Source organism: Pedobacter sp. GW456-11-11-14-TSB4 (assembly GCF_059424425.1).
Genome location: NZ_JBWKZK010000002.1, coordinates 781012 through 838682, shown reverse-complemented (window position 1 = coordinate 838682; position 57671 = coordinate 781012). Strand labels below are relative to the sequence as shown.

General features: G+C 35.0%; 38 protein-coding genes (1 of these 38 running past the window's edge). 10 read left to right on the top strand and 28 right to left on the bottom strand.

Going from position 1 to position 57671, the window contains the following annotated elements; translation table 11 throughout:
• From AC07XU_RS10965 to AC07XU_RS10900, 14 genes are all read right to left on the bottom strand, one after another.
• Positions 1-520 carry the 5' portion of a DUF3826 domain-containing protein gene (locus AC07XU_RS10965; protein ID WP_494943692.1) on the bottom strand. The gene continues 134 nt to the left of window position 1, outside the view, so only the first 520 of its 654 coding nucleotides appear in the window; the start codon lies at positions 518-520; its stop codon lies beyond the left edge, outside the window.
• Between the two features lie 107 nt (positions 521-627).
• A complete protein-coding gene (locus AC07XU_RS10960; protein ID WP_494943691.1) occupies positions 628-3372 on the bottom strand; it encodes an alpha-L-rhamnosidase in 2745 nt (914 codons plus the stop codon).
• A 69-nt stretch (positions 3373-3441) separates the two neighbouring features.
• Positions 3442-6201, bottom strand: a complete 2760-nt coding sequence (locus AC07XU_RS10955) for a glycoside hydrolase family 2 protein (RefSeq protein ID WP_494943690.1) — start codon at positions 6199-6201, stop codon at positions 3442-3444.
• Positions 6201-7736, bottom strand: coding sequence for a sialate O-acetylesterase (locus AC07XU_RS10950; RefSeq protein WP_494943689.1), 1536 nt, complete (start codon positions 7734-7736; stop codon positions 6201-6203). The genes AC07XU_RS10955 and AC07XU_RS10950 overlap by 1 nt, the downstream gene beginning before the upstream one ends.
• Positions 7730-9559, bottom strand: coding sequence for a six-hairpin glycosidase (locus tag AC07XU_RS10945; protein WP_494943688.1), 1830 nt, complete (start codon positions 9557-9559; stop codon positions 7730-7732). Before AC07XU_RS10945 ends, AC07XU_RS10950 begins: the two co-directional genes overlap by 7 nt.
• A gap of 35 nt (positions 9560-9594) precedes the next feature.
• Positions 9595-10521 (bottom strand): glycoside hydrolase family 43 protein, encoded by a 927-nt coding sequence (locus AC07XU_RS10940; protein ID WP_494943687.1) that lies wholly within the window; start codon positions 10519-10521, stop codon positions 9595-9597.
• A 113-nt stretch (positions 10522-10634) separates the two neighbouring features.
• Positions 10635-12053: a glycoside hydrolase family 140 protein gene (locus AC07XU_RS10935; RefSeq protein ID WP_494943686.1), complete on the bottom strand. Its 1419-nt coding sequence runs from the start codon at positions 12051-12053 to the stop codon at positions 10635-10637.
• A gap of 1 nt (position 12054) precedes the next feature.
• Entirely contained in the window at positions 12055-15204 is a 3150-nt protein-coding gene (locus tag AC07XU_RS10930; protein WP_494943685.1) for a DUF6298 domain-containing protein, read from the bottom strand.
• A gap of 201 nt (positions 15205-15405) precedes the next feature.
• Complete coding sequence (locus tag AC07XU_RS10925) at positions 15406-17058, bottom strand: polysaccharide lyase (RefSeq protein WP_494943684.1); 1653 nt, start codon at positions 17056-17058, stop codon at positions 15406-15408.
• Positions 17059-17403: 345 nt separating this feature from the next.
• Positions 17404-18366, bottom strand: coding sequence for a hypothetical protein (locus tag AC07XU_RS10920; protein WP_494943683.1), 963 nt, complete (start codon positions 18364-18366; stop codon positions 17404-17406).
• Between the two features lie 47 nt (positions 18367-18413).
• Complete coding sequence (locus AC07XU_RS10915) at positions 18414-20270, bottom strand: RagB/SusD family nutrient uptake outer membrane protein (protein WP_494943682.1); 1857 nt, start codon at positions 20268-20270, stop codon at positions 18414-18416.
• 10 nt (positions 20271-20280) lie between these two features.
• Positions 20281-23442 (bottom strand): SusC/RagA family TonB-linked outer membrane protein, encoded by a 3162-nt coding sequence (locus AC07XU_RS10910; RefSeq protein ID WP_494943681.1) that lies wholly within the window; start codon positions 23440-23442, stop codon positions 20281-20283.
• A 45-nt stretch (positions 23443-23487) separates the two neighbouring features.
• Positions 23488-24171 carry a DUF3826 domain-containing protein gene (locus tag AC07XU_RS10905; RefSeq protein ID WP_494943680.1) on the bottom strand — a complete coding sequence of 228 codons (684 nt, stop codon included), beginning with the start codon at positions 24169-24171 and terminating at the stop codon, positions 23488-23490.
• A gap of 17 nt (positions 24172-24188) precedes the next feature.
• Positions 24189-25820, bottom strand: a complete 1632-nt coding sequence (locus AC07XU_RS10900) for a fucose isomerase (protein ID WP_494943679.1) — start codon at positions 25818-25820, stop codon at positions 24189-24191.
• 228 nt (positions 25821-26048) lie between these two features.
• Between AC07XU_RS10900 and AC07XU_RS10895 the strand changes: the two genes are divergently transcribed.
• Entirely contained in the window at positions 26049-26918 is an 870-nt protein-coding gene (locus AC07XU_RS10895) for an AraC family transcriptional regulator (protein WP_494943678.1), read from the top strand.
• Between the two features lie 121 nt (positions 26919-27039).
• On the opposite strand, the gene AC07XU_RS10890 is transcribed toward AC07XU_RS10895, so the two are convergent.
• The 7 genes from AC07XU_RS10890 to AC07XU_RS10860 form a co-directional block, all read right to left on the bottom strand.
• Positions 27040-27972: a dihydrodipicolinate synthase family protein gene (locus AC07XU_RS10890; RefSeq protein ID WP_494943677.1), complete on the bottom strand. Its 933-nt coding sequence runs from the start codon at positions 27970-27972 to the stop codon at positions 27040-27042.
• Positions 27973-28013: 41 nt separating this feature from the next.
• A complete protein-coding gene (locus AC07XU_RS10885; protein WP_494943676.1) occupies positions 28014-29579 on the bottom strand; it encodes a sodium:solute symporter family protein in 1566 nt (521 codons plus the stop codon).
• Between the two features lie 217 nt (positions 29580-29796).
• Complete coding sequence (locus AC07XU_RS10880; RefSeq protein WP_494943675.1) at positions 29797-33318, bottom strand: malectin domain-containing carbohydrate-binding protein; 3522 nt, start codon at positions 33316-33318, stop codon at positions 29797-29799.
• Between the two features lie 59 nt (positions 33319-33377).
• Complete coding sequence (locus AC07XU_RS10875; protein ID WP_494943674.1) at positions 33378-36200, bottom strand: glycoside hydrolase family 95 protein; 2823 nt, start codon at positions 36198-36200, stop codon at positions 33378-33380.
• Between the two features lie 121 nt (positions 36201-36321).
• The gene (locus AC07XU_RS10870; protein WP_494943673.1) at positions 36322-37899 is read right to left on the bottom strand and encodes a glycoside hydrolase family 28 protein; all 1578 of its coding nucleotides are present in this window, start codon (positions 37897-37899) and stop codon (positions 36322-36324) included.
• Between the two features lie 275 nt (positions 37900-38174).
• Positions 38175-39731: an MGH1-like glycoside hydrolase domain-containing protein gene (locus tag AC07XU_RS10865; protein ID WP_494943672.1), complete on the bottom strand. Its 1557-nt coding sequence runs from the start codon at positions 39729-39731 to the stop codon at positions 38175-38177.
• Positions 39731-42484 (bottom strand): alpha-d-galacturonidase, encoded by a 2754-nt coding sequence (locus tag AC07XU_RS10860; protein WP_494943671.1) that lies wholly within the window; start codon positions 42482-42484, stop codon positions 39731-39733. The genes AC07XU_RS10865 and AC07XU_RS10860 overlap by 1 nt, the downstream gene beginning before the upstream one ends.
• 334 nt (positions 42485-42818) lie before the next feature.
• On the opposite strand from AC07XU_RS10860, the gene AC07XU_RS10855 reads away from it, so the two are divergent.
• The 5 genes from AC07XU_RS10855 to AC07XU_RS10835 all read left to right on the top strand — a co-directional run bounded on the left by AC07XU_RS10855 (position 42819) and on the right by AC07XU_RS10835 (position 47072).
• Positions 42819-43583, top strand: a complete 765-nt coding sequence (locus AC07XU_RS10855; RefSeq protein WP_494943670.1) for an SDR family NAD(P)-dependent oxidoreductase — start codon at positions 42819-42821, stop codon at positions 43581-43583.
• Positions 43584-43603: 20 nt separating this feature from the next.
• Positions 43604-44452 (top strand): fumarylacetoacetate hydrolase family protein, encoded by an 849-nt coding sequence (locus AC07XU_RS10850; RefSeq protein ID WP_494943669.1) that lies wholly within the window; start codon positions 43604-43606, stop codon positions 44450-44452.
• Positions 44453-44584: 132 nt separating this feature from the next.
• Complete coding sequence (locus AC07XU_RS10845) at positions 44585-44914, top strand: L-rhamnose mutarotase (RefSeq protein WP_494943668.1); 330 nt, start codon at positions 44585-44587, stop codon at positions 44912-44914.
• Between the two features lies 1 nt (position 44915).
• On the top strand, positions 44916-45761 hold the full coding sequence (locus AC07XU_RS10840; RefSeq protein ID WP_494943667.1) for an amidohydrolase family protein: 846 nt from the start codon (positions 44916-44918) through the stop codon (positions 45759-45761).
• Positions 45762-45902: 141 nt separating this feature from the next.
• Positions 45903-47072 carry an alpha-hydroxy acid oxidase gene (locus tag AC07XU_RS10835; RefSeq protein ID WP_494943666.1) on the top strand — a complete coding sequence of 390 codons (1170 nt, stop codon included), beginning with the start codon at positions 45903-45905 and terminating at the stop codon, positions 47070-47072.
• 638 nt (positions 47073-47710) lie between these two features.
• Here the strand turns inward: AC07XU_RS10835 and AC07XU_RS10830 are convergent.
• Positions 47711-48853, bottom strand: a complete 1143-nt coding sequence (locus AC07XU_RS10830; protein WP_494943808.1) for an aldose epimerase family protein — start codon at positions 48851-48853, stop codon at positions 47711-47713.
• A 146-nt stretch (positions 48854-48999) separates the two neighbouring features.
• On the opposite strand from AC07XU_RS10830, the gene AC07XU_RS10825 reads away from it, so the two are divergent.
• Positions 49000-49695: an NUDIX hydrolase gene (locus AC07XU_RS10825; RefSeq protein WP_494943665.1), complete on the top strand. Its 696-nt coding sequence runs from the start codon at positions 49000-49002 to the stop codon at positions 49693-49695.
• A 39-nt stretch (positions 49696-49734) separates the two neighbouring features.
• Here AC07XU_RS10825 and AC07XU_RS10820 read toward each other — a convergent pair whose 3' ends face one another.
• From AC07XU_RS10820 to AC07XU_RS10805, 4 genes are all read right to left on the bottom strand, one after another.
• Positions 49735-50604 carry an OmpA/MotB family protein gene (locus AC07XU_RS10820; protein WP_494943664.1) on the bottom strand — a complete coding sequence of 290 codons (870 nt, stop codon included), beginning with the start codon at positions 50602-50604 and terminating at the stop codon, positions 49735-49737.
• A gap of 79 nt (positions 50605-50683) precedes the next feature.
• Entirely contained in the window at positions 50684-50992 is a 309-nt protein-coding gene (locus AC07XU_RS10815; RefSeq protein ID WP_494943663.1) for a hypothetical protein, read from the bottom strand.
• A gap of 111 nt (positions 50993-51103) precedes the next feature.
• Positions 51104-51283, bottom strand: a complete 180-nt coding sequence (locus tag AC07XU_RS10810; protein WP_494943662.1) for a BF3379 family histone-like protein — start codon at positions 51281-51283, stop codon at positions 51104-51106.
• 180 nt (positions 51284-51463) lie between these two features.
• A complete protein-coding gene (locus AC07XU_RS10805; protein WP_494943661.1) occupies positions 51464-51859 on the bottom strand; it encodes a cupin domain-containing protein in 396 nt (131 codons plus the stop codon).
• A gap of 108 nt (positions 51860-51967) precedes the next feature.
• On the opposite strand from AC07XU_RS10805, the gene AC07XU_RS10800 reads away from it, so the two are divergent.
• Both AC07XU_RS10800 and AC07XU_RS10795 read left to right on the top strand, forming a co-directional pair.
• On the top strand, positions 51968-52735 hold the full coding sequence (locus AC07XU_RS10800) for an MBL fold metallo-hydrolase (protein ID WP_494943660.1): 768 nt from the start codon (positions 51968-51970) through the stop codon (positions 52733-52735).
• A gap of 136 nt (positions 52736-52871) precedes the next feature.
• Positions 52872-53168: a GxxExxY protein gene (locus AC07XU_RS10795; protein ID WP_494943807.1), complete on the top strand. Its 297-nt coding sequence runs from the start codon at positions 52872-52874 to the stop codon at positions 53166-53168.
• Between the two features lie 117 nt (positions 53169-53285).
• On the opposite strand, the gene AC07XU_RS10790 is transcribed toward AC07XU_RS10795, so the two are convergent.
• Complete coding sequence (locus AC07XU_RS10790; protein WP_494943659.1) at positions 53286-54311, bottom strand: S66 peptidase family protein; 1026 nt, start codon at positions 54309-54311, stop codon at positions 53286-53288.
• 205 nt (positions 54312-54516) lie between these two features.
• On the opposite strand from AC07XU_RS10790, the gene AC07XU_RS10785 reads away from it, so the two are divergent.
• Complete coding sequence (locus tag AC07XU_RS10785) at positions 54517-54768, top strand: hypothetical protein (protein WP_494943658.1); 252 nt, start codon at positions 54517-54519, stop codon at positions 54766-54768.
• Here the strand turns inward: AC07XU_RS10785 and topB are convergent.
• Positions 54765-56606 (bottom strand): DNA topoisomerase III, encoded by a 1842-nt coding sequence (gene topB / locus AC07XU_RS10780; protein ID WP_494943657.1) that lies wholly within the window; start codon positions 56604-56606, stop codon positions 54765-54767. The two genes, AC07XU_RS10785 and topB, sit on opposite strands and share 4 nt — an antisense overlap.
• Between the last annotated feature and the right edge of the window lie 1065 nt (positions 56607-57671).

Below are 57671 nucleotides of genomic sequence, written 5' to 3'. Positions count from 1 at the left end.
CAGAAATCTGTTTCATGTTTTTATAGTCAACTGCCTGCTCACGTGCCTGTTTCATAAAACCTAAAATTGTTGCTTCTTCTTTTTCTGTTAAATCTGGCACAATTGATTTATAGCCATTCATGGTGAATTGAACTTTGCCAATAGTGTACTTATCTAAAATAATTTCTACTTGCTCTGGGGTTAAATCCTTTTTTAAACCATCCATTAAAGCAGTATGAACCGTAGTAGGCATAGCACTGTCTGCAATTATTTCTCTGTCTAAGTCGCTTAACTTATTTCCTGTAACTGGATTTATCCCGGCAGGAACTGTAGCAGCTGGATGTGCATTATGCCAATCTCTAACTGCAGTTAAATGCTGAGCAATAACGGTTTTTAATCTACTCTCTTTTGCTGCATCAGCTAGGTTTAGTGATGTTACCCACTCACCTGCTTTTTGCAAATTTTGCTCATCCGCGGTAGTTTGTGCTTTCGCAAATGATATTGCCAGAGCTAAAATTGTTAATAGTAATATCTTTTTCATAATTGGTTTTTATTAATTGTTGCTATTGCAAGGTTTGATTTTCATCAACCTAAGCAATCTTTCTACTCAAGACAGATTGCCACGTCGTTCCTCCTCGCAATGACGGTTTATTTAAGATTCTTCTTCACTACAAACGAATAATAACCTGAGCCAACCTCATAAATCGCTCTGCCATCTTCATTTTTTATAAATTTTAAATCTCTTATATTTTTTATTTCTTCTGTTATTTCATCGCCTTTGGCAAACGGTAAATAAACCATTGCAGTTGTATTTGCAGGCACACTTATTTTCCAAATGAATTGATTTGCGGTGTTGCTGTAATTGCTTTCTATCAATCCGTAAACAGAATTGTAACTTGCATTAACAGCGTTCAAACCATTAATGATTTCAGGTTTCATGGTTATTTTTTTAAATGCAGCATCGGCTGATTTTATTCCTGCTAAGTTTTCGTAATACCAAATCAATAAATCGCCCAACATCATTACATGGTTTTGCGAATTCATTTTCGGATCAGCAGTATTACCATTCCATAGCTCCCAAATCGTTGTCGCACCATTATCTACCATATATCCCCAAGATGGGTATGTTTTTTTGGTTGCAACTGTGTAAGCTAAATCTGGTCTGCCATAATCGTTTAAACAGCGCATAAGCCATTGTATTCCAACCAAACCATTGCTTAAATGACCATTATTAGTTACCTCAACAGTATAAGTAATATTTTTAAAAACCTTTTCTACATTATTTTTTGGCACCATGCCGAAATAAAGTGGAATAACATTATCAGTTAGCAAATTTGTGGCGTAGTAACCTTTTTCATTGTAATATTTTTGGTTGAAGGCGTTTTTAATATTGTTGCCAAGTGTCTCGTACATTCTAATATCTGCATCGTTACCACTTGCTTTGGCAAACTGGATCATTAATTGTGTAAAATGATAATAATATGCAGTTGATAACAACTCTGAAGGATACTTTTTATCTGCGCTTTTGCCTCTTCCAAATTCGATGGTAACCGGCGGCATGCACCAATCTCCGTAACTATCTTTAGTAAGGATGTAATCTTTCATGTAACGATCTTGCATGTAAGCCAACCACTTTTTCATAGCTGGATAGTTATCTTTTATGGCGTTAACATCGCCAGTTTGTTTATAGAGCATTTCAGCAACTAAAAGCATCGCCCCTGGCCAAGTCATGTTATCGCTGTAATAACGCCAAAAAGCTGGAGCAACATCAGGTATGGCACCGTCTTCCTTTTGCGAATTTCTAATATCTTGCAACCATTTGGCGTAAAATTTGCCATTGTCAAACACAAAGCTCTCTCCGTAAGCAACTGCACCTCTATCGCCTAACCAAGGTTGGCGCTCGTTTCTTTGCGGACAATCGATCGGAATACCTTTATAATTACCTGCAATTCCCCACCAAGCATTTTTAAAAATTTGGTTAGTTAAAGCGTCAGAAGTTTCAAATGTGCCCACCGTTTTAATATTATCGTAAACTATTTTACCTACAAAATCATCAATTTTTGGCTGATAGCTATAACCAGAAAGTTCTACATATCTAAAACCTCGGTAGACAAAAGTTGGCTCCCAAGTTTCTAATCCATTTCCTTTGAGCGTGTATAAATCGGTACATTTCGCATTGCGTAGATTAGCTGTAAACAATTCGCCATTATCTTCTAATGATTCTGCAAAGCGAAGTTTAACCTGTTTACCTTTTAAGCCTTTCACTCTAATTTGCAACCAACCCACCATGTTTTGACCCATATCTAAAATGTATCTTCCTCCACTTAATTTTTTGATAGAGACAGGTTTAAGCGTATTCATAACCCGCATATTTTCATTCATTTGCGCTTCGATAACTCCAGAAGGCTCTTGCACAAATTCAGCTTTTAGCCATTTGGCGTCATCAAAACCAACATTATTCCATCCTACAAATTCTTTAGTAGCATTATATTCTTCTCCATCGTATTCATTATTGGCACGAATTGGGCCGTCAGCAGTTCCTTTCCAAGTATCGTCTGTATCAATGTTGGCCGTGGTACCATCTGTATAAACAATGTGCAGGTTCATCAGCATTTTTGGGAAACCAAATGTTTTAATTTTATAAGGTTTTTCATTTTGGCGCATGGCGAAGAAACGACCGTTCCCTAAAATAGTACCTATGGCATTTTTGCCATTTTTTATATGTTCGGTAACATCGTAAGTGTTGTACTTTACGTTTTTGGTGTAATCAGTAGCTGTTGGTGCTAAAACATCATTACCCATTTTTTTTCCGTTGATGAATAACTCGTATAAACCTAAACCTATAATTGAAGCGGTAGCATGTTTAATCTGTTTGGTGCTATTAAATTCTTTTCTGTAATATCTTGCAGATAACCGTGAATCGGTTTTAATGTTATCCCAAGCAAAAGCACGATCAAAGCCAATCCATCCCTTTGGCCAATCTTTGTAATAGAGTAAACCCATAGAAAATGTATTTACAGCCGACCACTCACTTTCGCCAACGGTTGTCCATGTTTTTACTTTCCAATAAGCTCTAATGCGACTTTGCAATGCTTTTCCACCATATTTAACATGGATTGAAGTTTCTTCACTCACCTTTCCACTATCCCATAAATCGCCCTCGTTGGCATTTAGTTTTTCTGCTGATGAGGCAACCAAAATTTGATAACCAGTTTGCATTACATTTCGCTCTGCGGAGATGATATGCCAAGCAAACCTGGGTTTTAACACATCGATACCCATCGGATTAACCAACATTTCGCAAGTGGTATTTTGTAAACTCACCACTGGTGCCATTTTTTGAAATGGAAGCAGCAGTATGCCAAATAAGATGATATATATTTTTAGGTTCATTTTTTTAGCTTCGTGGTGACTATACCGATTAAATTTTCTTTGCGTTCTTTGTGTATTTGCGGTTAAATTTTACTTCCCACTAAAATCAAAATACAAGCTCATAGTTAACGCTCTTGCTGGTTCTTTCTCAAAATCATAAAATACATGTTTCATTCCCATTGGCCCTGTGGTTTCTGGTTTTTGGGTTTTGGTACCAATTGCCGATATGCCATTCATAAATGAAATATCTCCATCAGGAAAAGTTGGGCTCATGTTATCCCATGTTGTGTCTTTTGATTTTTTCGGTGTAAACAAGCGCAAAAAAACATCTTCTTGATCTGTATATACTTTAAAGTTATTGTTTTTACCGATAAACTCACACCAATACAGGTTTGAATAATAACCTTTAAATTCTGGGTAAATGTAGGGCGCTTCGCCAGTTGCTGTACTGTTAAAATCTTTTTGCCAAACGCCATATTGGTTGCCTTTCATCCTGTTTTTCCAAACTCTGTTTGGTCCTTTTCCCCTATACTCAATGCCTTTTATTTCAGCCTCAGGGTAAGAGAAATTCATTCCCACAAAAGTGGTAAAATAAGCCGCTGGAAAATAATTAACCTGCATTTTAACTATCCCAGAGGGATAAACTTTCCATTGTAAAGTATTGTAATTTTCTTTACGGTCGAAAGTTGAAGAAATGACTAAAGTATCTCCATCCATTTTGTGGGTGAAATTTTTGAAGTTGTTTACACCTTCTTGCAAAATCGGTCCGTTTGTAAAAGGAATTTCACCTTTGGGATTTTTTACTTTTAGTAGTAAACCTGTAGTTTTATCAATCACAACCTCAACTCCGTTTGCTGAAACTGTATAATTTGATGAGTTATTGGTAAAATCTATTTTCGATTTTAAACTCTTATTAATCTCTAATTCAACAACTTCATTAGGTTTTTTTATAGGAAAACTCCATGTGTAAATAGTTTCTCCATTGGGCGATTTAGCTGTGATTTTCAGCACATCAAAGAATTTTAAATTTTTAGGCAATTGCATTTTTAAAATTCCTTTTTCAAAAGGTTTAATATCTGGTGCAGTTATTTTACCAGATGTCTCAATGATATCACCAGAACTCAAAGTGCCTAATGTCCAGGTAAATGTACATTGGTTAATATTTGTAAAAGCGTATCTGTTTTCTATGTTAAACGAACCATCAAAACCCAATGCAATTTCTCTATGCTCAAAAAATATTGGGCTCCAAACCTCTTTTATCGTATAAAAACTACCTTCTTTTTCGTGGTACGGACCAACTATTCCGTCTGGCGCAAGGTTACCTTGGGTATCAATAATCCCATTTTTATCTGTCCTTACTACACCTTGATCAGCAAAATCCCATAAAAATCCGCCAGCAGATAATGGATTGCTCCACATGGCTTTCCAATAATCTTCCAATCCGGCACCATGACCACCATCCCACATGCCATGCAAAAATTCTGTCGGCATTAAAATATTGTGCCCATGATCGTAATTACCAATTCCATAATTGTAATCGCGATAATGGGTAGTTTCAAATCCGCCAAAAACCTCCCAAGGATGAATTAGGGGGCGTTTTTGAATATCTTGCTCTGCAAATAAATGATCTAATTCACGGTTGTGTCCACCTTCATTTCCATTTGCCCAAAATATGATCGAAGGATGATTTTCATCATTTTCCATCATTTCTGCCAATAATTTTGTTCCGGTTTTGGTGTCGTAATTGCCATGCCAACCCGCTAATTCATCCATCACAAATAAGCCCAATGAATCACAAACGTCTAAGAAGTGTCCATCTGGTGGATAATGAGCCATTCGAACAGCATTCATGTTCATTTCTTTCATCAATTTAACATCAGCAATACTGATAGCCTTACTTGTTGTACGACCAGATTTAGGGTAAAATGAGTGGCGATTTACTCCTTTAAACTTCATTTTTACGCCGTTAATGTAAACACCATCTCGTTCTTTAACTTCAATAGTTCTAAAACCTACTTTTTTAGAAATTTCGTGTAAAGCTTGTTCGCCTTTGTATAAAATAAATTTTGCAGTGTAAAGGTTCGGAAATTCAGTTGACCATAATTTTGGATTAACAAATTCTCTTTGTAGCCTAATTTGTTTACTAATTGCAGTTTCAATTCTCTCTCCAAAAGCATTTCCCTCATTATCATACAATTGAATAGCAACCTTGTCTGCGCCATTTGTAGCCAACACATTCACTTCAAAAAGCCCATCTGCTTGTGCGTTAATTTGCACCCGTTCTATATGCGCTTTTGGTAAAGCTTCTAAATAAACAGGTCTATAAATTCCACCGAAAATCCAATAATCTGCTTTGCGTTCTGCTTCATTAACCGATTGATTTGCAGAATGTTTAGCAACTTTTACTTCAAGTAAATTTTCGCCAACTTTTAATAGCTTAGAAATATCATATTTAAACAAATAAAATGAACCTCTATGAATTTCACCAGCTAATTTTCCGTTAATCTTAACTTCGGTATCTGTCATCGAACCCTCAAAAACGATATTGATTTTTTTGTTTTTCCAATTAGCAGGAATAGTGAATTTGTGTTTGTATAAACCAATTTCCTTGCCTCTCAAGCTATCTTTATCGAAGCCATAATTGTATTTACCAAAACCCTGCAATTCCCAATTTGATGGAACTGGGATAGTAGACCATTTATTGGCATTCATTCCTCCAGTTACAAAAAAGTCCCATTTAACGGTATCATCATTACCCTTACCCGAAAGATATTTCTTTTCTGTTTGTTGTGCATATGAGATGCAAAACAGCGATATAAAACATAAAATCAGGATAAATCTAAGTCTCATTAGTTGGTATTAAATTGTTTTGTTAGTGGATTATTTGTTCTAAACGGCAAAGCAGGTAAACCATTTTGGTAAAAATTTCCTGTCGGATTTTCTGTCCAATTGTATCTTGCGGCAGTAGGCTTTTTTACATCAGCAGATTTTACAAAAACCATATTACCTACAATTTTTGCAGTTGCAGGCTTAAATTCACCATTTTCTGCTGCAACTTCGAAACCATTTAATAGCTCAGTTGATTTTTTGAGTTTCTTTAAATTATCAAATTTCAAAACTATAAGGCTATCTATAAAAGTAGCGCTGCTATTTATTGGCCCTTTATCATTAACTTTCTTTTTGTAATCTTTTGCCAAAGCCAATAGCGATAATCGTCTACCAATCTCCCATTTATAAGTCGGGTGCAAATCCTCCTGATTATCGTTCAAATCCGTAGTTACCACCATTGCCGTGTTTGGTAAACGTAACAATTGAGCTTGTGCTTCCCAAAATTCGGGTTCTGTGTTTGCCGTCATCACAACTTTGCCGGTAGTTTTTGAATAATTGTATGGCGCAATCTGAACATAATAAAATGGCATTTTTTCATCGTTCCAAGCTTTTCTCCAACTGTTAATCAAAGCTTTCATTTTATAAGCATAGCTGATGGTTTCACCCAAAAAACAATTTGTTTCACCTTGATACCATAATATTCCTCTAATTGGAAGCTTGATCAGCGGCTCAACCATTGGCGTGTAAAACTTACCAGGATCATTGCCTACTTTTTGGTTAGCGAAATAAGGTTCAGCAGCAAAAGCTTCATTGCTAATCCAAGGTTCTATAGCGCTACCAGGCACAGCCGATGAAATTATACCAATAGGAATGCCTAGTTTTTCTTGCAACTCTTTAGCAAAAAAATAACCAACAGCAGAGAAATTTCGCAAAGCAGAATCTTGTGCTACAGACCAACTTGTATGAATAGAATCTGGTTTAATTAATGTTTTTCTATTAACTAAAAATATCCTGATCTGTGTATTTTTAGCATTAGCAACTGCATCTTTCGGAAAACCCAAAGCCTCATTTTTAGGCGTTGGTATTTTTACCAATTTACGCATGGCATATTCCATGTTAGATTGACCTGAGCAAAACCACACTTCACCTACTAAAATATTTTTCAAAATGATTTGGTTGCTACCTGTTATTGTCATTTGTTGTGGCACAGCCGAGGTTTTTAATGGATTTAAAGTTACCATCCAATTTCCTTTAGCATCTGCTGTTGTAGATTTAGTTTGTTTGGCGAAGGTTATTGTAACGTTTTCTCCAGCTGACGCAAAGCCCCAGATGTTTATGGGCTTTTCGCGTTGCAAAACCATATCATTACCCAAAATTTGTGGTAGTAATATTTTCGCATTTGCGGATAAAGAACTGCAAAAAAGAACTAAAACGAGGATAGAAAATTGAAAGCTCGAAAAGATGATATCTCTTACGGATTTCTCCCAAAAGGTCGAAATGACGTTAGTTTTAAAAACTGAAAACCGAAAACTGAAAACTGCCAACTGCTTTACCATTTACTTGTTTTTAAATATTTAATAGCATAAAGAGCCTCTTTTTTTTCACTTTCACCTGCGTTTGGTAAATCATATGTTTGATCTGCAGGTGTATCAACATTAGGAAAACGACGAACTTCGCCAGTGCGAAAAACGATACGAGAAACTTCTGCAACAGGTTGAAACGATAAACTTGTGAGCACATCCTTTCCATTAACAGTTACAGTATAAAACCTCGTAAAAGCATCAAGTTTGATTTTAATAACGTATTGCTCACCAGCTTTATATTTCATGAAATTTTTATAACGTGCGCCAGCTTTTGCACTTAATGTTCCTGTAGAATCAAAGGTTAAACGTACTGTTGCCATTCCTCGGGCATCTTGTAATTCAATCTCCATTAAACCGAAATTATCTTGTTTTGGTGTAATTGAAAACTCAGTAATTACTTTACTGGATGCTGGAAAAACCCTTTCCGCCTTTGCGTAATCAAAAAGATCTTTATCTTTTAAAACTAAAGTTTGGTTTGCTATTGCTACAGGCGCCCAAAGCGGACTATAAATATTCCATTTGTTTAACTCTTTTACAGAATTTACAGCAGAAAAATTATCATTAGCCTGTTCCGTAACTGTTTCTGCTACTGGAAGTTTCATAGAAGACACCCAAATATCTTCTTTATTCATGCTATAAGTTACCCATAGCTTGCCATCTTTTGGCTTTCCATTGCCTTCAATTATGCCTCTTACATATTGTGGCCCATAAGATTTGTAATTGCCACCATAACGCATTGGAGTTATATCACCATGCACCAAAAGTAAATTGGTATAATCTAATCCATTGTTACTGGTAGATATCGCTAATGGCCAACGATATTCTGACGGATTATAAACGGTAGCAAAATTTCCATCGGCAGTTTTTTGACCCCAAAATTTAGCATTACTATTTACAAAACCAGGTGCTCTTGCTGCATTTTCAGGCCAAGTTTTACCTTCATCAGTACTAATTGCAGTTAAAGCATTTTTCCACATTCCCACTACTCTACCATCATTTAAATGATAGTAATTAAACGCTTTATATTGTTTTTGTAAGGTAATTAAAGGATCTTTTCTATCTGCTTCTTCATTCCATTGTTGTGTCATTAACTTATTAGCCAGCAACTCTTTACATGCCTCAACAAAAGCTTTGTTTTTACTCCGTGTATAATGTGGATATAAGGTGTTTTTTTCAGACCATTTGGGGTTATAGTGGATAAAATATATTTGTCCGTACTTGCCATCAGGTTGAATTTCTCTCACCACTCTTCCAATTCCATTTCCATCATTCGGATCATCCTTAGCATCAAAACTTATCGCATAAAATCCCAAAACTAAAAACACGTTCTTTTTAGATACATAAAAACCCATTCTTTGGTGCATTACTGCATCTAAACCTTTTGCTACATCAGTTCTGCCTTCTTTTGTAGTGCCATCTGCAATTCTATATACCGGAAAAATCACATCTGGCTTTGTCCAAGTATAACCATCAGGGCTACTCTGTAAAAATGTTTGTCCTGGCGGGATGCTTTCTCCCAGTTGATCACTTAAATATTCTACATAAAATTTATCGTTCCAATAGGCAAGCATTGGGGCGTGGTTATAGGTCCAACCAAAATTTTCGGCCAATGCCGGATATGCTCTATTTGCCCTAAAAGTTTGGATATTATGAACACCGACTACAGGAGTTAATTGTCCGTGATGATAATCTGCATTAACTAAAGTTTTACCAGTGTAACGGATGGTATCTTGAGCTTGCAGCGTTTGAATTGCAAATACTAAGGTTAGGATGATATATAGTTTGTTCAATTTCATTTTTTCTTTTCTGTTGATGGTAGATTAACTGTTAACTATTTTTTCAAACCTTCAACAATTTTCTTTTTTACTTTAATCACTGTACCATGCTTATGACCTTCAGGGATAGTTGTGGATGAACTTACATCTTCAAAATTTTTAAAATCAGCTGTGCTTAAGGTTGTATATTTTTTATCTCCGTAAGCATCGTAGTAAATCAAATATTTATCATCTTTTTTAATTACAGTTGGTCCTTCGGTTAATTTGGGACTAAAAGTCTCCGATATATCGGTGTACGGGCCGAGTACGCTATTGCTATAAGCCACTTTTAAATTCCGATTCGGTCTGGTATTGTCTTTTAGAACTAATACATAATCTTTGGTTGCTCTTTTAACAATAACTGCATCAATTACGCTAAAACCTGGTTCTAAAAATAGTTTTGGCTCAGAAAATGATACGAAGTCTTTTGTTGTTATAGCATACATTCTGTGGTTATTGTCTTCATCTTCAATCCCTTTTGCAAAACGAAACGGAATGGTTGAGGCCCAAATGATGATGAATTGTTTTTCCTCATCATCGTAAAAAATTTCTGGTGCCCAAACATTTACTGTGGTGGGTTCTTTTTGCATTACAGGAATAAACTTTTGCTCACTCCAATTTTTTAAATCTTTAGAATTGGCATAGCCGAAGCCATTATCACCTTTCCAACTGCAAGTCCAAACTAAATGAAATGTACCATCTGGACCTTGAACTATCGATGGATCTCGCATTATTTTTTGTGAACCAACACTTGGTTGCAAAAATATTTTATTTAGGTCTGTCCAATGTTTGGCATCGTATGAATACAAAAGTCGTAAACCTTCATTGGCAGGCTCACGAAACGAAGTAAAAATATAAGCGTTTTTTGAGCAGGAGTTCATTGCACAAAGTATTAAGCCAATAATGGCTAAACGAATTGATGATATGAACTTTGTTTTTAGCACGCTATATATTTAATTTAGTGTTTTTCTGTTTGTCATCCAGAACGCAGTGAAGGATCTCTAAAAAAGATTCCTCGTTCCTCGGAATGACAAAAATTTAATTTTGTATTTACCTTCTACTTCTCCAATATCAACACCCAATCATTACCATTTTTTGGCTCTCCTGGCGGATTAAACTTTTGCACTCCTTTATTTATAATTTTTCCTAATATCGTTTCCTTTCCAGTTCTTGGATCAAACCATGAAGCTTTAACTTTATCACCCTCAATTTTACCCATGCTTATGCTAAAATCTCTTCCTGTATAAGTGTAAGCCATGATATAATTTTCGCCTCTGGTGGCCATTACTCTTTCATATTTAACACCATTTTTACCAGCAATTAAACTTTGATCAGGTACGCGATCAAAAAATGAACGAGAGAGCATTAAGTTTTTGAGGTATTTCATTTGCTGCGCCCCGAGTGAATTCATTGCATCTTGCCAAACAATGTTAACACCATAATTTGCTCCAGGATCTCCAGTTTCAAAAAATTGCATGATCGAACTATGTCCATAAGTGTAACCAAATGCGCCAGCAAAAACAGACCAATAGCCATATCTTCTTACATCATAATCTGCCCAACGTATTTCTTTTGGATCATGCAAACCTTGCGGAATATGCTCATATGAAGGTTCTCCATCAATAGTCGGTTTAAAAGGTTTCATCGCATAATCGGCTTCTATAAACTTCCAATTATCTTCGCCGTAATGTTTCTGTTCGTTTTTAGAAGTATCCTGATCGTATCTTCTATGTCCAGATTGTACCATGTTAAAATCCATCCATGGCTCGTTCTGAAACCAATCTGAAGAAGCCGTTCTGCCTCTTGGGTGAAAAGTGATCAAATGATTTGGATCGTTTTTTCTTAAAATATCACCCATCGTTTTCCAAACCTCCATCTGCTCACTTCCTTTAATATCACCACCGTTAAGCCAAATGATATTCCAATTGTTTTTATATCGATCGACTAAAAATTTTGCATACGGAGCAGCCTGTTCAAGCGTTACCAATTTTTGTTTAACATTTGTGCCCCAAACTGGTACTAAGGCCATATAGATATCTCTTTTTGCAGCTTCGTTGATGATAAAATCTACATGATCCCAATAATCGTATTGAGTAGCGTCTTTAAAATCATTTCCTTTAGTTACGGCAGGGGTAGCTACATTTTTGTTCAATACAGATGAATCGCCATAAACATTAACTGATGGCACTTCATGCAACACCATTACTTGTATTACATTAAATCCTTTTTCTTTTCTATCATCTAAATATTTTACAGCTTCTTCTCTATCTAATTTACCGAACAATAACCAACCAGTATCGCCAAGCCAAAAAAATGGCTTTTCATCAGCAGTCATCAAGTATCTGCTATTTGCCGAAACTTTTAAGCCCTTAACATTATTATCCTGCTTATTGTCTTTCTTTTTTTCTTGGGCACAGCCGATGAAGGTTGCAATAACAATTAGGATTAGTAGAAAATTCTTAATATTAAAACTCATTTTATAACTTTTTAAGGATAATCACTTCATCACCATTGCCAACTTTATCGATTTTTAATACCGAACCAGCAATAATTTTCATTTCTTTTATTAGCGAATTGCTTTTTGGATCTAAAATTTTGACTGTGAAAGATCCTTTATATTCTGATAAATCTAAATTGAAGACATCCGCCGATGCGTTATAAAGAAGATATGCTTTGCCTACATTTTGCAAACCAAATTGCATTTTATTCGAATTTGGCACAAACGGTTGCATTGCAGCTGCTTCATCAAAAATATGATTGTTTAAAACGTTACTAAGTGAGCCACCTGCCATTACAATTGCCCAGCCGTAGCTTGGGTAATTATCTGCCGAATAGATTACTGCTTTGTTTGGAAATTTAGTTTTATATTCTGCAACAGCACGATAAACTTGTTCGAAAGATGTTTTTGTAGGTTTCAATAATCTAGCATGTTGTCTAGGTGCTAAACTTTGTCCGCCATTTGGTGCATAAGCTTTTCCATCTGCTTGGTAATGCCAATATCTGATATCAATTAAATCAACTATTTCTGCCCTATTCGGATCTGATAAAATTGCATCTTGCACATCTTTTGTAACACTTAAACCGATAATAGGATGTTTACCTGTTTCTTTTTCCCACTCTTTAATCGTGTCTATCCAAAATTGTACAAAGCTTAGCGGACCAGTATATTCTGCACTAATGAGCTGAATTACGCTATTGTTATCGTTAAAATTCTCTAAGCATTTGTAGATATAGGCTTTGTGCAATCTTCTTCTAACAGGATCATTGATATCGTAAAACTGCTCGGCCATAAAAATTCTTTTATCACCAGCATAAGGAACAGGCTCAGGGAAACCTGTGCTGTTTATGTTATTTGCAGTACGCCATGGAAAATCTGCATAATGCGCTCCAGCCTCAATAATATTATGCTGAAAATAATTTTGATGAATTAAAACCAAACCTTTTTGATCTGCTAAATCAGCAAATTGTTTCAATCTATCCCAATACCACAAATTGTATTTGGTTAAATCATACTTACTTAAACCGTCCCAAGCTAAATCTTTTCCGCTACGGGCAAAAGGCAATTCGTAAAAAGGCGCCCAAACATCACCATCCATACGGCGAATACGTTCATGATCATCTCTTCTTCTATCATACCAAAGGCCATAATTATGTTCTAACACTTTGGTTGAGCCGTTTTTCATGAGATCTGTATTTGCTTCCAAATCATCTGTTAATCCTTTGCCAGCTCTATTAGGTACAAAACGAGTAATGTGTTCTTTGCTGTTTTTTATGCCATATGGTCTTGCACTTCCATTCCACCATTGTACATCTTGGCGGTTACCAAAAACAAGTGCATTACCACGAACCAGCCAACCATTTTTGATGGTCATTGCATCAGCTATCTGAGGTTTTTCAACTTTATCTAAACCAATAGCATCAATGGTTTTCGCATTATTTTTGTCGGTAGAAATTATTGTTCTTTCAGGGGCTTTGTCAATAAACTCAAATAAAGTTAATGCCGGCTGATATGCTAATTTTGTTAATTTTTTGGCAACATCAACCGGCGGACTACTGGAAGCTTCAGTTTCAACAGGTAGAATTATGTTTCTTGTAATTGCTTCATCACCAATTCTATCTTTTAACTGAGCATAGTATAAACTGCGAGGTTGAATTTGCTCGTTAGACATATCCCAATATCCATTGCCAGCAAATTGTGCCCATGTGCCGAAAGCCCAATTTTGTGCAGTTAGTGGCTGATAATTATCTACTCTTGCTGCTGTACTTTGCCAAAAAACGCTGTTTGCGGCTGCCCAACCAGCACCTTGTCCATCTTGTCCGCGGTTCATGAAACTTAAGGCATTACCATCAACATTTACAATATCAAATAATGTACCGCTAGACCAACTGTCTATTGCGCCGCTAAAACTGTAAGGTAATTTTGATTCGCATTGCACAAAAGCATTCGGACCTGCTGCACAAAAACCTACAGCAAAATCATGAAAGCCATATTCTGCGTAAATTCTTTGAAAAAGCGTTTGTTGGCCAACGGTGTAAAATGTATTTCTGCGTTCACCACCAATTTCTGAGATTGGAGCCAAAGATTTACAATCTTCAACAGTAATTCTTTTACCGCTTTCGGCAATAAAAACAGCAGAACCAGCAAAATGCTCAAATACAATTTGACGAGCCCAAGCATCTTGCACATTTTCAAAAGAAATGGCATTCCAACGGTGATATTCGTCTTTTAAATTTTCTTTGTTGTAATCAGATTGCAGTTTCAAATTTTCGACACCAGATTGGCTAATTCTTCCATCCCACTGGTATTTTGTCACAACTGCAGCTCCATATTTTTGGTCTAAAGCGGTTGATATTGGCGCATCAATAGTGATTGTATTTCCAGCAATGCTGATAATTTTTCTATCCCAAGAAATGTCTCTTGTTCCAGGTTTCCAACCTAATGCACTTTCTCCGCCACCAAACTCAGCTGTTTTAAGTGTTTCAATCCATTCTTTAGTAGATGGCCGGTTTATAGTTATGTAATCTCCAGTTTTTAATGTTGATGCATTGGCAACAGTAAACTCCATTGCGTTTACAGCAACATATTTATCGGTAATTTGAATTGGAGCTTGTTCAATTTTATCGGCTTTGCCGGAAATTCTAATTACACCGATACGATCTAAACCTGATGCTAAAATTGTTGTTCCATTAGTGCCAAATCCCATTCCCCTAATCACTATGCCCGATTGTTGAATTCTTAAAATTCCTGAAACCTGATGTACACCTTTTTCTAACAGAATTGCACCACGCAAACCATCTTTCCCGATAGGTAATTTTGAAACATAATTGATGGCAGATTGAATTCTTAAGGTAGCATCACCATCTTTTACAGGAACAATCACCTTTACAGGTGCCGTAGGAATGGCTTTGTGGCCAGCCATGTAGCCACTGTATGAAAAATCTAAAATTCGATTGCCTAAACTATCTGGTGTATAAGCTAATTTACCATCACTACCTTTGAAAATAGGTTTAGGTTGAATAATTTTTTTGTTTTGTGCGGAGGAAAAATTTGCTGTACACAAAATAATAATTAAAGCAAATACAGGCTTTAAGGTAATATATTTTAATGTGGTTACTTTGTTTAACATTCAAATTTCTGGTTTTATCAAATATAGTTTGTCATTCTGAGGAACGAGGAATCTCAAAGATTAATTTCTTGATAGAAATCCTGATCCATCGTGGCGGATCAGGATGACAATTGGGCTAAATTTAATTTCATTGATAATGATTTGTTAAAATAAATTACTCTTAAGTAAAACAAAAATTTCTTGTCTCGCATTACGAAAAAACTATGGCTTTACAGATGCAACAGGAACAACACTATTTAAATATACCTCAATATTTGCATAACCACTTTTAGAAATTTTAGCAGCATCGGCAGGATCTTTTGGGTTTAGACCATTTTTTGTCTCATAAGCATCAGGCATTCCATCATTATCGGTATCTACATAAGGAGTTCCTTTATATTCTGGGTAACCACCAACTTGACTAATATCTGTAATAATGCCTTGTTTATATGAATCCTTGGCCAAGCGGCGATGTTCGAAATCTTTTTCTGGTAATTTAACTCCTTCGATATAATCTATTTTACCCGTTTGTACTTGTTTAATTACTCTGGTATCAACAGGATCTCTTTTTGGTAAATTTGCGCCAACATTTTTAAGTACGTAATCTTTAGCTTGTAATGTTGGCATTATCGTAATTTTTGCCATCGGAAAAGGTTTTGTAGCACGCATTGCTGCAAAATATGGTTGAGACTGTTCGAAAGTCATTAATTCACCTTTTTTATTTTCTACTTGCACACCACCATTCCAATTGTCTTTGGTTACCTTATCATTACCTTCTATAATATTTCCGTTTACATAAGCTCTACCAAAAACAACATATGGCAATTTACTTCTTCCAGATTCTGGTTTTAAAATGCGGTAACTAATTGGGTCTTTTAGTTCGGTAACTGGTCCTGGTTTGTAATAATTGTTAATGATATTGTACAATGCAGTATAATCACCACCATCTGTAGATCTATTGTTCCAATTAAAAATTACATTGTTAGCAAAATTAAATACACCATTCCATCCTATTGAAGGATTTCTGGCGCCATTATCTGCCCAAAGGTTACGCATAAACGTACAATTTTCTCCACCTAATGTGCTACCAAAAGCATGGTTCCAAGTATCTAAAGCTTCAGAAAAAATAGAATTTTGTATAGTGATGTTAACAGTTGCCAATTTATCTTCTATTTTACCTGTACTATCGTTGTACATGTGGCGATACATTGACATGTTTTCATCTAGGCCCCAACTTGCTGATACGTGATCTATCATGATGTTACCTACCGGATTACCTCCAATTGCATCATCTCTTCTGCCTACATAAGTTTCGCCTCTTCTAAAACGCATAAAACGAACAACAACGTCATGTGTGTTAATCCAAACCGATTCGCCTGCAACACAAACCCCATCGCCAGGTGCAGTTTGCCCAGCAATTGTAATGTAAGGTGCACGAATAACTAAAGGAGTTTTAATACGAATTATACCAGAAACATTAAATACTACAATTCTAGCTCCACCTTGTTCGCAAGCCTCACGTAATGAACCCGGACCACTATCATTTAAGTTTTTTACAACAATAACTTTACCACCTCTACCGCCGAAACTATAAGCACCACCACCTTCAGCACCAGGAAAAGCCAATAAATCTGATTGTGGTAAATCTGTTGGTCGGCCAGCCCATGGAACATATGGTTTGCCTTGCTTGGCTTCTTCTGCAATAATTACTTTAGCTTTCTCCCAAGCAACATCAGATAATTTTCTGGCTTCAGCCATCATGTCATCAGATGCTTTTTGAACATCGACTGGAATTTTTGGGTATTGAGCGTGAGCAAAATTTGTAGTTAGGGTTGCTACTGCTAACGTTAATAGACTTAGAAATTTAATTTTCATATTTATCTGTTCATTGATTATCCCAAAAAAATTCATCCAAACAATTAAGTTTAATGTTGATTTTGTATAACCGAGTAATTTATATTGGTTAGAATGTGTATTTATATCAAAAATAAAGGCTGTCGTTCACTTATTAATCTATCATATTCTCAAAAGATTATAAGATATTGCCATCAGTATTATTTTAGCGTAACAATATTACCTCATTGCAAATGCAAGATAACAATTAAAGCTTAAATTATTTATATATAAATGTAACATTTCCAAATAAAAAAGGGATGCTTTCGCATCCCTTTAACAAATATACTAAAACTTAAAAATTTGTTAGCAAATGATTACTTGATATTAGCGTTGCATTTTTACATTCACTAAAATATAAGGATTGCCATTTACATCTGCAGTTACCTTTGTAACCAAGAGCATACCATATTTACCTTCGGGAGTAAGAAAAAATACAGCGCTATTAACATTTAAACCTGCTGCAACTGTTGTTGCGGTAGTTGCATCTAAATTAATTGTTCTTGCTCTTGCCAATGTTTCAATCGTTGAACCAGATATTGCACTAGTTAAAAATATCGTACCCTGACCAGATACTGGAGCACTAAATTTTGTTAATCTTTTAGTCCAAGTGCTTACATCATAAACTGGGAATGTATTAGCTGGTTTGTTGGTATTGTAAAGGTTGATGGCATATAAAGTATTGTTTTGTGCATCTTTATAAAGTGTTCTATAAATACCAAAATCTATTTTAGCAGCATTTGCAGCACCGTTATTGTAGCTATAACTACTAGCATCACTTAAAGAGAAAAATGATGGTCTATTTTTAGCAACTGTATCAGGTAAGAAAATTTCTCTACCAGTAAAAATGGTGTAACTAGGATTAACCTCTACAGTTACTTTTTTATAGCCATCGCCAATATAAATACCTTTTTGATTTAACGCATAAACACGGTAAGATGATTTACCATCACGATTCATTGTCATTTTAATGATATTGGAAAAACTTCTGCGTTTAGTAGCATCTGTAATTGGAACAGTAATTCGAGTTGGTTGCTGCGTTCCGGCAGAGGTTTCTACTACATATGAAAACATGTCTTCATTTGCAGAATTAATGGTGAAGTCTATCCATACTTCGTCTTTATCGTTTACCAATTTGTAATCTGTTACACAACGAGGATCGCTGTTGTTATAAGTAACTGTTACATCATCAAACATGGTAAATATATTTTCAGCTTCCTTTTTGCAAGATGCGAATATGAATACGCTTAATGCTAGAAGGAATAACTTTTGAATATTTTTTGTTTTCATTTTTATATTTTTTGAGTCAGACAATCTGAGTTTATTATTTCAAAATATTAATCTAGTGGATCAAACGTACCACCTGGCCATCCTACAGTTGTAAGAATATTAGCACCAAAATTTACAAAATCATTATGGAAGGTATAGAAATAATGAAATTCTGGTATTGTGTAAGGACCGTAATTTGGAGTTGTTGTGATATTTCTAAAATACGTTTGGTAAGTTGCTTTGTTATTTACATTTAAAGTCTCCCTAAACATAACACCATTTGTTGATGCTTCTAAAATGGCTTTTTGACCTGATGAAACCAATGCAATTTCTAATTTAGACATGTTGCCATTTAATAAGTGCATGTTACGTGTTCTTCTCAAATCAGCATTACGTTTGTTTTCGAAAGCAAATTCTACCTGGCGCTCGTTTAAGATTAAGCTACGCATAGTTGGGATACCACCAGCTAATCCTAAGCCATAATCAGAGTCACCTGCAACAATGCCTGCTCTCATTCTTATTAATCTAACCATGTTTTTAGCCTCTGCAAGATTTCCGGTCTCATTTAAACAATCAGCATAATTTAACATTACTTCAGCCAATCTTAAATCTATCCAGTCCATACCACTTCCGCCACCCGTTCCGTTGCTATATACTACTGCACCCGCTGCTATTGCTGGAGTTGTGAAACGTTTTACATAAACCGCATTACCGTTAGATTCATTAATACTAGTGTTGTATGTCCATTGTTTTCTGGTTGTGTTACCACTTAAAGGGTAAACACTACCATTGGTAGCAAATGTTGCTTCAAATCTTGGGTCTCTATTTTGCCAAAACATAACTGCATCATAAGGAAAAGCTGTTGAAGCTCCTAATGGTTTACCATCTCTCATTGGATAGGCATCTAACATTTTGGTAGTTGGTGTCCAATATTGGTTGTAACTACCACCTTCAGAGGTTGGTCTGTTACGTTGCTCGCCTTGGTGACCTCTATTTGGGATTGTATTTGAATAAGTTCTTACTAAAATAGCTTCAGTATTTGCTGTTCCCTCAGTTCTGAAAATATCTAAATAATTTGGCATTAATCTTTTACCAGCTGCCACACATAAATCATAAGCTTCCTTGTTGGCAGTCAATGCTTCTGTCCATCTTGATGCTTGGTAAGGATGTTTAGGATCGTTTGTTGGATTAAATTGCGGACTAGCCCAATACAATAAAACTTTTGCTTTGATACATGCAGCAATTAACTTTGTAATTTTGCCTCTACCATCTCCATCACCAGGATTAAATCCCTCTAACATCGTCATAGCCGTATTTAAATCTTTTACAATTGCCTCAAAACATTCTTTTGCACTTTTTCTTCCATCAACATATACACTATTGGCTAATTGTTGTTCTAAAATTAGAGGCACACCACCATACACTTTAACCAATTCAAAATAGGTCATTGCTCTTAAAGTATAATACTGACCCAACAGTATGCGTTGTTTATCAGCAGCCATTGTACCTTTTGGGATATTGGTAATTGCATCATTACATCTGGCAATGTCCCAATATTTGTTGTCTCCAGGGTTTCCACGATACTGATTTCCTACAAACCTAACATCATTTACACCTAAAACACCCTCCATACCCAAGGCAACTCTAGCATTAGCATCTCCATTTGGATGAAAATTTTCATCACTAGCAATATGTACACCATATCTATCTGGAATAACCTGTAAAGGAAAGGCAGGAATTACCACATCATAAACTCTATTTAAGTGTAATTGTACTGAACCTTCATTGTCCCAAATTGCCTGATCTATACCTTCAGTATCAGGTAATAAGAAAAATTCGTCTTTGTTTACGCAAGCTGGTAAACAAGCCGCTAATGTTAAAATAACAGCAGCCCTTTTTATATTATTTTTAATTTGCTTAATCATTGCTCAAAAATTATAAGTTAACACTTAAACCCAAAGAAATTGTTCTCAAAATCGGATAGTCGTAAGCACTCGAAGTATAAGGATCTTTGTATGGAAGTGGATTAACAATAGTCCATAAATTGTTACCAGTTAACAGCAATCTTGCACCACCTAAACCTAATCTATTTGCAAAAGCTGTTGGTGCTTTATAACTTAAAGTCATGGTGTTGATACGGATCATGGTACCATCTACTGCCCAAAAATCAGAATTTCTAGTCAAAGCAGGATCATCAAAACGTGGGTATCTACCTTCGGTTGGATTTTCTGGTGTCCAGCGGTCTTGCCAAATATTTAAGATATTTCTTGAAGCTGAAGGAGCAATTCTAGATCTACTATCATAAAATGCTTTTCCACCAAAACGAGCATTAATGTTGGTATTTAATGACCAATTTTTGTAGGCCAAATTTAAGGTAATACCTGTTGCTAAGAATGCATTGGTATTATCAAAAAGTGGTTGCATGTCGCTATCAGAAATTACACCATCACCGTTGGTATCCTCAAAATATAACCATCCTGCTTGTGGCACTTGATCATATAATCTGTAATTTGGATATTTAGCCATCCAAGCATCTACTTCACCTTGCGTTCTGAACATTCCAAGGTTTTTTAAGCCAATGTTACTTGAATTATAAACGCGAGGATCTGTACCGAAGCCAATTAACCAATCGTTAGGTACATTGTTGAATAGGTTGCCTTGAGCATAAAGTGTTTGGGTTACAATAGAATTTCCGAAACCAAAGTTCATGTTAGCATTTAACCTTAAGTCTGATGTAAGATTAGCTTTATAACCTATGCTAAACTCAGAACCCCAATTATAAGTTTCTCTGTAATTGATAATTGGTGCTGCAGTACCAAAATACAATGGGAAGCTGTTGTTACCACCCAAATCAAACTGGTTGTAACTTCTATTTTGGAAAACCTCAACTGAAAAGTCCAATTTATTATCAAACATTGAAGTTTCTAAACCAATATTAATTGTTCTTTTCTTTTCCCAAGTGATATCAGGATTAGCCAATCGAGAGCGATTTAAACTATTTTGAGTTGAGTTTCCATATAAATAACCATTAGTTACATCTATCAAAAATCTATCCTGCCATAAACGCGAATCTACCCTATCATCACCTGTTAAACCCACATTAGCTTTCAATTTAAAGAAATTAATAAAGCTTAATGCTTTGGTATCTTTAAAAAACTTCTCCTGACTTACAATCCATCCTAAGCCAATTGTTGGCGATACGCCCCAACGGTTTCCTGTTGCAAATTGAGATGATGCATCAATACGAGCGATACCTTCTAGCAAATATTTTTTATCGAAATCATAACTGAAACGGGCAAAGCCAGAACGTTTTGAAACTTGAGATCTAGAAAAATCCTGACGAGCAAGCGTAGAAGCATCAAATGCCCAATATTGATCTATTCCTGGAATTAATTGATTAACGTAGCGTACAGAGGAATTTTGCGAATTACCTTCGCTTTGCTCACCACCTACCAATAAATTTGCTGTGTGTTTACCAAATGTTCTTGCATAATTTAAAGTTAAAAATCCTTGATAACTATTATTATCAGACAAACCAGGCGTAATATTAGCAGAAGTTGCACTAGTTGGCTCTACAAAAAATGAGGTTGGTGATGTATTTACTAACTGATCAGTGTATAATTGATTGTTGTTACCAAATCTTGCATAATTAAACAATCTATATGGAGGAGTATACTGAGTATTTTTACCAGATCCACTTGATTGAGAAATTTGTAGCCTAGCAGTAAATCCTTTTAAAAATGTAGGCTCATAACTAAAACTTGTATTAATCCTGTAAGATTTATTGCTACCCTTATTGTAATAGCCAGATTCTGCAACAGCTTTTGGATTTATAGCCGAACCACTAGTTACTGTGTTAACATAATTACCATTAATACTTATTGGAACCCATCTTGGTATAGAAATAATTCGCTCAAAAAATGTATTGTCTTGGTCGTTAGCACTGTGATATAATTCCTTGGTTCCATAATCAACATTAAAGTTTACATCAGCCTTTAACCCTTTTGCTAATGTTGCTACTAAACCACTTCTAAAACTATATTTATCGAATTTCATACCTGCATAGTTACCATTTTCACTTTGGTAACTTCCGCCAGCAAAAAATGTAATTTTTTCACTACCACCAGATAGACTGATGTTATGTCTTTGCGTAGTTGCAGGTTGCCACACTTCATCGTACCAACTTTTATAATTTAAACCTCTAATATACTCTAAATCGCTTGGCGAGAAAAAATCTGATTGATTGGCACCTTGTATACGATAAGTATCATTTAATAATTTTGCGTGGTCATAACCAGACAACATTTCAGGCGTACTTGCTGCATCAGAAATACCTAAATATCCATTATAAGATAAACTAGGTTTACCAATTTTACCACGTTTTGTAGTTACTAATACCACACCTTTAGCACCCGATGCACCATAAATTGCAGCAGAAGCATCCTTCAAAAATGTGTAGTTATCAACCATCGATGCATCTAAATTATCAAAAGCTTCCTTTGTAACTGTAATTCCATCAATAACATACAAAGGTTCGCTCGTAGCTCCATTAGCTGCTGCTTGATCAGAAACAGTCGAATTTCTGATGTTTAAAGTAATTGGAGAACCAGGGCGACCAGATGATTGACTTACGCCAATACCTGCAATTCTATTACGCAAAGCACCTGCAATATTTGGTGAAGGAATATCCATTAATTCTTCGCCAGTAATTACTGCAGTAGAACCTAATGATTCTGATTTCTTTTTGGTACCATAACCAACATTAACAATTTCAACAGCATCTAAGAGTTGGCTGTCAGCAGTCATTGTAACATCTATTTTGGTTTTTGTGCCTACCGGGATTTGTTGTCTAACATAACCCACATAAGAAAACACCAACACATCGGCATCAGAATTAATCTGGATGGTGTAAACCCCTTGTGCATTTGTACTTACGTTGCTTGGCATTCCTCGCAGCGCAACATTTACACCCGGTATTGGTCCTGATGCATCAGATACTGTTCCCGTTATCCTTCGCACCTGCGCAAACAAAACTGTGCTTGTGCTTAGCATTAACAGCAAGAACAATGAAATTTTTTGTAAAATTTTTGAGTTCATAATTTATTAATTTGGTTAGTGAGTATTCGTAATTTATTTATGGTTTTATGTTCTTGGAGCATTCGCTTTTTCATCAGCTGCTGCTTTTATTCTCTTTTGCCATTCAATTCCTTCTTTTTTTAAATCGTAACCTTGTGCAGATAGGTAATTGTTAATTCGGCCTTTATACTTGCCAAACATAGCATGTTTTTTATCTGATGATTCTGCATCCATCGCTTTTTCTCTAGCTTCTGTTAACCAAATCAAAATCTGACTTTTTTGTGCAGCGTTTAAGTTTAACAATTGCTCTTGATAAGCCCTGTAAGTTAAAGGAAGCACACCATAAGTCATCCCATCTTTAACTTTTTCTATTTGCGTTGTACTTAATTGAGTAGCTAAATTTTTAAGATATTTATGATGAAGTTTTGTTATTGCACTTTCTACTGCTCTTTGCTCTTGCGCAATAAGTGTATCTTGTAATGCTTTATTCTCTTTATTGGCTTCTTTAATTGTTTTGTATTTAGCATCACGAGCGGCATAAATATCATTTAAGTTGCTATACTGATCTCTAATAATTTCAGTAGTTTTTGCTGATTTTTTAGCATCATTTATATTTAAAGTAGCAGTAATTTTGGCGGCTCTTTCAGTAATAACTTTAACGTAAGTTTCTCTTTCGCTGGGAGATTGTTTTTGAGCAAACGTATTTGTAACGTTTATTAGAATAAATAGAAGTATAGCGGGAATTCTCATTTTTCGTTAAAGTTAAATTAATTTTTCTTTTTGATCAGATTTACATCTCCACAAAAATGTACGATAATACCTAACTCATCTAAAGCAGCCGCTTTAATTCTGCAAGCTTCGTGTGCACTTGCTTCGTAATTGGCATAAACTACTTGGATATGGTTGGCTTTGTGCCTAGCCATCATTTGATCACGACTAATACCTTTTAAAACGGCATGCATAATTGGCCATTCTGGTGTGGTTTCGTTCCACCGTCTTTGTGTTTCGGCGTTTGGTAAAGCAACCACCTCACCTACACCTAAATCGCAGTGTAATTTTCCTTCACAAACATATACCCTACTCCAAACAATAAAACCCGGTTTGCTAATACCTTTTAAAGAGCCACCTCCCAATCTAAAATACATGGCTGGTTGTCTTTCGCTAGTTGCACCTGCATAACCATCAATAAAATGTGCTGGTGGTGCAGCGCCCGATATTAAAAACACCCAAACAAATTCATTTACATGATCATCTTTATAATTTTCTCCCCAACGAATATCATGGAGTGTATTTTCTCCAGACATACCTAATTCATTCCAAAGTTTGTAGGTAACCAAAGCATCTAATCCTGCACATTCATCAACTTCGTTAAAATGAGGTAATGCTTTTTTAGCAAATAGCTCTCTTCCTTCTTTTGAATAAACTGGCGGTCTATCTTGATTATTTAATAAACCCTCTACTAAATCGCTCGCTACGGTTAAATCTTTTAAACCTTGTTGATATTGAATACCAATTGTATCGCAGCTAAATTCATCCGCTATGCGAACCGCTGCGATATACATTTTGCATTGTGCTAACGTTTGCGTTCTAGTTAACTCGGTTTCTTCATTGGTTCCCCAATTAAATTGCATACCCTGTTTTAGTAACCATTGCAAAACATCTTCTGCTTCTTGATCGTTAACTTGCAAGATTGCGGCATATAAGCCCGATTGACTTAAGCGCTCTTTAAAAAATCCGGTTTGGTGTAAAAGTTCGTCAGGAATAATGGCATTATACATACCCATACAACCTTCATCAAACACACCCATTATTACTTTACGCTCCTTCAAACTACGAGCAAAGCTTCTCCCTTTTTTATCATCAGCTAATGGAATTTTACTTAAAGCAAAACTTTTAACATGACTTTGGTCGTAGCTTATTTTTCCGGTAGTAAGCCACTCTTGTAAGCCATCAATAAAGAAATCATCGTCGAAGTTTTCGCTCCATAAGGTGCTGTAAGCAACTTGAGCTTTTGTTAAACATCCATTCAAATTTAACATCCCAACTAGGCCTGGCCATTGACCACTCCAATTTGCAACCGTTAAAATTGGGCCTTTATGCGTTAATAAACCAGCTAAAACATGATGTGAATATTGCCAAACACTTTCGGCAACTATAATTGGTTGGTTGGGGTCGATATTACGAAACACATCCATACCCATTCTTTGCGAGTCAATAAAGCCGTGTTTTTTTGTTGAATTGTAAGGATGGGCACGCTTAACAGTCTTGCCCAATTTCTCAATTGCAACTGTTAAATTTTGCTCCATTTGAGCTTGTGCCTCCCAGCAATTTTGATTAGCCGAAAGCCTTAAATCTCCGCTAGAAACTAATAGAATTTGTCCTTGTACACCCGGTTTCATAATTCATTACTGAACAAACAATTTATATAAAAAGAGTTTGTAAGTTTAATATTTGGTTATTGCCTATTGGGCTATATACAAAACTCAACAAACAAAAACGCAATTTAATATAAATTTTTATCAAGTTAATATAGGATATTATCATAAATTAACCTATCTTTAGGCATCGCCTGATAAAAGATTAGCAAAATAATAGAACCTAAATTTTTACCAAATTTTTATTTTTAGATGAAACCTCATTTTCATAAAGTTCCAATTACGTTGCAAAGTTCATTTAGTATTAGGCATGATATTAAACCAGATTTTGGAAATATATGGCACTATCATCCGGAGTTAGAATTGCATTACAACATTAAGGGTGAAGGGGTAAGATTTATTGGGGATAATATTAGCAATTTTGCTGCAGATGAAATGGTTTTATTAGGAGAAAATTTACCTCATACTTGGCGATGCAAAGAAGAGTATTTTCAGAATAATCCAGATTTGAATGTTGAAGCAATGGTGATCCATTTTTTACCTGATTGTTTGGGTAAACATTTGCTCAGTTTACCTGAGGCTTATTTAATTCCGAAGCTATTCGAAAAGGCTAAAAGTGGAATGATTATCTACGGCAAAGCCAAAGTAGAATTAGCAGTGCTGATGGAAAAAGCTGTGCATGCTACTAACCTAGAACGCATCATCATTTTATTAACCATTCTAAAAACTTTGGCAGAAACTGATGAATTTGAGCTAATTACAACAAAAAACACTTTTTATCAATCTAACGAATCAGAAACTTTAAGGATCAATAAAATTTGCACCTACACCCTAACCAACTACAAAAACGACATTACTTTAGAAGAAGTTGCTTCATTAAGTAATTTAAGCATCACTTCTTTTTGCAGGTATTTTAAGCTGATGACTAAAAAAACCTATTACGATTTTTTAATTGAAATTCGTGTTAGTCATGCTTGTAGGTTTTTAATTGAAAATAAGTTGCCGACCGAAATGATTTGCTTTAATTGTGGTTTTAACAATGTTTCTAACTTTTACAGACACTTTAAAAAAGTTACTGGCTTAACTCCTTTAGATTATAAAAGGAAGTATTTGAATGAGTAAAACCTTCTACCATCATTTCGAACGAGATTTTTCATTGAGGTGAAATCTATCTAAATTTGACTAAAAGACATCTCCTCGCTGCATTGCGTTCGATATGACGAAGTGATTCATCTCTACTCTTCTAAATAATCACCTTGATGTTAAAATCATTCAACAACGTAGTATAATCTGTGTACAAACTCTCTATTTCTTTAACTATTTGAGGTGTAAAACTACCAACATCTCTACGTGTAAAAGTCGAAATTTTTAAACCTCTTTTTTGCAGAAAATATTTAGAAACGATTGGATAAACATTGTGCATTACATCCATATTGGATATAATAAATTGTTGCACCACTTCAACTTCTGCAGCTAAATTCTCGTTGTTGTAATGATCACACAACCAAACAATTAATTCTGGAAAGTAGTTGCCTTGTATACACGATAGTCCGGCAGAACCTGCTTTTAATGATTCTACTGCATGAGCCATGTAAGCATCGTATAAACCAAATTTATGACCCTGAGTTAATGCTAGCTTTTCTTTAATCTGATTGAGATCTAAACTGGTATCTTTATGGTAAATGATGCGGTTTGTAGCTACAAATTGTTGCAATTGCTTGGGCTTAATCACCCTTTTGTATGGCACCGGACATTCATAAAAACCTAGTGGAATTTGAGCTGTGTGTGCTAATAAGTTGAAAACATTTTCATCAAAAATCTCATCGCTATCGTCTTCATTCGCCAATAAACTGGTAATTGCAATTACAGCCTCAACATTACAGTCGTAAACTTTTTTCACAAAATCTGCCTGCTTGGTAATTTCGCCACCAAATGTGCCCGTTGCAATAACAGGTACTTCTCCATCTACCACGTTTATCACATGTTTAATTGCCTGAATTCGTTCTGTATCAGTTAATTCAAACATTTCGCTCGACAAACAATTGGCAAACAAACCGGCAGCCCCAGCTTGCAAATATACTTCGGTTAATTGAGTTAAAGCAGCGTAATCTATACTTCCATTGCTCGAAAAAGGCGTGAGCATTACCGGGATGAACCCTTTAGTTGAGTTTTCCATTTCTATTTATGATTTAAGATGATTTGTGATTAATATACTAGCTATCGATTAGTTGATCGCCGTGATTTAAGTTTAGTTAAAAATAATCCTGTTAAGAAAATAGTTAAAGTACCTACTACAATGATCATATTTTTGTGTAGCGGGTTACGGAAATTCTCATATTCTGGTGGCAACAAATGAGAAAATGTTAGCCACATAATTATAACTATTCCAATAATAGTGGCCAATTTAGCCTCATGGTTTTTGGTTTGCTTACTTATAATTCCCAATAAAAACAAGCCTAACATTCCTGCAGCAAAAATACCTGAAAGCTCCCACCAAACATCTAAGATACTTTTTACACCAATCATGGCGATGCCTGCTACCATTCCCATTAATCCAAAAACAATGGTTGCAATATGTAAAACAGATAAATTTTGCTTTTCAGTAATGTCTTTTTTAAAATATCTTCGATAAATATCTACTGTAAAAACTGTTGCTGATGAATTCATTCCAGAACTAATGGTACTCATAGCGGCAGATAAAATTGCTGAAACAATTAAGCCTACTAAGCCAATTGGTATTTTTGTAACCATAAAATGAGGCATAATTTTATCGCCATAATCTGCTGGCTGCAAATTGTTTTGAACAGATAAAATCTCTGCAGCCGTTGCTGATATTGGTAATCTTTCTACTGCAACCTGATGTTTGATACTTTCAATTAACTCTGGATGAACCTGATAGTAAGCATACAGCGCAGAACCTATAACGAAAAAAAGTAATGATGCAGGAATGTATAACCAAACACAAAGCCAAATAGATTTTGATGCAGCCTTGCTTGATGATGCGGTATGGTAGCGCTGCACATAATTTTGATCCATCCCAAAATTGTTTAGGTTGATGAAAAAGCCATACAATAACACCACCCAAAATGAAGAATTTATAAAATCTGGAGAAAAACTACCCAAGCTAAACTTATGATCTGCTTTGCCAATAGCTATCACCTTTTCTACACCACCAGGCATATTGGTAATGATAAGATATAAGATTAACAATGCGCCAAAAGTTTTAACTACGGCTTGTACAACTTCCGTCCATATTACGGCTTCTATGCCTCCTAAAACTGTATAAATGATGATACAAACCCCCATCACAATCATGATAATTTGCATAGAATAACCCGTTAAAGCCTGCAGACTTAAAGCGATACCGAAAAATATTGAACCCATCCGAGCCAATTGCGTTAACAAAAAGCAAACTACAGCATAGGCTCTAGCCCAAGGCCCAAACCTATTCTCAAGGTGTGTATATGCAGAAATTTCTCCAGTAGACCTGTAAAATGGAACAAAATATTTGGCGGCGATCCATGCAGCTAAAGGCATTGAGATGCTGAAAACAAATGCATTCCAATTGCTACCAAAAGCTTTACCTGGTACCCCTAAAAATGTATTGCTGCTTAAAAATGTGGCGTAAATAGAAAGGCCAATTGCCCAGCCCGGTATTAAACCAGATGCTTTGGTAAACTGCTCAGAATTTTTATTCTTTCTAGAAAAATAAATACCCACTAAAATCATCCCTATTAGGTAAATGACGATTATCGCTAAATCGAGTATGGGTAGACCCTTCATTTTGTAATTGATTTATAGTTGGTTAAAGCAAATATCAACGCATCTAGAGGAATATTTCTATCAAATTTTAGCTAGGTATTGTATGATATTATCTTTTTGAAAAGCATGTTTTTCAAAAAATCTGTTTTCTACACGGATGATGAACTAAACAGGCAAACTATCATGAAGACAAAAATCAATATAAACAACTGATAAATTCAGCATGACGATTGAACCCCTACTGCACATCCAAAGCATCTACAAACAAACCTTTAGTTTCAGTTGCTATAATTTTTATCAGATAACTACCTGCATTAACCATACTGCCTGTGTTTGTATTTAAGTAATTCCATTTCCCTTCTTTTGTAGGGGTAAGTTCTAGCATTTCTTTTTTCATTAATGTGCCATCTGCTGATAAAAACTCGAGCTTAGCTTTTAAATTCTCGTTAAAAGGATTGTGGTATTTTAAGGTTAATGAATACACATCAGCTACACCAGTTGCAATCTTAAACTCTAAAACACTATTCTCATTACTTTTAAATACCACTCTCGCTCTTCCCATTAAATCTTCTTTGGCTAAACCATTACCTTTTAATTTTGCATCAATCGCTTTGTAGCTGGTTACCGTTTTTAAATCGTATGCAGGCTCTAGGTTGGTTACGGGTAAAACAGCTACAATAGATGCAAAATCTCCTAACACCACTTGTTGTCCTTTTTCGAACCTCTTTCGATATAAGATATATTCATGGCCCGTATTACTAGTGACACTGGTATTTGTATGCTCATATCCTTTTAGCACATTCGTTTTATCAGAACCAAATAAGCCAGCAAAAACATCTGCGGTTTCACCTACTTTAAAAATTAGTGTGCTTTTTGCTGCTCCTAATCGTGGAAACCAATCTGCTCCATATAAATTTGGTGGTAATGATGTAAATGGAATATAAGTATCAATAAACTGTGAATCTCCAATGTCCATCCAGTTTAAAGCTTTTTGATTAGACTCTGTTATAATTGATTTACTTTGTGGTGCAGGGATAATGTTGCTCTTTAAACTTGCAATAGCTATTGCTGATATAACTGCTTGACCTGCTTTTATTTCTGGAAAAGATATAATCAATCTTCCGCCAGTTACTTTAGTTTTAACTGTTTTTTTAAGCAGAGAGTCATGACCAGTTAATTTCCATATATCTATATCATCAAGCACTTTTTTATCGTTAAAAGCCACATCAAACAATCGCATTCCAGTAGCATCCATTCCGCCCCCAGTGCCCAACCAAGGTTCAATAAAGTATAATTCAACTAAATACTCACCATCTGGTAAGGGAAAATAATACTTTAATTGATCTCGGCCATATCTAAAGGTTTGAAAAAGTGACCAATCTTTAGTTCCCTTAATAGGATCAAAAGTTCGGCGTTGACTTGCGAAAAACGAGGGCACCCCCGGAAAATCAACCGTCCAAGAAGTGGAGCCAAAATTTTCCTTTCCAGAAAGTTGTCGATCTGCTGACCATTTAAAACCTTCTTTATCAACGTAGTCTGGTCCGCCACAATTTAATCGGTATATGTAGTTATAATCCTTTTGAGGAGTATTTATGCTAACCTTACTGTATAAATCGTTGAAATGAGGAGCTTGCATTAAGAAGTTATTTAAAACAATTACATCCTTTGCCACAGCTTTTCCATTTACATAGCCAACCGCGTAAAGCACATTGTATTGAATATTTGGCTTATTCCATTGAAAATGTGTACCAATTCCATTTCTCTTTCTTTTGCCTAATGATTGTCCATTCACATCATTAAAAAGTTCAACCTCATCGCAATTAGAATACACTATGATACTATCTTTCACACCCGTATTGAAAACCAACTTATTTTCAGCCCAAGTATTTGGCCATCTGTTTGGCCAAGTATGTGAAACGATATAAACCATTGGCTCAGTTTCTTTTGGAGCATAATTAGCTCTAAACATATAAAAAACATCGGTTGGTTCTTCCCAAGGAGTAAACATGCCTTTATAATTTACTGGCCCAATCCTGTCTAAATCTCTTAAACCCTCGCCACCTTGTACCCTACCCGGATTATCATGAGAACTGTACAGCCAAAAATAATGACCAGCAGTTTTATCTTTAACCTTTTCTGCCAAGCGAACCTTGGTTTCCATCAGCTCGGTCATGTAGTTTTCAGTGTGCGTTGCGTTTTTAATTTGCGGATCTGCAGTATGTAAATCTAAAGTTCTCCATGCGCCATACTCGCCTACCAAAACCTGTTTTTTTAAGTCCTCGCCATAAGTTTGAGGGTTGCCGCCGTAAGTTCCAGTCCAGTTTTGTGGCACATCCCAATCGGTACCTTTACCGCCATTACAAGTAGTTACCTTACGTTGTAATGAAGCTGTTGGGTCTAAACTTCTAATCAATTCCGTACATTCTTTCGCAAAATCCTCTGGCAAAGTACTTTCGTTTTCTAAACCCCAAAGCACTACAGAAGGGCTGTTTCTACGTTCCTTAACCCAATCGATTAATAAAGATTTAAAGTTTTTTCTAAACTCAGGCGTATCATACCAAATGTGAGCTGCCATTTGTGTCCAGCTTAAAATTCCCAACTCATCCCAATAGGTTTGATATAGTAAATTATGTGGTTGGTGCGCATCGCGGAAGGAGTTGAAACCAGCCGATTTAATTTGCATAACCCTTGATCTGATTTGCTCGTTGCTAAAAGCATGACTGTTGCCGATTAAATGCTCATACTCTGCAATACCATTTATAAAAACAGGTTTTCCGTTTAATAAAAACACTTTTTGGTTGGCTTTTTCGCCTATTGGCCAACTTATCCACCTAATTCCGTAAGATGTTTTTATTTCATCAATTACCTTCCCGTTTTCTATAATTGAAGTTTTTAAAGTATACAGATATGGATTTTCTATCGACCATAATTTTGGGTTTTTAATCTCATCGGTTATCTGCTTAATTACAATTTCTTTTCCTGCCGGGATAGTTATTTTTCTAGGCAATGCCGTTTCAATATCACCTTTAGCATCAAATAATTGATTGTAAATAGTGATTGTTTTAGGTTTTGAGGAGTAGTTTTTAATAGTTGTAGCCAAATTAAGCACAGCTGATTTTTCGGAGATTTGATTATCATTCCAAATATGAACACCAAAAGGTTCGATCCGAACATCATTTGTTACTATTAAATGAACAGGCCGAAAAATTCCCATTGGTTGTGAACCTTCAGAAAAACCACGCTCAGTTGAGCAGCCGCCATCAACCCAAGGTAAATCTTGAATATTTGCTGGGTGATCTGCTCTAACCGCCAAGAGATTATCTTGGTTATTTAGTTTGATAGTTGAAGTGACATCAATTGTAAAAGTTGTTCTTCCGCCAGCATGATAGCCAACTTTTTTACCATTTAACCAAATGGTAGCATAAGAACCTACGCCCTCGAAATATAAAAAAAATCGGTTTCCAGTTTTTATTTCGTTGCTTTTAAAAGTTTTTCGGTACCAAGCGTAACCATGTTTATTGCCATGTAATTTACGCTGATAACCTTCATACTGATCCCAATTATGTGGAACATTTACATTTTTCCAACCACTAGTTTTATAATTAATTTGCTCAAAACCGGTGTTCGCATTGCTATTTTTTTCATCAGCTGTGCTTAACCAATTTGAGTTTAGCAAAACATCTTTACGAACGTTTTGTGCGAAAACCTTTGGAGCTATAGCCAATAATAAAACCGCAAGAAATACTTTTATAATTTTCATAAATAACAACACAACTTCATTAACATTTGCTTCATTGCCAAAAACAACTTCAAAACAAATTATTTAAGGAATTTCAAATCTGCATTAAGTTTGTAAGTTTCGCCACCTTTGGTTTCAAAATTTGTATTAAGATTTTGATAACGAATTTCACATTTACCACCGACTTTCGATGTAATTTCTAAACCTAAAAGTTTACCATTATTCCATTTCATGTTAATTTCAAAACCTCCTCTTGCTCTAATTCCTTTTATTTCTCCGTTAGGCAAAGCCGATGGTAGCGCTGGCAATAATTCGATAAAACCTTGATGGCTCTGCACTAACATTTCTGCTATTCCGGCTGCACCACCAAAATTACCATCAATTTGAAATGGAGGATGCGCATCAAATAAATTCACGTAAGAGCCTGCGCTTCCATTTGTTGCTGGTTTTAATAACATTTCTACCAATTTCATCGCATGATTACCATCTTTGAACCTTGCCCAAAAATTAATTTTCCAAGCTAAACTCCATCCAGTGGCATCATCTCCACGATATAATAATGATTGTTTTGCGGCTTCCATTATTTTCGAATCATTGCTCCAGGAAATATCATTACCTGGATAAACACCCCATAAATGCGAAACATGGCGATGTTTATTAGTCGTATCATCCTTATCTTCTAACCACTCTTGCAACTGCTTGTATTTACCAATTTGGTTAGGTGCTATTTGTTTAACTTTCTCTTGAAGCGATTTTCTAAAACCTTCATCTACGTTTAAAATTTGTGAGGCTTTAATACAATTATTAAACAAAGTTCTGATGATCTGATGATCCATTGTTGGTCCGGCAACTAAGCCACCATTTTCTGGCGAGTTAGATGGCGTACTAATTAACCAACCCGTTTTAGCATCTTTTACTAAAAAATCTTCAAAAAATTCAGCCGCTTTTTTCATTATTGGATAAGCTTCTTCCTTTAAAAACCTTTCATCCTTGCTAAATAAATAATGCTCCCAAAAATGTAGGGTTAGCCAAGCACCACCAGTTACCCAAACACCATGATTAGCTGCATTAATTGGTGCAGTTGCGTTCCATAAATCTGTATTGTGATGTAAAACCCATCCTTTTGAATTGTAATATTGCTTAGCAGTTTCTTCTCCCTTAACCGCTAAAGCTTTTGCTTTACTAAAAAATGGTTCATTTAAAACAGATAAATTTAATATTTCTGCTGGCCAATAATTCATTTCTGCATTAATGTTGGTGGTATACTTGCTACCCCAAGGCGGCGTTAACAAATCATTCCAAATACCTTGTAAGTTTGCAGGTTGTGTGCTTGGTCTTGAGCTCGAGATAAGTAAATACCTGCCATATTGCATGTATAAAGCCATAAAAGCAGCATCATTAGCATTAGCAAATTTCTCTAAACGCTCATCTGTTGGTAAACTTGAATTTGCATAAGTGCCAAAATTCACATCAAAAGTATTGTAGTATTTTTGATATTCGTTGATATGGGCTTGTTTGATCTGCTGATAGGTTTTACCCTTTAAATTAGCCAATGCCTTCGTGTTCGCACTTGCAGGATTTCCAGAAATATCATCGGCGTTTACAAAATTTGTTCCCGCAGTTAAAAATAAGGTTACTTCATCAGCTTTGCTGATACTTATTTTTTGATTTACAATTTTTAATGTTCCGTTTTTAACTATTGCGGTTAGTCTGCTTTCGCCATTTAATGCACCATCTTTAACTTGTACAGATAACGATAGCGTATTTTTATCGATAATTTTAACAGTAGATTGTTGATGGACACTTGTTAAACTGGCATCGAAAGTAATTGATTTTGGTTTACTGGCTGATAAATTAATAACCACAGCTTGATTTGGAGCGCTTGCAAAATACTCTCGTTTAAAATTAACTCCACCTTGTGTATAACTGGTTGTTGATATTGCTGAAGATAAATCTAAAGATCTTTTGTAATTGCTAATTGCAGCTTTACTGTTGTTGAAATATAAATTTAAATCGCCAAATGGCTGATAACTTGCTTGGTATTGAGCAACTTCTGGTGGTTGGCTATTTTGGATTTGATACTTCCATTTTTTAACCAAAGATACTCCACTATCAATACTTGAACCTATTGGATAAATGCCAATGTGCCTTTTTGTATCCTTAAAACCAGCTATTCCGCCTTTATCAAAATAATTTAAAACTTGTACGGCAATGGTATTTGTGCCGGTTTTTATCAGCTTTGCTGGAATGGTATATTTTCTCGGTTCTGTATTATCGGTATTGCCAACCAATGTTCCGTTGATGTACGTAAAATCCTGATCTCGAATTCTATTTAAATCTAAAACTAAATCTTTGCCACGCCAATTCGCCGGCACTTCGAAAGTAGTTCTAAACCACACTGCACCATCTACATTTGCCAAGCCAACGAGCTCCCAACCTTCATAAGATGGAACCTGAATTGTTTTCCAAAGTTTATCATTGTAATCAGTTGCGGCAGGGTTTCCAGCTATTCCTTTGCCAGCTTTCATATCAGCAACCCATTTTTTCCTATCACCAGCTTCACTTTTTAAGCCCATAAATTCAGCTTCTGCTAAATTTTCGGCTTCTTTTTGCTTGCCTTCGGCTAATAACTTTCTTATTTCTCTTAAATATTTTGATGCCCCTTTTCTGTTATAATTTCTAGGCTCTCCGGTCCATAAGGTTTCCTCGTTAAACTGAATTTGATCTTGTGAAATACCGCCGTAAATCATTGCTCCAATTCTACCATTGCCTATCGGTAGAGCATCTGTCCATATTTTTGCAGGTTTGTTGTACCAAAGTTGATGATCGTTTTGGGAAAATCCATAATTATAGCTAGAAAACATTAGGGATAGCAAAATGATGTATTTGGTCGAATATTTCATTAGTATATTGATTTTCTTAAAAAAACTTTGCTTTACCGTAGCGTCCTGCTGAATTTATTTCAGCATCTTCCCTGCAAGAAAGACCCTACAATAAATTCAGGGTGGCGACTGACCCTAAGGATTACTTATCTCCCGAAATTACTTTAACTTCTTCCTTAACATTTGCTTCTTTTTTAATCGGAGTTTTTGCATTTCTGAAGTTATTATTTCCTAAACTGATATTCTTTGTTTCTGCCCCGCTTAAAAACAAATAGGTTGTTGTACCAGTAAATGGATTAGCATTGTAAATAAAGGCATCGTTCACATTTTTTAAATATAAAATTGGAGAATTAGCTAATGGTGTATAACTTTTTACATTATCAATAGTAAGGTTATTTATTTTGTTAGCTTTAATAGATGCACCAATTTCTGTATTGATTTGCACATTGTGGAATTCAATTCTATTAGCATTTGAGATATCAAACCCGGATTTTGCATCTAAATTGATATCGCTAAACGTTACATTTTCTATAGGCATTTCTTCTAAACCATTTAAAAAAGCGGCCTGATTTACTTGTCCAGTAATATTGCTAAAATGAATATTCCTAAACCTTGGTGTTCTTTCAGAAACTGGCTCAGCGGTTGTTTTTGCATATTGTAAATCTAAAACTATTGCTTGATCTCGGATATTTTTCATCACAATATTACTCACTCTTATTTCTTCTACAATGCCGCCTCTACCCCTAGCTGATTTAATTCTAATGCCGCGATCGGTACCATCAAAAACACAATTAGAAATGGTAATTTTTCTTACATCGCCACTCATTTCGCTGCCAATAACTACGCCGCCATGTCCTGATAACATTGTACAATTTGTAATCGTATAATTTTCTGCTGGTGTCGCCATTTTTCTACCAGGTGCATCTTTGCCAGATTTAATGGTTATGCAATCATCTCCAACGCTAATATGGCAATCTGAAATATGAACATTTTTACATGACTCTGGATTGATACCATCGGTATTTGGTGCATTCTTACCCGGATTAAAAATAGTTACGCCATAAATTTTTACATTTTCGCAAAACTCTGGATTTACTGTCCAGAAAGGAGAGTTTTGAATGGTAATACCTTCTATAATAATGTTTTTGCTATGCATAAATTGAATAAAAGGCGGTCGTAAAAAGCCACGCTTCATCTGTTTTGGATCATCTGGCAAAAGTATGTCTTTGTTCAATTCGTCGAATGTGCGTTGCCATTTAGAACGCTCTTGCCCCTCTTTATAACCCTCCACAAAATCCCACCATTTTTTGCCATGACCATCAATTAATCCTCTACCTTTAATGGCAATATTTTCTGCTTTATAAGCATAAAAAAGAGGCGAAAAACTAGTCACATCCACACCTTCATATCTACTTTTCACCATTGGTAAATAATCATCGAAATTATTACTAAAGTGCAATTCTGCACTGGCATCAATTAAAATGGTTATATTACTTTTTAAATGAATTGGGCCTGTTAAATATTTACCTGCTGGGAAATAAACCGTGCCTCCACCTTTTTTTGCAGCCGCATCAATCGCGTTTTTAATAGCGGTTGTTGCCAATTTGCTACTATCGTTTTTTGCTCCATATTTAAGCACATTATAGTAATCTTGCGCATTAGCGGATAAGCACAAGCAAGTTAATAAAACAATAATTAGTGATTTTAAGGTATATTTCATTTTGTTTTTTTTACCATTAAGGCATTAAGAATAGTGAAGGATTTTTTTAAAATTGTATTAAACCATTCTTAACTTCCCTTAATTCCTTAATGTTTAATGTTACTTCATCTCTACTTTAACAGGTTTTAAACTATTCATTTTCCCGCATTGGTTCGTGTCCTCACGAACCAAATATTATTTAAGCTCGTGAAGACACGAACCGAGGCTTGAGGATCTCTATCAATTTTATAATGAGATTCTTCGCTGCGCTCTGAATGACAAGTAATGTTTATTTACTATTTCATTGCTACTTTAACAGGTTTTAAACTATTCATTTTATGAAGCAATTTACCATCTACATAAATCTGAAAGCCTTTACCTTTATTATATCTTTTACCATTTTTATCCCATAATAAGGTGATTGTTTTATCGTGATAAGAAATATTGTCTAACATAAACCAATCCCATTTACCTTTAGGAATGAGTGGATAAATTTCCAAAATATCATCAGCACGTGGTTTAAAGCCAATTAAATCGTTAATTACTAAATCTGCAAAAGTAGAGTGATTGTAAAAACTACTTCTTGGATTATCGCCTTTTAGCCATTCTCCAGTTATCTCATCTTGGTATTCGCCAATATAGGGTTTGCCGTTCTTAGTATGCGATTTCGCATATTTTTGCAACTCATTATAAAAAACAGTAGGTGTCATTTTACCATGATTTTTATAATTAACCAATAAATTCGATAATCCTTTTAGGGTTTGCGAAGTCGCAAATGGCCATAAAGCACCATCCCATTCGCAACTATGTCCTGTACCACGCGTTCTAAAAGTTGGTTCCCTCCTTTCAGCAGTCGTTAAACCCCACGGCGCATTAAAACCGCCAGTATCTAATAATTGATCCCAAGCTTTGGCATAAATGGCTTTATCATCAGGTAAATTAAAATCCCAAGGAATAAAACCTATTGCTTCTCGAGCATTTGCCAACGAATTTGTTTTGGCTAATTTGGTTTTAAAAAACGAATGTTTGCTATCCCATAAACTATCCTGCACCAAGTTCTTGAGTTCATTTTGCTTAATTTGATACTTGTTTTTTAAAGTTTCGTTACCTAACAAAGTTGATATATTTACCAAAGCTTTAGCATTGGCGTACATGTAGCTACTTATGGTTGGTCTTCTATTTTCATCTTTTCTAGAACCACTTACCGATTCTTCCATCCCATCTTTTACATCATGCTGCCAAAATAAACCGCTTTTCAATTGTCTTTCTTTTTCCCATTTATCATAATCTGCATCTAAATCTGGCAAAATTGATTTTAGAAAATCAGCATCAGGTTTCACCAAGTAATTTTGATAGACCGCATCATCTACCCAACTGCTAAATTGATGAAAACGAGGTTTAGTCTGCGCTATATCTGCTTTATACAGCCAAAAATTGATGTATTCTTTTAAGTAGCTGTTATTTTTTAACCACCTACCCTCGTAAATATGGTGACCTAAAGCACAGCTGATGGAATTGTGTTTGCCAGCATGTTTTACAGGTTCTATAAATTCTGTAAAAATAAAGCCATCTGGTGTTTTCACTAAATGCTTACGAAAAGACCACCAACGGTAATAATATTTTTGTTCAATTACTTCATCCGGACAATCCAACAGAGGAATGTTAGCAGCAAGCCAATCAAAAGCTTGTGCGTTTGGTACGAAATTTTTAACTGCTTCATCATCAATGCTGTTAAAATAATTAACGTACTTATTTAGTTTAGCTGTGCCAAGCATCTGTTGTTCTTGAGCAAATGCAGTTGTCCCAATTAATAGAATCAACAAGGTTGATAAAAAATATCTTTGTTTTCTCATTATTCAAATAACCAATCTATATCTCTACCTCTGCCATCAAGTCCGGCATTAAAAATTCTTAATTCTTGTTTATCATCTATAAAACCAAGTACCAAACATGCACCTTTATTAATTGTTAATGTATGTGTTCCGGCAGCAAACGAATAAGCATGAACATTAACTGGCGGAAATCCATTTACAATTACTCCATTAGAAATTTTTATTTCAGACTGACCATAATTATTTGCACTTGCATCTATTTCTAATTGAGGTGCAGGAGCATATTTTGGATTTTTCTCATTAAAATAACCTACCAATAACTTAACAGGATTTTTTGTAGTAAAATTAATTTCAGTTCCTTTAATTAGCTGATTTTTCATAGAGAGCTTTACCGCTTTTAAGCCAATTAACTTTTCTGTAACCTCTTTAATTTGTAACGTAGTATCGCTAAAAATGGTTGCAGATTTATCAACTTGATAAGTTAAATTTGGAGAAAGTAATTGCACATCAGCATTTTGAAAAGGAACAATGGCCACAGCAGCACCATGTTTTAAAGCTTTTAATGAATCGATACTTTTTTTGAAATGATTTAGCTCTTGCGTAAATACAGGCAACATTTCTTTCCAATGGATAAAAGTTTTATCAACACCACGCATCGGAATTTTACGCTGTTTAGTCTGCATGCTGTTGGCATATAAATATTCATTTTCGGTAAGCTTCACCAATTCAGCATAAAAATTCACGCTTTTTTCTAATGACGGGATTGCCTTTTCTAAATCTTCAACATTGTTAGAATATTTATATCTTAATATCCATAACGCACTTTTTACCTTTTCTGCGTAAAAATTAGCCATGGCATCATAACAATACATGTCGTTTTTTAAACGTCTAAATTCTTCTTTGTCTTTGGTAACTTTGGTTGATGCCTGATTAATTGAAGCTAGTGCTTTTTTACTGTGCTCAACCACTTCTTTTGCAATTTGAACAGGAGTTTCTCCAATATGACCTTGTTTATTCCATTCTTTCTCGGCATATTCAATAATCATCTCACCTTCAGGCGCTTCTGATTCATACATTAAAGTAAATAAATTATAGCGATATGGATTAATCAACTGTGTCATCAGCATCCCTAAAGTTAAGGTCTGTCTATTTCCATCAGTAATACCATAACGTCTCAATAGTTTTGGAGAAACTTCGCCACTTTGTTCGTAGGCATTTAAAATATCTTTACCAGCATTTAAATCTGTACCGAATTTATCCGCTAGTTGTGCGCCCCAATAATTAACTTCTTTTGCTCTATCACGATATGGATTCCAGGCGTATCTAGCCCACTCTTTGTACCAAATCCAATCTCTATCAACTTGCAATTGTCTTTCTACAATTTTATCGGCTGTGTAAGGCCAATCCCAATAACCAGATTGAGGATACAAATGCAAGCCTTTAGCACCATAAATTTTATCCATTGCTGTAACAGACTTTTGGATAAAGTCTGCTGAGCCATATCTAAAAGGCTCTAAATTGGCCAAAATATGAACATTTGAAATATTCATGGTGCCAATTTTACTCAATGTTCTGTTCAATTCTGCCCAAGCACCACGAGGTTCGTAAGTGGTCAAAGCTTCACCATTAAATTTATTTTCAGTGTATAAATTTTTATAAATCGGTAAGGCAGCTTTCATTACCGCGGGTGCGTCTGTATCGTGTGCACGTAAAACGATGGGTGGTTCTTCCTTAATTCCGGCAGCTTTTAAACCATCTTTAACACCCGGAATAATGGTTTTCGTAAACCAATCAATATCATCTTGTCCAACACCTTCCATCGCTTCGCCTAAAGCAACCATAATACCCACGTTTGGATATTTCTCTACAAATGCAGCAATCGATTTTCGTGTATAATCAGCAATTAAAGGTATAATCGGTCGGTTTCTATCCTGCGTTTTTAAATTGTGTTTTTCTGCAAATGGTTTTGGTATTAAGATGTTATAAAACATTTGGATCACCCAAATCCCTCTTTTATCAGCCTCTGCTGTTAAAAAACGAAACATTTCTTCGTTCTTTTTAAAAGTAGCTTCATCAACTTCTAAAGCATAAGGATAATCTTTAAGTTTAACCAGAGAAGAAAACGGATGACCATTCCATAAATACAAAGAGTTGAAACGATTTTCAACCATCATATCTAAATATTTTATCCAAAGGTTTTTATTGTAAAACCATGGAAAACTTTCTGGTGTGTAGGGATATTCATAAACATCTCTTCCTGGTAAGTAATCTGGCTTTTGTAAACCGATGCAAGTACCTCTCAACACCATATGCGGCTTGTCAACAATATTTAATTGAGTAGGAATTTTATGTTTATTGGCAGCAACTTTCTCTTCTAAATCAATGCAACTGTATAATGCGCCAGAATAATCTGCACCTATTAAATACAATGTTCCGTCTTTATCATTTAAAATGGCGTATCCTTCTTTACCAGCAGTTGCTGCTTTATTTTTTAAACCTACCGGAAATAAATTTGATAAAATTTTATCTGTGGCGGTTCCTATTACTACTGATGATTTACCCTTTACAAATTTGCCCTTATAATCAACAACCGTTAGTTTAACATCATAACCAGCATTGTTCAAGCTCATCATTAATCTCTTTGCGCCAAACAAAACTCTTTGTCCGCTTTGCGATGAAACATAAATGGTTTTTTGCTCCTTTTGAAGTGATTTTGCAAACGAAATAGTTGGAGCGCTAAGTAATAGGCAAATAAAAATCAGAAAATTTCTCATTCAATTAGGTTCAATCGTTTAAGTCTTTTTTAACAGAATTAAACTATATTTGGTTATAAAATTATTTAAATATAAAAATAATATTCAAATATAAGTATTACAACAGTTCAATTTTGTAACATTTCTACAAATTACTATACTATTTTAGCAAAAGGAATTTTGTAACAATAAAGTGAACACAGATGCCAACATTGCATAATTTTTTGGTAATTTGATATAATTAAAACTGTGTATTTACTATTTTATTTGTAGTGTGAAAGAAATTTGAATTTAGATAACACGACATTTTAATACACTAAATTTAAATTACAGAAATATAATAACCAATATAAATATGTTTTCATTAAAGGGTAAAAAAGCAATTGTAACTGGTGGAGGAAGCGGAATTGGACAAGCTATTGCAATAATTTTGGCAAAACAAGGTGCTGAAGTTCATATCATAGAATTAGGTTTGGATCAAGCATCAGCTACGCTAGAAATCATAAAAACAAATGGTGATACAGCTTTTAGCTACGCTTGCGATGTTTCAAATCATGCTGATGTATTGGCTACATTCACTCAAATTGGAAAAATTGATATTTTAATCAATAATGCGGGTATAGCACATGTTGGTAAAGTAGACACCACCTCAGAAACTGATTTTGACCGAGTAATGAATGTAAATGTAAAAGGCGTATATAATTGTTTGCATGCTGCTATCCCGCAGTTGCGGATAAATGGAGGTGGTGTAATTATAAACATGGCATCTATTGCTGCATTAATTGGTTTGTCAGATCGTTTTGCCTACAGCGCCGCAAAAGGTGCAGTAAAAGCAATGACAATGAGCATTGCAAAAGATTATATCAATGAAAATATAAGATGTAATTCTATATCGCCAGCCAGAGTACATACGCCATTTGTTGACGGGTTTTTACAAAAAAACTATCCCGATAACATCGATGTAATGTTTGAGAAATTATCTAAATCTCAGCCCATTGGCAGAATGGGTAAACCAGAAGAAATTGGTGCTTTAGCCTTGTTTTTATGTAGCGATGAGGCCTCATTTATTACGGGTTGCGATTACCCGATTGACGGCGGTTTTACAACTTTAAATAATTAAATTATACAAAATTTTATAAAATGAAATTAATACGATTTGGCGAAGCTGGTGCAGAAAAACCAGGAGTAATTATAGACGAGAATTATTACGATGTTTCTAGTTTAGTAAGCGATTATGATGAAAAATTCTTTGCCGGAGATGAAATAAGCAAATTAGCAGAAGCCATTAAAACTGCAGATTTACCAAAGGTAGATAAAAGTGTAAGGCTAGGTGCTGCTTTAGCAAGGCCTTCAAAAATCATCTGTGTGGGTTTAAATTACAAAGACCATGCTGCAGAAACCAATGCGGCGATACCAACCGAACCAATCTTGTTTTTTAAAGCTACAACAGCAATTGTTGGTCCAAATGATGATTTAGAAATACCTAAAAATAGTGTAAAAACAGATTGGGAAGTTGAACTAGCCATCGTAATTGGTAAAAAAGCCAAATACGTGTCAGAAGTTGATGCTTACGATCATATTGCTGGCTATGTTTTACATAATGATTACAGCGAACGCGAGTTTCAGTTAGAGCGTAATGGTCAATGGGTAAAAGGCAAAAGTGCTGATACTTTTGCTCCTATCGGTCCATTTATCGCTACGCCAGATGAAGTTCAAGACGTTCACAATCTTCGCCTGTGGCTAACCGTAAATGGTAAAACTTTACAAGATGGAAATACCAGCAACCTTATTTTCAATGTTCCATTTATGGTTTCTTACATTAGTCAGTTTATGACATTGTTACCTGGCGATGTAATTACTACCGGCACACCAGCCGGCGTTGGTTTAGGACAAAAACCTACGCCTTGGTATTTAAAACCTGGCGATGTTGTAGAATTAGGAATTGACGGTTTGGGTAGCAGTAAACAAAATGTAAAGGCTTATTCGTAGGTGTTAGTTTCGCTTCGACACATTTAGCAGAAACGAAAGAAAGTTCTCAAAGCTTACCTCATGCAAATAAAAAAGTAGTTTTGGAAGCTGTGCAAAATCTAAAATCGTAAATCTAAAATCGTAAATTAACTTATGGATAGATATTGTTTCACCCTCGATCTTAAAGAAGACAAAAAATTAATTGATACCTATAAACAGTACCATCGTTCTGTTTGGCCAGAGGTTAAAGATAGTTTAATAGATGTTGGGGTAATCAATTTAGAAATCTATCTGCTGGCTAACCGTCTATTTATGATTATGGAAGTAGATGATGATTTTACTTTTGAAGCTAAAAACAAAGCAGATTTAGCTAATGCTAAAGTTCAAGAATGGGAAAAATTGATGTGGAATTTCCAACAAAAACTGCCTTGGGCAAAAACTGGAGAAAAATGGGTAATGATGGACCAAATATTCGAGTTATAAGATGATTGACAGTCACGTTCACTTTTGGAACTTCGATCCGGTTAGAGACAGCTGGATTACAGCAGATATGGCCAAAATTAGAAATGATTTTATGCCAAATGATATTTTAAGTACTTATCAAAAAATCGGTATTGAGGGTTGCATAGCCGTACAGGCCAATCAAAGCGAAACAGAAACACAGTTTTTACTAGATCTTGCTGCCAAAAATCAAATGATTAAAGGCATTGTTGGCTGGACAGATTTAAAAGCCGAAAACTTAACTGAGCGATTAGATTATTGGAAAAAATGGGATCTCATAAAAGGTTGGCGACACGTTTTACAAGCAGAGCAAGATGACTTTATTTTAGATAATCGCTTTGCCAAAGGTGTAAATATTTTAAATCAATTCGGCTATACCTATGATTTGTTATGCTACCACACCCAACTAAAATCAATCATAAAATTGGTAGATAAATTACCTGAGCAACCTCTGGTTTTAGATCATTGTGGTAAACCCGATGTAAAAACTCAAGAGCTAAAAGTTTACGAGGAGAACATTAAAACACTTGCACAAAACCCACAGGTAAGCTGTAAAATTTCTGGGTTATTAACCGAGGCAGATTGGTTAAATTTTACAGAACAGCAAATTTTCAGTTGTTTAGATATTGTATTTAAACATTTCGGAACCGATAGAATAATGTATGGCAGCGATTGGCCTGTAGTTTTGGTAAGCAGGCCATATACAGATTGGTTTAATTTGGTTCAAAAATATGTTACTCAATTTAGTGAGACAGAAAAATTGAAGGTTTTTGGAGGTAACGCGAAAAGGTTTTATAGCCTCACCGTTTTGTCATCCCTAACGCATTGAAGGATCTCTATAAATTAATTCATTACAGTAGATTCCTCGTTCCTTGGAACGACAAATTTTCTAAATAATACCCGATAGTACAGGATGGAAAATTTAACATAAAACAATAATTTTCCATTTCCAAAAGCACAACCAAATACAATGAGCAAAAAAATCACCTTTCCATACAATTCTCAATACCCATCCGTGGCCGATTTAAGGCGCAAAGCAAAATCGCGTATCCCAAAATTTGCTTTTGATTATTTAGAAGGTGGCTGTAACGAAGGTTTAAATTTGGCCAGAAATGAAAACGATTTTGATGACATCCTATTAAAACCAAATTACCTTCGTGTTGGTGGCGATATCGATATGTCGGTTAATTTATTTGGTCGTAAATATAGTGCGCCATTTGGCATATCGCCTATTGGTTTGCAAGGCTTAATGTGGCCAAATGCACCAGAAATTTTAGCCAAAGCCGCTGCAAAGCAAGATATTCCGTATATTTTAAGTACAGTATCAACAAGTAGCATCGAGCGTATTGCCGAAGTTTCTGATGGCAAGGCATGGTTTCAATTGTACCATCCTACAGAAAATAGATTAAGAGACGACATTTTAAATCGCTTAAAAGCTGTAGAATGCCCTGTTTTGGTAGTTTTGGTTGATGTACCTGCATTTGGCTTAAGGTACAAAGAGATTAAAAGTGGTTTATCCATTCCGCCAAAAATGTCTATCAATAATATTTTGCAAGCATTTGCCCGTCCGCTTTGGGGCATTAAAACTTTACAACACGGTATCCCCTCTTTTGCAACCCTAAAACCTTACATGGAAAAAGGAATGGACATGAGCCAGCTCGGTCAATTCATGAACAAAACTTTTACTGGCAAAGTAGATATTGAAAAGGTTTCAGCCATTCGCGAAATGTGGAAAGGTCCATTGGTTTTAAAAGGCATCGCAACCGACGAAGATATGCAAGCAGCCATTCAAATTGGTGTAGATGGTGTAATTGTATCCAACCATGGTGGCCGACAAATCGATGCTGGCGAATCATCCATCAAATCATTAATTAAATTGGCCAACAATCCGGCTTATCAAGGTAAACTAAAAATCATGTTAGATGGTGGTATTAGATCTGGCGTAGATTTGGCTCGAGCACACGCAGTAGGTTCAGCATTTAACTTTATGGGCAGGCCATTTATGTACGGCGTTGGCGCATTGGGCAACCAAGGCGGCGAACATACCATCAATATGTTTAAAACTCATTTATACCATATTATGCAGCAATTAACTATCGAAAATATAGATCAGTTTAAAGACAGGTTGATTGAGAAATAAACGTTTTATCAACCAAAACGCAGTGAAGGATCTCACATCATGAAAATCTACATATATTAATCGTATAAATGACTATCTAATTAGCATATATTTTGTCATCCAGAACGCAGTGAAGGATCTCTCCTCATGAAAATCTAAATATAAATCGTATAAACGACTATCTATTTAGCATATATTTTGTCATCCAGAACGCAGTGGAGGATCTCTCATTATGAAAATCTAAATATATTAATCGTATAAACGGCCATATATTTTGTCATCCAGAACGCAGTGAAGGATCTCACACCATGAAAATCTATATATAAATCGTATCAACGACTATCTATTTAGCATATATTTTATCAACCAGAACGCAGTGAAGGACCTCACATCATGAAATTGCTTTTAAATATGTAACGCAGATTGCGTAAAGAGATTAAAATCTATAGATTAATCGTATAAACGGCTATCTAATTAGCATGTCTTATCAGTTTCAATGGTTTCATATTGTACAAACCATCCATTCTAGCCCCGATATAGCGAAAATCCTTTTATTAAAAATCCCAAAAGCTTAAAGGCTTTTGGGATTTTTAAAAGATTGAAGCGTTAGCGGGACTAATTTTGCCAAGCACCACTGCAAGTGCGCTTCTAAAAAATATTTATTTACTAAATTTATAAGTTGTGCTTGTCTTATAGGTTTGTCCCGGTTTTAATACTGTAGAATCGAAGTTAGCATGATTTGGTGCATCAGGAAAATGCTGCGTTTCTAAACATAAGGCCGAACGGTAAGCATAAGCTTTGCCACCTTTACCATCTTTAGTTTCGCCAGTTAAAAAATTACCACTGTAAAACTGCAAACCAGGTTCTGTGGTGTAAACTTCCATTTTAATGCCTGTTATTGTACTTTTTAAGCTAGCTATTGGGGTTTTACCATCGTTAGTTTTTAAGGCAAAGTTATGATCGTAGCCTTTACCAAACTTCAATTGCTCATTTTTCTGCTCTATGTCTTTTCCAATAGTTTTGGCAACATTAAAATCGAATGCTGTTCCTTTAACTGGCATCAACTCCCCTGTCGGAATTAAAGTGCTGTCTACTGGTGTAATTGCATCTGCAGCAATCATTAATTCGTGGTCTAAAATGGTTGCGTTTCCTTCGCCATTTAGGTTAAAATAAGCGTGATTGGTTAAATTTACGATCGTAGTTTTATCAGTTGTGGCAGTATAATCAATTTGCAAACCATTGTCATCTGTTAAGGTGTAAACAACCTTTACATCTAATTTACCAGGGTAACCAGCCTCTCCATCTGCAGAAACATAAGTTAATTCCAATTTCTGCCCATCTTGTTTGGCATCCCAAACTTTATTATAAAAACCATCGGTACCACCATGCAAAGTATTTACGCCATCGTTTAATTGCAGTTGATAATCCTTACCTTCTAATGTAAACTTACCTTTACCAATTCTGTTACCGTAACGACCAATTAATGCTCCAAAAAAAGGCTCCCCTTTTTTTAAATAAGTACCTACACTGTCATAACCCAAAACAACATCTGTTAATTTTCCGTTTTGATCTGGTACCATAAAAGACACAACTCTGCCACCTAAGTTTGTGATTGAAATTGAAAGTCCGTTTTTATTGGTTAGAGTATATAAACCAACGGTTTTACCAGCAATAGTGGTGTTGTATTTTGCCGTATCGGTTTGTGTAGTATTATTTTTTTGAGGCTTTGAATTGCATGATGAAAATGCAATAGCTAGACAAAAAGCTGCAATGGGAAGGGTATTTAAAAATAATCTTTTCATAAAATTTACATTGGTTTGTGCTAAAATAAGAAAATAAATTAACGTTACTGTAACGATTATATTAATCATATTTTAAGATTAGTGAAAAGTTAAGAAAAAATGCTCTAATTTTGGTTAGTTAAATAAATTTAAATCGCTCAGTTTTAATGGCAAAATACTTAAATCAAAAACCTGTACTTGTTGCGGTAGATTGTATCATTTTTGGTTACGATGGAGAAAATCTTAAACTTTTACTAATTAAAAGGGCCATAGAACCAGAAAAAAACAAATGGAGTTTAATGGGCGGTTTTATTGGCGAAAATGAAAATCTAGATGGTGCTGCCAAACGCATTTTGTTAGAATTAACAGGTTTGCAAGATGTATATTTAGAGCAATTACATGCATATGGTACGCCAGATAGAGACCCAATTGAGCGAACTATTTCTGTAGCTTATTTTGCTTTAATTGATATTAACAAATACAATAAACAGCTAAACGACCAGTACCATGCCGAGTGGTTTAAGCTTAAAGATGTACCGAAACTGATATTTGACCACGATAGAATGGTTGCTGCCGCGATGAACAAAATTAGATACCAAGCAGCTTTACATCCGATTTTATTTGAGTTGTTGCCTAAAAAATTTACCATTCCACAACTGCAATCATTATACGAGCAGGTTTATGATTCGCCAATTGACAATAGAAATTTTATAAGAAAGATTACTGCAAGTGGTTTGTTGATTAAACAGGAAGAGAAGGATAAATCTAGCTCGAGAAGAGGAGCATTTTATTTTAAATTAGATAAACAAAAGCATAAGGCCCAGTTTCAATCTTTTTTAAATTTAACCAGTAAAGCGAAATAAAAAAGAGCCTTACAATTTGCAAGGCTCTTTAAGTTTTCATTATTGTTTTGGTTGAGATGTTTCAGGTGCTTTGCCTATCAATTCCATAAACTGATCTAGTTTAGGTGTAATGATAATCTGAGTTCGTCTATTCTGTGCTTTTCCAGCTGGTGTATCATTGGCTACCATAGGGTTATATTCTCCCCTACCACCTGCGGTTAAACGTTTCGGATCGATATTGTATGTTTTCTGTAAGGTTTGAACAACTGATGATGCTCTTAACGCACTTAAATCCCAATTGTTCCTGATGTTAGGCTGTGAAATTGGCACATTATCAGTATTACCTTCTACTAATACATCGTAATTGTTGTAATCTGTAATGATTTTAGCTATTTTACTTAAGGTAGTTGAGGCTTTATCAGAAATTTCGTAGCTACCCGATTTATATAACATATTGTCTGATAAAGAAATGTAAACAACACCCTTTAATACCTTTACATCAACATCAGACATTTCTTCTCTACTTAAAGATCTTGTTAAATTATTAGTTAACACCATATTAAGCGAGTCGCTTTTGTTTTTAGCATTTACCAATTGTTGGATGTATTTATTAGAAGAATTAATCTCATCTACTAACTTAGAGATGTTTACATTACCTTGATTACTAGAATTTAAACATTTATCTAATGCCGCTTGTAAAGCAGTTAAGTTTGCTTTATGGGCAGCTATTTGTTCTTCTAAACTTTTAACTCTAATTTTCTGACCAGAAACATCTGTTTCACTATCTTGAAGACGTTTGTTTAATTCTTGGTTGCTTTGTTGCAGTTTAGAATTATTTGATTGCAGCTCTTGATATTTTTTATTACTCACACAACCTTGTGATAATATTGCCAAAGCAAATGCTGCGGATGCTAATATTGGATATTTCATAATTTTAGTGTTTTGTTTTTAAACAACTATACTATGCTAATGGTTTTTATCCAATATTAAAATACTATAATTCAAGTATTTAAATCACGTTAAGGGAGGAACCTATTAAAGTCACAACCTCAATTTTTGGTTCATTTGTTAAACCACTTTTATCTCTTTCTTCTTGAAATTTTAAAAAAGATGGTACTTTCAATATTGTTTGCTGATCTTCATCACGCTCGTACATCCCGATATGTAAAAAGGTTAATCCATCATCCAATAAAAAAACATTGTACATAAAATTACAATCGCTCAGTTTTTTAAAATCAGTTAAAAAAGAGTTGATGTTTTGCTTGTTTTGATCAACAAAAGTAGAATTTACAGTGTAGGTAACTTTAACAGATATCATTTTACTAAAATTTAAGTCTAAAAATACAGATTATATTTTTTTATAAAAATGATCAAAAAAAAAGACCTTGCCATAGCAAAGTCTTTCTTTGTAATGTTTTAGCTCAAAAGCTTATTTACCCGAGTTTTTTTTCTCAGTTACTTCAGTACGAATATCTTGAGCTAAACCTTTAAGGTCTTGCATTGCTTTACGTACTCTTGTTCCAGCTGCAGCGTTACCACCGTTATAAAATTTTTCAACATCTGCTTCAATTGAAGCAATTACTTCTTTAACTTTTGAGAATTTTTCCATTTTTTTAGTTTTTATTTTGATTTCAAATATATCATTTAAACATAATAAACAAGCATTTTTTGATATTTATGCATATTTGTAAAGTAAATGTAATTACAAATAAATAAGCAAACTAACTGGCGTACAATTGGTTATGTATTTTTTATTTCTTAATTTTTTTTAATGATTTTTTTAAAAAACCTACATAATCATCGTTAAAAGGCACAAAATGTCGGTTTTTGCAGTTGCATTAAACGATAATTCTTGATGTAAGGTTAAAAATTGACCATCTTTTAAGTTAATTTTATTTCCTAAACTTTCGAAAGATAACTCTCCATTGATAACCTGTAAACTCATTATTGCTATGTGATCTTCTTTACCAGGGTGAAAGTTTTCATTCGCTTTTAGTGCAATTAATGTGATGGTTACTTTATCAGATTTAAAAACGGTAATCGCGTTCTTACCATTTCTTTCATATGCTTCCTCAGATTTAATTTGATTACTAAATTTGCTAATATCTATCGGAATTAGCGGTGCATCTAGTGGCCTTGCTCCATCGGGGCGTTGTTTTGTCGATAAATTATGTTTCTCTTCCATATCAATTATTTATTACAAAAACAGCTTAAACATAAAGATGTTTAACAATTAACACAATGTTAAGAAAATTTAAGAATTTGGATTGTTAAAAACAGTTCTTTTGTAATAATGGGATTATACATCACATCGTTAAATACAGGCAGCAACGGAAATTGTTTTTATTTGGGCAATTCCGAAGAAGCTATCTTGGTTGATGTTGGCTTAAGCTGTAAGGAAACCGAAATTAGAATGCAACGGCTTTCGCTCAGCATGACTAAGGTTAAGGCTATTTTTATTACGCATGAGCACGTTGACCATATTCGCGGTTTACCTGTTCTAGCTAAAAAGTATCAGATCCCTGTTTATATTACCAACAACACTTTTGTTGGTACAAAACAGCAAATACCAGTTCACTTATTGCAAACTTTTGCAGCTTACCAACCTATTAAAATTGGAAATTTAAGTATTACAGCTTTTCCAAAAAAGCACGACGCAGCAGAACCGCACAGTTTTACAGTTTGCTGTAATGAAGTAACTGTTGGGGTTTTTACTGATATTGGCGATCATTGCGATCACGTAATCAATAACTTTAAATTATGCAAAGCCGCATTTTTAGAGGCCAATTATGATGATGATATGCTGAACAATGGTAGTTATCCGTACTTTTTAAAAAATCGAATTAGAAACGGAAGAGGCCACTTATCAAATCGTAAAGCTTTAGATTTATTCATTGCCCATAGACCAAGCTACATGTCGCATTTATTTCTTTCTCATTTAAGTAAGGATAACAATTGCCCCGATTTAGTGAGCAAATTGTTTAACGAACATGCAAATGGAATTGAGATTGTAGTAGCATCGCGATTGCAGGAAACGCCTGTTTATTATATTTCTGCTTAGTAATAACTGACCGCATAGTAACATAGGTCACATAGAAAATATTTTATATTTCTCAGGTATTCTAACTATATTCAATTAATCATTTCTTTTATTAATTCTCATTAGGATAATAAAGTTATGACTAAAAGTAATTTAGATAGGTGCTGCAATTGAAGTACATAAGAATCTAGGACCAGGCTTGCTTGAAAATGTTTATCAAAACTGCCTTCAACATGAATTTGCTTTGCGAGGAATCAATTTTATTTCTCAACCAATAGTTCCGATTTATTATAAAGGAATTGAATTAGAATCTCTCTTGAGATGCCATTTCTTGGTTTCAAATAATATTGTGATACAATTGAAATCTGTAGAATTTATTAAGCCAATATTTCAAGCACAACTTTTAACATATATGAAACTTTTGGAAGCACCAAAAGGAATTTTAATAAATTAAAATTGCAAAAATATTTTCAAAGAAGGTCAGCAAACGTTTGTAAACGAATACTTTAATTTACTTCCAGAATAATACTCGCAAAATCTATGTGCTCTAGATTACTATGTGTTATTTATACTAAACCTCTTCCAACTTTGTACCGCTTTCCCAAACTTCTAATTTATGCTTAACACCACATTTTAAGGCAAAATTGGCTTTTTGGTGCCCTACCGGAAAATCGAAACAAACAGGATAATCTAAACCAGCAACTTTTTCTAACACAATTTGCTGTAAGGTTTTGCCAAATTTATCGTTACCCTCTTCTTGTTTTAGTTTAAAGCCGCCAATAATTAATCCTTTTAGTTTAGCCAGTTTACCACTTCGTTTTAAATTGTAAAACATCCTATCAATGCTGTATAAATATTCGCCAGTATCTTCTACAAACAAAATTTTGCCATCCGTATCAATTTCAGATTTGCTACCAGCTAAATTTTCAATGCATCGTAAATTACCACCAATTAATTCTCCGGTAGCTACTCCCATCCTATTGTCAAAAACATAAGGCGCTGTATATTTCATTTGATCTCCACTTAAAGCTTGGTGAATAGAATTAATGGTTTCTATCTGTATCGGCTCTGCCAAAGACCAATCTGAAGGAAAACTATTACACATTTTAGAATGAATGCTTGCAATTCGGTAATTGGTATTGATGTGACTATGCAAAATAGTAATATCACTAAATCCGATAAGCCATTTAGGCGATGATTTAAAAGCACTAAAATCTAACTGATCTAAAATCCTCACTGCGCCATAACCACCACGAGCACACATTATCGCTTTAATATTTTGGTCATCTAACATTTGTTGTAAGTCTGTTAAACGTTCCTCATCGGTACCACCGAAGGTAAAATCTTTTTTATCAACTGTGTTTCCAATAACAACTTTAAATCCCCAACTTTTAATTTGCGTTACCGCTGCTTCAATTTCTTTAGCCGTAATATATCCAGCCGGACAAGTAATACCTACCGTATCACCACCTACCAAATAAGGTGGAATTTTCCTTTTGCTTTGTTCGATAATTGCTTCGTTTCCTTTTTCATTTTTAAACGATTGCAAAAGTAAAGCTGCAGGTAAAAGAGAAGATAAAAAATATTTGCGGTTCATGATGTTAAATATAAAAAATATCACTCTCTCGATTGCAAATTCGAAGATTTTAAAACAAAAAAGTTGTAAATAAACAAAATTTAATAAAAACCCTATCGGCTTAAACCTGTTAAAATAATACGTAAAAACAAAGCCTATGAAAAAATGTCTTACTTTTAATGATCACAAAACACTTCAATTACAGCTTAAATGCATGAGGCTGGAAATGAAAGAAAGAGAAAACGGAATGGTGAAAGATACTAAACAATATGTTAAAAGTATTCCAAAAAGTATCTTTCAACCTAGCAGAAAAAATCCAAAAAATCTTAACCCAATTGCTAATCCCGTTGGTAGAGTTTTGGCCAAAGGAGTTAACTCAACACTGTTAAAAAAACAGGGATTTATCACAAAACTAATCGCAGGATTTTTTTTAAAACGAGTTGGTAAAAAAATAGAGAACAAGCTGTTAAAAAATTAAACAGCACCTTCAGTTAACTGTGCAGAAATTCCGATGCCAGCCAATAGTAACTCTTGCGTAATGGTTTTTGTGTAATCACAAATTTCTGCCTTAAAATCTTTCACCGAAGCACCAGTTCTAATTTCTTCTAAGCGCTTTTCCCATTGCCCAGTTAATTCAGCTTGGGCAATTTTTTTGTCTTTAACCACCTCGTAAACCGCTAAGCCTTTTTGTGTTGGCACTAAACTACGTTTTTCTCGCTTAATGTATTCTCTCGTTAACAAGGTTTCAATTATAGCCGCACGTGTTGCTGGCGTTCCCAAACCACTGTCTTTCATAGCATAACGTAACTCTTCATCTTCAATTTCTTTACCCGATGTTTCTAATGCCTTTAATAATGATGCTTCGTTGTATAAAGCTTTTGGCTTGGTCTGTTTTTCTAGCAAAGCTTTATTTACGATAGGCAGCAACTCTCCTACTTTAACTTTTGGCAAAGCCGGATTTTCTTCATCTTTTTTATCGTCTTCCACCTCATTAAATACCGAACGCCAACCTGCAGAGCGGATTACGGTTCCATTGGCGATAAATACCGAACCACTTTCTATGGTAATTTTAGTGATTTCCTTTATACACTCCTGATGAAAAGCCTCTAACATTCGTCCCGCAACCATATCATAAACTGCCTGATGATCTTTACTTAAGTTGTAAGGCTTTACCCCTGTAATTAAAACAGCATGGTGATCTGTAACCTTTTTCGCATTCACACTTCTTTTATTTAATGTTGCAGTCTGCAAAAAGTTAGCCTGATTACCAAATAATTGATGATCTGTTAAAGTGCTAATCAATTGTGGAACAGTAGCAAAAACATCATCACCAATATACCTACTTCCTGTACGTGGGTACGAAACTAGTTTACTCTCGTATAAATTCTGCAATAAATTCAAGGTTTGATCTGCCGTAAAACCATTTTTCTTATTGGCTTCTTGCTGCAAACTACTTAAATCATGTAAAAGCGGCGGTGGTTCTTTTCTTGGCTTAGCTTCAACGGCAGTAATATTTCCGCCAGTTGCAAAACCCGAAGCTACATCTTCTACTTTATCAAAAACGGCTTGTGCTTCTGGTTGGGTATTAAAGTTGGCTACGGATATTGCTTTGAACAATTGTCCATCCTTATCTAACTGAATAGCTATTTGATAAAATGTTTGAGGCACAAAATTTTTGTTTTCTAAAAATCGAGCACAAATCATTGCAAGCGTTGGGGTTTGTACTCTTCCTAACGACAAAACCGATCTGTTGCCAGCCGATAAACTTAAAGCCTGTGTGGCATTCATCCCCACTAGCCAATCGCTTTGCGAACGGGCATGAGCAGAGTTAAATAAGGTATCGTAATCTGTACCTGGCTTTAGGTTTCTAAAACCATCTTTAATTGCTTCATCAGTTTGAGATGAAATCCATAAACGTTTAAATGGCTTTTTGCACTTTAAGTAATAATAAATGTACCTAAAAATCAATTCGCCTTCGCGTCCAGCATCCGTAGCTACAATAATTTCGGTAGCTTCATCAAACAGCTTTTTTATAATGTCTAATTGCTTCCTTACTCCTGGATCTTCAACAAATCCATCTTTGGTTTTTACCTTACGAATAGAAAGTTTAAATTTTGCAGGCAACATAGGCAAATGCTCTTTACGCCAGCCAATGTAACCATACTCTTGTGGCGGCGCCAATTGCAACAAATGCCCAAATGCCCAAGTAAAAGAATACCCTTTGCCTTCTATGTAACCGTCTTTTCTGGTTGTTGCACCAAACACTTTCGCTAACTCTCTACCAACAGATGGTTTTTCGGCAATAATTACTTTCATTATAGATATTCAGTTCTTTTGGAGGGTTAAATATCTTAAAAATTATGCAGCGGGCAATGTTAAAGTTATCTACATTCACATTGGATTGTCCTTTCGAGCGAGCGTAGCGACGAGAAATCTGTTCGTTGACCTTGTGGTTAATCAAATACCATGAGTACTATTTTAAAATTTTGAAAAGCAGATGCTGTAATTCTTCGGTTATTATAGTCCCGTTTTTCGTTGCAATTTTTTTACCCTTAAAACCCCTGAAGGGGATTTGGTAAAAAATATTTCCACTTCAATCGGGTTTAAAATGCAAGTGCTGTGCAATTATTAAGGTCTAGGGGCATAACAACCATCCATAAAACTACAAGCTTAAGTTAAATAAACGGGATATAAGTGTAAATCATTTTGTCATCCTGAGCCTGTCGAAGGACAAATGATTGAAACGTTTAGCCCGACTAACATCAAAAAAAGCTTCTGTCTCTGCTTTTCAAAAATTAATCAGACAAATGAATAAGTCAAGTTTCGGTCGGTGAGACACCGACCGATAGGCACATTTGTCATTCTGAACGCAGTGAAGAACCTCTTTTTCCGAATTATATTTTAAATTCCGAAAAGCAATTCCAGTAGTTCTTTTTATCTTTTCAGTCCCGTTTTTCGTTGCAATTTTTTTACCCTTAAAACCCCTGAAGGGGATTTGGTAAAAAAGATTTCCACTTCAACCGGGTTTAAAATGCAAGTACTGTACAATTATTAAGGTCTAGGGGCATAAAAACGATCCATAGAACTACAAGCTTAAGTTAAATAAACGGGATATAAGTGTAAATCATTTTGTCATCCTGAGCCTGTCGAAGGACAAATGATTGAAACGTTTAGCCCGACTAACATCAAAAAAAGCTTCTGTCTCTGCTTTTCAAAAATTAATCAGACAAGTGAATTAGGTAAGTTTCGGTCGGTGAGACACCGACCGATAGGCACATTTGTCATTCTGAACGCAGTGAAGAATCTCTTTTTCCGAATTATATTTTAAATTCCGAAAAGCAATTCCAGTAGTTCTTTTTATCTTTTCAGTCCCGTTTTTCG

Coding starts and splice junctions, on each gene's coding strand:
- AC07XU_RS10860 (WP_494943671.1), bottom strand. CDS start 42,484: ATGAGAAATTTTCTGATTTTTATTTGCCTATTACTTAGCGCTCCAACT.
- AC07XU_RS10935 (WP_494943686.1), bottom strand. CDS start 12,053: ATGAGTTTTAATATTAAGAATTTTCTACTAATCCTAATTGTTATTGCA.
- AC07XU_RS10960 (WP_494943691.1), bottom strand. CDS start 3,372: ATGAACCTAAAAATATATATCATCTTATTTGGCATACTGCTGCTTCCA.
- AC07XU_RS10955 (WP_494943690.1), bottom strand. CDS start 6,201: ATGAGACTTAGATTTATCCTGATTTTATGTTTTATATCGCTGTTTTGC.
- AC07XU_RS10905 (WP_494943680.1), bottom strand. CDS start 24,171: ATGAGAATTCCCGCTATACTTCTATTTATTCTAATAAACGTTACAAAT.
- AC07XU_RS10895 (WP_494943678.1), top strand. CDS start 26,049: ATGAAACCTCATTTTCATAAAGTTCCAATTACGTTGCAAAGTTCATTT.
- AC07XU_RS10850 (WP_494943669.1), top strand. CDS start 43,604: ATGAAATTAATACGATTTGGCGAAGCTGGTGCAGAAAAACCAGGAGTA.
- AC07XU_RS10805 (WP_494943661.1), bottom strand. CDS start 51,859: ATGGAAGAGAAACATAATTTATCGACAAAACAACGCCCCGATGGAGCA.
- AC07XU_RS10950 (WP_494943689.1), bottom strand. CDS start 7,736: ATGGTAAAGCAGTTGGCAGTTTTCAGTTTTCGGTTTTCAGTTTTTAAA.
- AC07XU_RS10840 (WP_494943667.1), top strand. CDS start 44,916: ATGATTGACAGTCACGTTCACTTTTGGAACTTCGATCCGGTTAGAGAC.
- AC07XU_RS10910 (WP_494943681.1), bottom strand. CDS start 23,442: ATGAACTCAAAAATTTTACAAAAAATTTCATTGTTCTTGCTGTTAATG.
- AC07XU_RS10825 (WP_494943665.1), top strand. CDS start 49,000: ATGGCAAAATACTTAAATCAAAAACCTGTACTTGTTGCGGTAGATTGT.
- AC07XU_RS10785 (WP_494943658.1), top strand. CDS start 54,517: ATGAAAGAAAGAGAAAACGGAATGGTGAAAGATACTAAACAATATGTT.
- AC07XU_RS10855 (WP_494943670.1), top strand. CDS start 42,819: ATGTTTTCATTAAAGGGTAAAAAAGCAATTGTAACTGGTGGAGGAAGC.
- AC07XU_RS10810 (WP_494943662.1), bottom strand. CDS start 51,283: ATGGAAAAATTCTCAAAAGTTAAAGAAGTAATTGCTTCAATTGAAGCA.
- AC07XU_RS10820 (WP_494943664.1), bottom strand. CDS start 50,604: ATGAAATATCCAATATTAGCATCCGCAGCATTTGCTTTGGCAATATTA.
- AC07XU_RS10915 (WP_494943682.1), bottom strand. CDS start 20,270: ATGATTAAGCAAATTAAAAATAATATAAAAAGGGCTGCTGTTATTTTA.
- AC07XU_RS10830 (WP_494943808.1), bottom strand. CDS start 48,853: ATGAAAAGATTATTTTTAAATACCCTTCCCATTGCAGCTTTTTGTCTA.
- AC07XU_RS10920 (WP_494943683.1), bottom strand. CDS start 18,366: ATGAAAACAAAAAATATTCAAAAGTTATTCCTTCTAGCATTAAGCGTA.
- AC07XU_RS10925 (WP_494943684.1), bottom strand. CDS start 17,058: ATGAAAATTAAATTTCTAAGTCTATTAACGTTAGCAGTAGCAACCCTA.
- AC07XU_RS10870 (WP_494943673.1), bottom strand. CDS start 37,899: ATGAAATATACCTTAAAATCACTAATTATTGTTTTATTAACTTGCTTG.
- AC07XU_RS10845 (WP_494943668.1), top strand. CDS start 44,585: ATGGATAGATATTGTTTCACCCTCGATCTTAAAGAAGACAAAAAATTA.
- AC07XU_RS10900 (WP_494943679.1), bottom strand. CDS start 25,820: ATGAAACCGGGTGTACAAGGACAAATTCTATTAGTTTCTAGCGGAGAT.
- AC07XU_RS10865 (WP_494943672.1), bottom strand. CDS start 39,731: ATGAGAAAACAAAGATATTTTTTATCAACCTTGTTGATTCTATTAATT.
- AC07XU_RS10875 (WP_494943674.1), bottom strand. CDS start 36,200: ATGAAATATTCGACCAAATACATCATTTTGCTATCCCTAATGTTTTCT.
- AC07XU_RS10885 (WP_494943676.1), bottom strand. CDS start 29,579: ATGAAGGGTCTACCCATACTCGATTTAGCGATAATCGTCATTTACCTA.
- AC07XU_RS10930 (WP_494943685.1), bottom strand. CDS start 15,204: ATGTTAAACAAAGTAACCACATTAAAATATATTACCTTAAAGCCTGTA.
- topB (WP_494943657.1), bottom strand. CDS start 56,606: ATGAAAGTAATTATTGCCGAAAAACCATCTGTTGGTAGAGAGTTAGCG.
- AC07XU_RS10790 (WP_494943659.1), bottom strand. CDS start 54,311: ATGAACCGCAAATATTTTTTATCTTCTCTTTTACCTGCAGCTTTACTT.
- AC07XU_RS10835 (WP_494943666.1), top strand. CDS start 45,903: ATGAGCAAAAAAATCACCTTTCCATACAATTCTCAATACCCATCCGTG.
- AC07XU_RS10890 (WP_494943677.1), bottom strand. CDS start 27,972: ATGGAAAACTCAACTAAAGGGTTCATCCCGGTAATGCTCACGCCTTTT.
- AC07XU_RS10880 (WP_494943675.1), bottom strand. CDS start 33,318: ATGAAAATTATAAAAGTATTTCTTGCGGTTTTATTATTGGCTATAGCT.
- AC07XU_RS10945 (WP_494943688.1), bottom strand. CDS start 9,559: ATGAAATTGAACAAACTATATATCATCCTAACCTTAGTATTTGCAATT.
- AC07XU_RS10815 (WP_494943663.1), bottom strand. CDS start 50,992: ATGATATCTGTTAAAGTTACCTACACTGTAAATTCTACTTTTGTTGAT.
- AC07XU_RS10800 (WP_494943660.1), top strand. CDS start 51,968: ATGGGATTATACATCACATCGTTAAATACAGGCAGCAACGGAAATTGT.